This window comes from Bradyrhizobium sp. AS23.2, from assembly GCF_001908185.1.
In the GTDB taxonomy this organism is placed as follows: domain Bacteria; phylum Pseudomonadota; class Alphaproteobacteria; order Rhizobiales; family Xanthobacteraceae; genus Bradyrhizobium.
In genome coordinates this window covers 1-56,646 of record NZ_LGHM01000015.1, presented here as the reverse complement: position 1 = coordinate 56,646, position 56,646 = coordinate 1, and the positions used below count along the sequence as shown (strand labels likewise).

The following is a 56,646-nucleotide window of genomic DNA, read 5'->3' as shown; positions in this document are numbered from 1 at the left end:
AGCAGCAGGAATGCGAAGAGATTGCGGTAGCTGGTGCCGAACACGGCGACGCCGTAGCTCTCCACCAATCCGAGCAACAGGCTGCCGACCACGGCGCCAGGCACATTGCCGGCGCCACCGACCACTTCGGCGACGACGCCCTTGAGCGTCGCCTGAAGGCTCATCGCGGTGTCGATCTGGTTGTAGTACATGCCGACCAGCATGCCGGAGACGCCACCGAGCGCAGCGGCGATGCCGAACACGGCCTGATTGACGCGATTGACATCGACGCCCATCTGCATCGCTGCGTCACGGTCTTGCGCCGTGGCACGTACCGCCCAGCCGAGCTTGCTATAGCGCAGGAACACGAACAGCAGCAGCGCGCTGGTGATGCCGACGCCGGCGATCAGCAGATCAAGCGGCCCGATCGTGCCGCCACCGACCTGGAAGCGAACGTCGGGCAGCTGGCTCGGCAGCGCCCGCGGGTTGGGCGAGAACGTCAGCATCACGAGCTGATCGAGCACGAAGCTGATGCCGATCGTCGCGAGCAGCGGCGCAATGCGCACCGAATTCTGCAGCGGACGCAGGCCGAAGCGTTCGATGATCAATCCGACCACCGCAGCGGAAGCCGCCACCACGATGATCGTGAGCGGCAGCGGCGTGTGCAGCTGCACCACCGCGACCCAGCCGATATAGGCGCCGACGAGATAGATCGAGCCCTGGGCGAAGTTGATCAATCGGCTGACGCCGAAGATCAGCGCAAGCCCGACCGCAACGAGAGCGTAGACGTTACCGACGATCAGCCCGTTGATCGTGTAGTCGAGCCAGGAAGACACGCGGGTAGCCCCCGAGTAGAGAGAAAAGCGGCCGGAGCGACTAAAGCGCGATAAGATCGGAAGAGTTCGTCATCGCGCTTTAGCTTGTTTTTGCACATGATCTTTCCGGAAAACCGCTTCGCACTTTTCCGGATCATGCTTTGGTCCGACCATCATGTCAGGTCGGCTTGCCGTCCCAGAGCGCGAATTGCCCCTTGCGCACGACGAGCTCGGCATTCATGGCGCCCTTGACGCGGCGGGTCGCGACGTCGAACGTCGCGGTGCCGAAGATGACGCTCGGGACGTCCTTCACTTTCGTGAAGGCGTCGCGAATGGCGCGCCGATCCGCGCCACCGATCTTCACCACGGCGGCCGCCATGTTCATCGCGTCATAGGCGTAGGCGTTGAACGCGTCGGGCTCCAACCCGTTGTACTTCTTCCTGAAGCCCGCGATGAATTTCTGCACCTCGGGCCGCGGGTCTTCCGGGAAGTAGCGCGTGCCGACGTGCACGTCCTCGACAGCCTCGCCGCCGAGCTCCAGAAACTTTGGCGAATAGACCGAGCTCGCGGCGCAGATCACCTGCTTCAGCCCGACCTGGCGAGCCTGACGCGCGATCAGCGCACCGTCGGAATAATAGGAGATCAGGATCAGCCCATCCGGATTGGCGTCGCGGACGCGCACCAGTGTCGACCGGAAATCCCGCTCCTCCGCGATGTATCCCTCGGTGACCACGATCTCCGCGCCATACTCCTTGGCAGCCTTGGTGAAGTAGTCGCGGCTGGTGCGGCCCCAATCGGTGTTGAGGTGCAAGACCGCAAGCTTCTTGAGGCCGAGGCGCTTCACGGCATACGACGCCAGCAGCGGCTGCTCGTCGGCCTGACTGACCGAGGTGCTCCACATGAAGTCGCCGCCCTTGGTGAAATCGGGATGCGAGTTGGTGAAACCGAACTGCACCAGGCCTCCGCGCTGATAGATCGGCGAGGCCGCCATCGATGCGGGGCTCGAGAAGTCGCCGAGCTCCATGACGATGCGGGGATCGGACACGAATTTCTGGGCAATCGCCACCGACTGGCGCGGATCGCTCTGGCTGTCCTCGAAACTGTAGGCAAGCTTGCGGCCGTTGATGCCACCGGCGCCGAGGATCTCGTCGAGCGCTAGATCAAAGCCCTGCTTCCACTGCGTGCCATATTGCGCGTTCGGACCCGTGAGGGGACCGCTGACGCCGAGCAGGATCGGTTCGGAGGATTGCGCGAAGGCGGCACGCGAAAAGGCCGCTCCCGCCATCATGGCGGCAAGCGAGCCCTTGACCAGGCTACGGCGATCGATGTTGCTCATGCACGGCTCCATCCACTCTGGTGTTACAAACAAGCGGTAATTCTTGTGACAGTGAAGCTGCCTACTTCGAGGGCTCGCCGAGCGACAGCATCAGCCGGTTCGCCCAGTTGAAGAACGACGCACCATTGATGACGTCGACGATCTCCGCATCGTCGAGGCCGGCGCGGCGCAGCTCCTCGATATTGTCCGGACCGAAAGCGATCGGCGTCGCAGCCAGTGCGACGGACGCCTTGACGACGGCGTTCCAGCGCTCGCCGAGATCGGCCCCGACGCCTTCGTCGAGCAGGCGCTGCACGTCGTCGCGGCGCCTGGAATAGGTGCTGGCAAAGCGCGCATGCACGGACGCGCAATAGATGCAGCCGTTGTAGCGCGAGGTCGCTGCGGCTGCGAGCTCGCGCTCGGCGCGCGGCAGGCCATCGGCGGTGTTGTAGAAGATGTCCTTGTCGGTCTTGGTACGGGCTTCCAGAACCTCGGGATCCCGCACCAGCAGGCGGAAATATTCCGACTTGGCGCGGGCGCGATCGACGAGGCCGGAAAAATGTCGTTCGGTCAGCTCAGCCTCGGGCAGCGGATCAATCCACGACACCCAGCCGAGTTCGTCCTGAGTGAACACGACGGGCGGATTGACTTTGTTTTCAGCGCTCATGATGCAGCCTCCTACGCGCCAGAAGCGGCGTTCGCGGTGCGCCCAAGCGAAGCGCCGAGCACGCGCAGTCCAGTGACGACCCGCACCTGGAACGACAGGAACGCGACGAGTTGAGAGAAGGTGACGATGCCGGTATCCGACCAGCCGGCTGCGAGCAGCGCCTTCATGTCGGAAGACGCGGCATCGCGGGGCCGGAACTCCAGAAGGTGCGTATGTTCCAGTGCCGCGACGAGCCGCGCACCGAGGGCAGGCCTGCGCTCCGTGCTCACCCGGTAGATTAGCCCGGCCTTGTTCTCGACCGACAGCGGGCCGGCCGGAAAATCGCCGTACGGGCCCGACGTCTTGCCGCGCTCGATCTCGGCCTTGATCGCTTCGACCAAAGCCGCCCCATCCGCATTCGCGGCAAGCTTCTCGCGGTAGAACGCGGCGACGGGGGACTCGCCGTGAAGGCCGGTCACGAAGGCCGCGACCGCGGCGCGTTCGGCAAGCGAGAAATCGCTGGCGTCAATCGGCTCGAACAGCGAGAGATAGCTTTTCTGCGCATTCTCGCGCGCCTGCAGTCGGCGCGCGCGAATGGTGTCCAGGGCCGAGCCCGGTTCGATCCCGGCGAGCGTGTCGATGATATCTTTCGTTCCCATCATTCAGCCTCGTGCAACGCGATCACATTCATTTCGGCTAGCCCGCCAGGGCGACATCTGCCGCCGTCCTCGTCCAGCCCAGCGCCGGCGCGACCTTGTCCGCGACGAGCTCGATCGAACGCAGGATGTAGGGGTGTGGCGGATCGACCGAATGCGCCTGGAAGACGAGATCAGTCACCCGCTCCAGCGTGGCGTCGGCGCGGAGCGAGGCGATGACGTCGTCGGCTGCGCCGACATGCGTGTCGAACGCCGTGATCATCTCCTCCAGCGTCTCGCCCGGCTTGGCGTGGCCACCCTTGGGGAACTGCGGGAGCGCGCGCCGCAGTCCGACATCCGCAAGGCGCATCGCCTCGGCCCGGTCGTCGGCGACGAAGACGCTGCGCGACGCCATGATGCGGGGCTCGCGACCCGGCGGCAGCGCTTCCAGATAGGCGTCGATGATCGGATTCTGGATCTCGGCGAGCGTTGCGTGCGGTGCCTCCTTGGCTCGCGGCTGCGTGCGCGACAGCAAGAGACCATCGCCCGCCTTGCCAGCGCGTGCGCCGCCAGCCACCGAGAAGGTCGCCTGCCAGATCCGGTCGTCCAGTTGTGGCCGCTGCGGATAGAGCGTGTCGCCGCCATCAAGTGGCTTGCCGGTCAGCGCGGCGCGGACGACGTCCAGGTTGCGAGCGAAAATCTCGTTGCGCTGGGCGCTGTCGAGGCCGAAAGCGGCAAAGGCCGACGGGTTGCCCCCGGTGCCGACGCCGAGCTCGAAGCGGCCGTTGCAAAGCAGATCAAGCACCGCGGCGTCCTCCGCCACCCTCACCGCGTTCTCCAGCGGCAAGGTCACGATGCCGGTGCCGAGGCGGATGCGCGAGGTCTGCGCTGCGACGTAACCGAGGAAGGTGAAGGGCGAAGGCAGGCCGCCCTCGCGCTCGTGAAAATGATGCTGCGCGATCCACGCGGAATCGAGGCCGGCCTTCTCGGCACGCACGATCTGCTCGGCCGCAAAGCGGTATCGCTCGGCGGGCGGCGCCTCGTCGAGAAGCCGCGTGAAGAACCCCAGTCGTTTCAGGTTTGCAAAGCGTTTCATACGACCCCTGCCGGGCGAGAATTGCCACGCCCCAATGATGTCGGTTGCCGCAGCTCCAGACAAGCGGGCATTGCGCAAGGCTGCCCGCCGGGATCGCCCCCGCGCCGGAGCCTTGCTGGGCAGACTGCCTACCAGCTCGGCAGCACCGCGCCCTTGAACTTGGTCAAGATGAACTCCTTGATCTCGGGCGTGTGGTAGCTGTCCACGAGGGTCTTGACCCAGGGCTTGTCCTTGTCGGCGGTGCGAATGGCGATCAGGTTGACGTAGGGTCCCTTTGGATCCTCGCGCAGGATCGGATCCTTGACGGGATCGAGGCCCGCCTGGGTTGCATAGTTGGTGTTGATCGCAGCTGCGTCGACATCATCGAGCGCGCGCGGCGCTTGCGCCGCATCGACCTCGACGAATTTCAGCTTCTTGGGGTTCTCGGTGATGTCGAGCACCGTCGGCTTGAAGCCGACACCGTCCTTCAGCTTGATCACGCCCTTGTCGCGCAGGAGCAGCAGCACACGGCCGCCATTGGTCGGATCGTTCGGGATCGAGACCTTGCCGCCCTCGGGGATATCGGCGAAGGCCTTGTGCTTCTTCGAATAGACGCCGATCGGGAAGTTCACGGTCAGCGCGATGGACTCGATCTTGTAGCCGCGATCGGCCTTCTGGTTGTCGAGATAGGGCTGGTTCTGGAAGGAATTGGCCTGGATCTCGCCCGCATCAAGCGCTGCGTTCGGCACGACATAGTCGGAAAACTCGATAAGCTGGATATCGAGGCCCTGCTTCGCAGCGATCGGCTTCACGGCCTCGAAGATCTGAGCATGCGGTCCAGGCGTAACGCCGATCTTGATGGTCTCGGCCGCAGCCGCAGCTGACCATGCGGCGAGAACGCTCGAGAGGATCAGCGCGGAACGAAACGACATCTTCGGCTCCATAACTCAACGACAATGATTGGAACCGTATTCGCTTCTCCGCCGGGCGAAATCAATGAAATGGAAATCCATATTCGCGGCCCGCGGCGGACGCACGTTCTCCATTCGGCACCAAACGGGAAACGAATTCACGGCGGCGACGACGCCTTCCGCAAGCGTGAGGCGCATCACGGCAAATCGCCGCCCGGGATGCGAGGTTGGCGGCACGACCAGCCAGGACCGTGGTCGCGAGCCCGCCATGCCCGCGCGCTAAACGATGCCGCTTTGCCGAAGCGCCCCAATCGCAGCCGCGTCGTATCCAAGTTCGGCCAGGACACGATCGGTATGCTCGCCGAGCGTCGGCGGGCGGCTCGCGATTTCGCCCGGCGTTTGCGACAGCCGCACGGCAGCTCGCGCCACCGGCGCAGGTTTCGGTAGGCCCGGATAATCGACGTCCTGCATGAAGCCGGCGGCGCGAATATGCGGATGGTCCAGCGCCTGTTGCGGTGAGAGGACGGGCCCGGTCGGAATCATCGCCTTGCCCAGCGTATCGACGGCCTCCTGCGTGGTGCGCTCTGCGCACCAGCGCGCCATCCGCTCGCTGATGATGGGGCCGTTGTTGCCGCGGCTGATGTCGTCGGCAAAACGCCGATCGTTCAGCCACTGCTCCTCCTCGCCCATCAGCTTCGCCCAGCGAATGAACAGCGGATGACCCGTGACCTGGCACAGCACCCAGCCGTCCTTGGTCCGGTAGATGTCGGCCGGCGCAGCGGTCTGACCAAGATTGCCGGTCGGAACGCGATTGACTGATATGACGGCCTGCTCGATCAGCGTTGCGTTGGTGAAAGACAGCGCGGTTGCCAGCAACGCGCCCTCGACGATCTGCCCGCGCCCGGATTTACCGCGCTCGATCAGCGCGGCGAGCGTCCCGAACGCGCAGTGCAGCGCGGTTCCGAAATCGACCCAGTTCACCGCGGCCCGGTAAGGCGGATCGCCGGCGCCGGTCATGTACACCGAGCCCGACATGACCTGTCCGACACCGTCGAAACCGACGCGGTCGGACCATGGCCCCGGCCCGCCGAACGCAGTTGCCGTCGTCAGGATGATGTCGGGCTTGATCGCCTTCAATGATTCATAATCGAGCTTCATCGCGCGCAGGGTCTGCGGCGGCAGATTGGCGACGACCACGTCCGCGGTCGCAATCAGCCGGCGCATCACCTCCTGCCCCTCCGGCTTCATCGGATCGAGCGTGATGCACTTCTTGTTTCGGTTGATCTGCAGAAACAGCGCGCCTTCGCCGCCTTCACCGACCGGCGCCACGAACCGATCCTCGCTGCCGTCGCGCTTCTCCACGCGAATGACCTCGGCGCCGAATTCGGCCAGCAACGTCGCGCAATACGGCCCCGCGATATAGCGACCGAAATCGAGGACACGTACGCCCTCCAGAACTCCTCCCATCAATCCCTTCCCTTGCCTTTTTTGCCTTGTGTTTTCGTCAGATTACAGGGACTGGCCGCCACGGCAAGGCGGCAGCGGAGATCATGCCCGGTCTGCAGATTTGATCGTCTGGCAGTTTCGGCCGGCGGAAATTCTGCTCTAGTATGACCCGTCTGCCCCATAGCCAGAGCACACACCATGCCGCAGCAATTCGATCGATCCGCTGAAGATCTCGGGAATGCGATCCATTTCGAGCACGTCAACATCCAGGTCCCGGATCAGCGCCTGGCGACGTTGTTCTACGTCGCGGGACTTGGGCTGACCCGCGATCCGTATCTGATGGTGTCCGACACCAACATGTGGATCAATGCCGGACGGAGCCAGTTTCATTTGCCGAGCGGCAAGCCGCAGGTGCTGCGCGGTCATGTCGGGCTGGTCATCGAGGGCCGCAACGCCCTGCTGCAGCGGCTCGCGTCGATCGCCAAAAAGCTCGAGGGCACGGCGTTCGCGTTCACCGAGCACAATGATCATGTCGAGGCGACCTGCCCGTGGGGCAACCGGCTGCGCTGCTATGAACCCGACGCGGCGCGCTTCGGGCGCGTTGCGCTCGGAATCCCCTATGTCGAGTTTGACGTACCGGCGGGATCCGCGCAGAGCATTTGCGCCTTCTATCCCGAGATCATGGGCATGCCCGCCGAGCTCTGGAACGGCGACGGCCAGGTTGCGGCGGTGAAGACCGGCCGCAACCAGCACCTGCTGTTTCGCGAGACCGATCAGCCGCAGCCGCACTATGACGGACACCATGTGCAGATGTACATCACCGACTTCTCAGGTCCTTACCGCAAGCTCCTGGCGCGCGACCTGATCTCCCGCGAGGACAATCAATACCAGTACCGGTTCTGCGATATCATCGATCTCGACAGCGGCAGGCATCTGTTCACGGTCGAGCACGAGGTGCGCAGCGCCACTCATCCGATGTTCATGCGCCCGATGGTCAATCGCAATCCGGCGCTGACCAACCGCAATTACGCATTCGGCCACGATCAATCGCACTGGGCGATGGGGCCGGATCAATACGAGGGATAGGGAATCGGAAGGACTGTGCTTCGCCAGAAAGACGGGTCATCGCAATTGTTCGCGGGCCCGGCGCAAGGCAGCCGTCAGCTTTTCCTTTTGCCTGAACCAGCGCGCCTCTTCAGCTTGCGCCCGCTCCTCGACCGCGGCCCGCTCGGCCTCGAGTGCGGCGGCCCTGGCCTCGTGCTCCCGTTCCGCATTTTCAAACGCGGCTTGCGCCTTCGCGATCAGCTTTTGTCGCTGCTCTCGCTTCCGCGCTAGGGCGGCCTCTTCCTGCCGGATTTGCGCCTCGCGCCGCGCCTGCTCCCTCTCGAAGCTCGCCGCGGCTTTTCGAGCGGCCTCCTTGTCGCGGCTCGCGGCAGACGCCCGATCCTCGGGCTCCGGCTTGGGCTTCGCTTGTCCTGCCTTTGGCCGGCGCCCGATCTTGTCGGCGGCCGTCTCCGACGGAAGACCGGAATGCTCGGCAAAGCGGCCGTTCGAGCCGGCCGGGCGCTTCAGGACCACCCCCGGCTTCGCCAACGTCGCGGCGACCACCTCGGGATCGTCGGTCTCCTCGGCGATCCCCTGGTGAAACAGATTGCTTCCGGCGCCCCATGCCTCGAGTGCCGCCTTCATCGATGGCGCGGCAATCGCGAGATCGTAGAAGCCCAGCGAGGTCCGGAATGTCTTCAGCTTTCGCGGCATCCCGCCTGCATAGCAGCGGCCCCCCTCGTCCGCCATCCCGCTCTAGCGGCCTCACACCACGAGGACGATTCACTTATCGGCTTGTTGGATCACTTATCGGCTTGTTGGACGAGGCACGCTAAATGATGCTTCATGGCCGCCCCCTGTCTGGCATCAGCCACTTGCGCAGCAGTCGACCAGCAGGTCCCAGATCCGCTGTGCCTCGCCTCTCTCGTGGGCTTCCGGCATCTTCTCCGCGCTTGACTGACCATATCCCGCGATCGTGCGCGTCTCACGAGGAACGATCCACTGCTCCGAGATCGGGTCGTACCATTTTCCGATGTTCATCTCAGTCACGTCGATCGGCTCACAGGTTTGACTTAAGGGTCGAGCAATGCGCTCCCTGCGGCCTTCATCCGAACACACTCGGCGGCGCGTCGCTCAATTTACCAATCAGCAGCGCGCGCGATCGTTCCCGCCTGCTGCGTCAGCCAGGCCGCGCCGGAGTTCATCCGGCCCTCCTGATCTGTGCACGGGAATGGAACAGCCGCGCTCCTGCAGCGTTCCAGTGCCATCATTGTGAAGAGGACACGTCTTTTTTGGATTTGAGCAGACCGGAGAATCCTCACTCGTCCAGCAGATCCAGGAACTCCTCGACCCGGTCGAACGGGTCCACGTCGCCACGGCCGGCATGGACGACGCGATCGCCATAGCGCTGCAGCGATCGCGCCCTGGATTTCCGCAGCCGTCCCGGGAGGAATGTCGCCGCGACGGCCTCCGGCCCGACATCGAGCCTGACGATGCCGCGCTGCTTGCAGTCGATCCTCAGTCTGGCGGCGGCAAAGAAATCGCGCGCCTCCGGTGGCAGCCTGCCGAAACGACGCGAAGTCTCCTCCTCCAGGTCTTCCAGATCCTCTTCGTTCCGACACCTGGCGGCGCGGCCATAGATCTCGAGCCGAACCGCTTCCGATTGCACGTAACTTTCAGGCAGCATGTCGGCTACAGGCAGATTCAGATCAGGCACCCACAGGACGGCGCCTGCGTCGTTCGTTCGCTCTGAGGCCAGCTTCAGGAGGTGACTGTAGAGCACCGGGCCGAACACCTGCACATGCCCGGACTGGCGCTCCGCGAACAGGTCGCCGGCGCCTCTGAGGTCCAGGTCGCGCTCGCTAATGGCAAAGCCGGCGCCCGGCTTGCTGAACTCCTCGAGAACGGCCAAGCGCTTCTCGGATTGCTCCGAAGCCGACTCCGTCAGCAGAGATGCAAAGGCGCGCGTACCACCGCGTCCCACCCGCCCTCTGAGCTGATGGAGCTGCGCAAGACCGAACTTTTCGGGCCAGCACACGACGATGGTGTTCGCGCGCGGGATATCGAGACCGCTCTCCACGATATTGGTCGCCAGAAGCACATCTGCATCGCCGTCGACGAAGCTCATCATCCGGTCGTCGATCTCGTCGACAGGCAATCTGCCGTGAAGACAGACGATGCGAAGATCGGGAGCTACCGCCTGCACACGCGCCAGCATCGGCTCCAGATCCTGGATCCGCGGACAGATCAGGAAGCTTTGTCCATGCCGTCTCTTCTCGCGGAGCAGTGCCGCAGCAATGGCAGCATCTGAAAGCGGGGCGATCCTGGTTACGATTGGAAGCCGGTGAACGGGCGGAGTTGCAATGACGCTGAGATCCCTGAAGCCCGCGAGACCCGCAGCGAGCGTGCGCGGTATCGGCGTGGCGCTCATCCAAAGGGTATGCGCACCTTTTCCCAGCCCTGAAAGCTTCGCCTTCTCTGCCGCGCCGAAATGCTGTTCTTCGTCGATGATGACAAGGCCAAGGTCGGCGAACTTCACGTCCTTTGCAGCGAGAGCCTGCGTGCCGACCACGACTTTCGTTCGCCCGCTGCGCAGCCCCTCTTTCGTCTCCCTCGCCTCCGGGCCCGAGGTGGCCCGCGACAGGCTTCCCACTTCGATATCGAGGGGCCCAAACCGCTTGCGGAAGGTTTCGACATGCTGTCGCGCCAGCACCGTTGTCGGTGCCGCGATCGCCACCTGCTTCCCCGACAGCGCCACCGCGGCCGCCGCGCGCAGCGCCACCTCGGTTTTTCCAAATCCGACGTCGCCGCATACGACCCTGTCCATGGGGTGACCTGCGGCGAGATCATCAAGCACGTCCTGGATGGCCTTCGCCTGGTCCACCGTCGTAAAATACGGAAACCGCACGACAAACCTCTCGTAGGCTGCTCCCGGCGCGACCAGTTTGGGCGCCCGCCGGCGGTGCCGCTGGCTGATGTGTTTGGCCAGCGCCTTGGCGGCAACCTGGATTTCCGCTTCCGCCTCGGTCCGCCGCGCCCACCACGTGCTTCCGTCCGCTTTGTCTCGCGCCAGCTTGCCGGGCTCCGCCGCATAGGGCCAGATCAGAGCAAGATCGGCCGGCGGTACGAGAACGGCGTTGTCTCCCGCGAACGCAAGCCTGACCATCTCGCGCCGCGATCCCTTCCCCATATCGAAGGTCTGCAAGCCGTCGAGCACGGCGAGCCCTCGTTGCAAATGAACCACCGCCGCGCCGCGCTCCGGTACGTCAGGATGATCGAAAGCAGCCGTCCACGCCCTCGCCATGGGCTGCGGATGATGAGCTCTGCTGCCGAGCACGTCGGACGCCGTCACGACGACGAGAGGCTTGCGGCCGGATCCGATGAAGCCGGCGTCGAAGTCGGCCAGGAGCGCCGTTTCGCGATCCCGTCCCTTAGTCGCCTCGCTCCAATCGGCACAGCGCTCCGCCTTGACGCCGCTCATCCGCTCCATCGCGCGGAGGTCATCCTCGACGGCCGCGGTGAACAGCAGCCGCGACCCCGCGCGTTGCATATCGGCGATGAAGGCGCGGAGTATCTTTCTTGGCGAAGCCGCCTTCGAGAAATCCGGCGTCGGGGTGAAAGCTGATTTTTGGGGCAGAACGCTGATGCGCTTCTTCAGTCGCTTCCAGTCCGCCCGCCCCAGATACTCACGTTCCACATCCCTGCGGCCGGCCGCCTCCTCGATCGTGCCCAGCCAGCTATCGGCGTGGCCCAGCACCCCGGTATCCACGATCCACCGCGCGCGACCGCAATAATCCGGCAGCGTCGCCCGCTGTCCACGCTTGCCTCCCAGCGCGATCCGCTCCGACATGGGGTCGATGACCAGTTCCTTCGTCTCGAAGACGACCTCGTGCTCGACCGGATCGACGGCGACGATTCTGCGCAAGGCACCGCCCGAATGCTCAATTCTGAAAGGGCAAAGCGCACCGGCGGGAAACACTTCGAACGTCTTCCCGTGGAACAGGACGCCTCCCGGATATTCCGCCTCTTCGTCGAGATCGTAGCCGAGGGCTTCCAGACGGCTCTCCAGCTCCTGCTCGGAATAGGCCGCGCCCACCTTCAGGCTGAGGCTGGTCCGTGACCAGCTCGCCGGCAGCGGCAGCCGCTCCATGATGGCCTCCGCGGTCGACACCAGGAAGACGGGCTCCTTCGCCCTGGCGAGGCGCCGCAACACCGAGCTCCGCCGGCCGGTGATCTCCCGGGAAGGCTCGAGGCCGTCGAATGGCAGCGTATTCAGCCGCGGAAACACCAGCACGTCGACCGAGGGATCGAGCGCGTGAATCACCCCGCCCAGCCGCTCTGCCCTGTTCTCGTCGCCGCACAGGAAGACGAGGCCGTCGCGGCCCGCCTTCCTCCACTGTTCGAGCAGGTGGAGAGCCAGCATGCCGAGAGGCGAGGAGGAGGATATCGCGGAACGCGATGAACTCTTGCTTTTTGAGCTCTTGCTCTTTGTCTTTTTCGCGCTCGTCGCGGCGCGGGTTTTCCTGGCGGGCCCCAATTTATATCCATCATTGTTTCGTAGGCAGAGTCGAGCGACGACGAGCCCTCCATCGAGCTCCGTCGGTAACGCGCGTCGGCGCCAAGCGCTCGACGACGTCATTACAATTTTGCAATTGCATTGAAAAGCAGTGACTTCGATATCATCTCTACACGAGGCAGGAGCGTTGAAACCTGTCCCTCAACTTCCACCCGGCGGCCGCGCTCAGGAAAGGCGAGCTGGGTCCTCTTGATTTCGCGATCCGGCCTGCCTCACCGGCCTCAGAGGCAACGAAGATGGCTGTCCGTACATACAATCACGAACGCTGGTCGGAGGACGACGACAAGCTCCTGCGCGCCATGTCCGAGAGTGGAAAGAGCCTCACCCTGATGATCGTGAAGCTGAAGCGCCCCATTGCGTCGATTAGATCGCGCGCGATCGAGCTGGGGATTCAGCTTCCGGGCACCCGCATCGGCCTGAGACGCAAGCCCAGGCAGCCCGCCTGAAGCTAATCGAGGGTTATTGCAGGACCTTCGGCAGCACCACGACCACGTCGACGTTCTGTCTGAGGATTTGCGTCGCGACCATGGCGAGGTGATGCGAGAACTGGTCTTCGATCTCGGACGCGCAGTCTTCATCCCTGGCAATAGCAAACAGCAGGTTGCCGTCGACTTCATCGAATCGGATGCCGGCGAACAGGCGATCGAACGTCTCGGCGCCCGCGATGAACGCGATTCGCGCCTGGATTGCCTGGTCTTCGACGAGTGACAGCTTCATCATGCCCAATGAGATATGGGCGGGCCGTTCCAATGCAAGAGCCGTACTATGCTGGCGCGGCGTGCCTGGCAAACTATATTGATGGTATCTTCCCGCCTGACTGCCGTCCGCATTCAAGCGGGATCGGTCCTGACTTCAGTTGGATTTTTGCTTCACGTAACGGCCAGGCGCGTCTTCGATGGCCTGGTACCTTTCGTTGCCGGGGCGCACTGGCGCCGCAACAGTGCCGCTGGAATATCGCTTCATCCAGGCGTCCCAATCGGGCCACCAGCTTCCCGGCCTTTCTTCCGCCGCTTGCAGCCAGCCCATTGCATCGCCGCTCAGGTCGTCGTGGGTCCAATAGCTGCGCTTCTTGCGCGCCGGAGGATTGATCACCCCCGCAACATGACCGCTCGCGGCCAGCACGAAGCGGGGATCCGCCCCGATCAGCCCCTTCGAGAGGTAGGCGCTCTGCCACGGCACGATGTGGTCCTCGCGCGAGGCCAGCAGATAGAGTGGCACCTTGGCCTTGGAGAGGTCGATGCTGACGCCACATTGCGTGGTTGCACCTGGCTCCTTGAGCTTATTCTCGAGATAGGTATTGCGCGCGTACCAGCAGTACATCGGTCCGGGCAGGCTGACGCCATCGGAATCCCAATAAAGCAGGTCGAACGCCTCCGGCGGGACGCCTTTCATGTAGCTGTCCACGACGTAGCGCCAGATCAGATCGTTGGCTCGCAGGGTGCCGAACGTGAAGGCCAGTTCCTTGCCGGGGAGAATGCCGCCGTTTCCGATCGTCGCCTCGCGCAGCGCCACGGCAGGTTGATCGATCAAAAGTCCGATCTCACCCGTATCGGCGAAGTCGACCATCGTGGTCAGCAGGGTCATGGTCGTGAGCTTGTCTTCGCCGCGCGCCGCCAGCACGCCTGCAACACAGCTCAGGATGGTGCCGCCGACACAGAAGCCCAGCGCGTGAATCTTGTCGACATTGGCGATGTCGCGCACGACATCGATGGCTTTCAAGGGCCCCAGCGTCAGGTAATCGTCCCAGGTCAGATACTGTGTCTCGGCAACGGCGCTGCGCCAGGAAATCAGGATGACCTGGTGACCCTGGGCGACCGCATATTCGACAAACGAGTTCCCCGCGCCGAGATCCAGCAGATAGTATTTGTTGATGCAGGGCGGGACGATCAACAGCGGGGTTTTCTCGACCTCGCCCGTCTGCGGCGTATATTGAATGAGCTGGATCAACTCGTTCTCGAAGATCACTGTCCCGGGCGTAACCGCCAGGTTGCGGCCAACCTCGAACGCGGTTTCATCCACGCGCGTGATGCGTCCTTTCTGGAGATCCTCGATCAGGTTCCGCATCCCGGACGCGAGGCTCGCGGACCGGGTTCGGATGGCGGTGCGGATGACATCGGGATTCGTAGCAGGAAAGTTCGACGGGCTCATCGCGTCGATGAATTGTCTGGCGTAGAAGCGAAGCTGAAGCCGTGATCGGTCATCGACTTGCGCCTGATCCACGAAGTCCGCCAATTGCCTCGAACTCGACAAATAGGACTTCCGGAGCAGGTCGTAGTACGGCGAGTGGCTCCAGGCGTCGTCCTTGAAGCGACGGTCACCCCGCGATGCTCCCGCCGCTCCATTCCCATCCGCAGCCGGCTTGTCGTTGAAGAAGCCGCGCCAAAACTCCAGGACCGGCGACCAGTAGTGGTCCTGAAGGCCGGCCACACTGAATGGCCATCTCGGCCCGCCCTCCGAAGGCTTGCCCTCGATGCCCATGGCGGCGGCAAGCGCCTCGTCGAACTGCTTGGCTGCCTGCTCGCCAACTCGCATCAGGCTTTCAAGATAGGCGGAGGAACTGCCTTGAAGGGACGGGTTATCCATTTGCACCTCCCCGAAACGACGTCGCGAGCCGCCTCATCTTACTTCCGGCCGCACAAGCGGCCAGCATGTTTTTCACGGCCGGCTGCTCAGGCTTTGCTGCAGCGCACGAAGCCTGGCCACCCATCGACTTGACATAGATCAACAGCGGACCGCCTTCGGCTTCACAAGCTGCAACCGGATCATCAGCGACCTTTAGACCCAGTTTCGTGATCGCGAAGGTTACGCTTCATGGATCATCCGCTCAGACGCCCTGATGAAATTCTTGCCTATCGGCCGCTAAGGCAGATCCTCGCCGCCAGGCCGAACGAGCTGTGGACGATCGGTCCGAAGGACAATGTGCTCACCGCCATGCACCTCATGGCAGACAAGAACATCGGCTTCCTGGTCGTCATGGAGAACGAGGCGATCGTCGGGGTTATCTCCGAACGCGATTGCGTGCGGCGCCTCGTGCTGGCCGGAAAGGCTCCGGAAGCCACGCCGGTTGCGGCCATCATGGTGCAAGACGTCGTCACGGCCGATATTGGCAGCGCGTTAGCCGATTGTCTGAAGCTGATGCAGACGCACCACATTCGACACCTGCCCGTGATGCAAAACGGCACCACCATCGGCGTTCTTTCAATTCGCGACCTCCTGAGCGAGGCCGTGGCCCATCACGCCAAGGTCATCAGCGAGCTGGAACGAGAGCGATTGACGATGCTCATGTCGACCATCTGAGCAGCTCCGGTGGTCGGATAGTTTGGGGGAATTTTGCCGTGAATCTCTTGATCGTTTTGGCCGCCCTCGTCTTTCTCATGTTCGTTGCCTACCGCGGCTACAGCGTGATCCTGTTCGCTCCCGTCGCCGCCATGGGCGCCGTCCTGCTGACCGACCCCTCACTGGTCCCGCCCCTGTTTTCCAGCGTCTTCATGGAGAAGATGGTCGGCTTCATCAAAAACTACTTTCCGGTGTTCATGCTGGGCGCCGTCTTTGGCAAGGTCATAGAGCTGTCCGGCTTTTCCAAGTCGATCGTGTCCGCGGTGATCGGGGTGCTCGGCCGGGAGCGGGCCGTCCTGTCCATCGTCGTCGTGTGCGCGATCCTGACCTATGGCGGCGTATCGCTGTTCGTCGTGGTTTTCGCCGTCTATCCGTTCGCCGCCGAGATGTTCCGCCAGGGTGACATCCCGAAGCGCCTCATCCCCTGCACGATCGCGCTTGGCGCTTTCAGCTTCACGATGGACGCCCTGCCCGGAACACCGCAGATTCAAAACATCATTCCATCGACGTTCTTCAACACGACAACGTGGGCGGCACCGATACTCGGACTTGTCGGCAGCATTTTCGTCTTTGCCGTCGGCTTTGGCTACATCGAGAACCGTCGCCTTGCGGCGCAGAGGCGTGGCGAGGGCTACGGCACCGAGCTGGTGAACGAACCGGAGCCGTTTGAAGAGAAGGAATTGCCGAACCCCTGGATCGCCATCTCGCCGCTGGTCGTGGTTGGCGTCATGAACTTCGTGCTGACGCAGGTGGTACCCAGGGCCTATGGCGCCAAGCATGAGGTCACGCTCGGTGACCATCCGATTATGACCCAGGTCGGTCCGCTGGCCGCCATATGGGCCGTCGAGGGCGCGCTGCTCCTGGGCATTCTGACCGTATTCGTGTTTGCCTGGCGCCCCGTTCTTGCAAGGTTCGCGGATGGCAGCAAGGCGGCAGTCGCCGGCGCGCTGCTTGCGTCACTCAATACCGCGTCCGAGTACGGCTTCGGCGGCGTGATCGCGCTGCTGCCGGGCTTTGCGATGGTGTCCGCCGCACTCAGGGCGATCCCCAATCCCCTCGTCAACGAGGCCGTCACCGTGACGGTGCTTGCCGGGATCACCGGCTCGGCGTCAGGCGGCATGAGCATTGCCCTTGCCGCAATGTCCGACGAATTCATCGCCGCGGCCAAGGCGGCGAATATTCCGCTCGAGGTCTTTCACCGCATCGCCGCCATGGCGAGCGGCGGCATGGATACCCTGCCGCACAATGGTGCCGTCATTACCCTGCTCGCTGTTACGGGATTGACCCACAGGCAGGCCTACAAGGACGTCTTCGTGATCACGCTGACGAAAACGGCGGCCGTGTTCGTGGCCATCGCGTTCTACTACCTGACCGGGCTCTATTGAGGAGACGGGTCATCACGACTATGGGTAAGCGCCCTTCGGTCAAGTCAGCGACGCTTGCCTAAGGGCTGCAGTGGCAGTTTTGGTCAACCGCGCGACGTTGATCTAGATCAATCATGCGGGATCATACTGGCATCAGGTATCAACCGGCAGGCCAACCCTCGATGCCATCGATGTCCGGCATGATGCGCATTCGATGCGGCTTGCGGTCCTCGACCCAAGTCGATCAGACAAGTCGATCGGAGTTGCAGACATGAAGCCCGTTTCCGCAGAGGACGCCGTTGCGCTGATTCCCGACGGAGCCACTATCATGGTTGGCGGCTTCATGGGCGTCGGCACACCGGAGCGGCTGCTGGACGAACTCGTGCGGCAGAAGAAGTCGGGTCTTTCGTTGATCAGCAACGATGCGGCTACACCAGGCAAGGGCGTCGGCAAACTGTTCGAGGGCGCTCAAGTGTCCCGCATGATCGGAACCCATATCGGGCTGAACCCCAAGGCGCAGCAGCAGATGCTCGGCAACCAGATCAGCGTCGATCTGATCCCACAGGGGACGTTCGTCGAGCGTATCCGTGCCGGCGGCTGCGGCCTCGGCGGTATACTGACTCCGACCGGCGTGGGAACACTCGTCGAGGAAGGCAAGCGGAAGATCGAGGTCGACGGCAAGCCCTATCTGCTCGAGACCCCGCTGCGCGCCGATTTCGCGCTGGTGCACGCCTTCCTTGCCGACTACGTCGGCAATCTCTCCTACGCACTGACTGCACGGAACTTCAATCCGCTGATGGCCATGGCGGCCGACACCGTCATCGTCACCGCCGAACATATCGTTCCGATTGGCGTGATCGCACCCGATCATGTGGTTACGCCAGGACCTCTGGTCGATTACCTCGTCTCGAACGGGTGAGCCATGGATGCCCAAGCCATTATCGCCCGCCGCGTGGCGCAAGAGCTTCGACCGGGCAATCTCGTCAATCTCGGCATTGGTATCCCGACGCTGGTCGCGAACTACGTTCCCAAGGAAATGAGCGTGTTCTTCCAGTCCGAGAACGGGCTGATCGGCACCGGACCGATCCCCGAGCAAGGGATGTCGCATCCATTGCTGACCGATGCCGGCGGCAGGCCCATCAGCGCGCTGCCGGGCGCGGCGACTTTCGATAGCGCGATGTCCTTCGGCCTGATCCGGGGCGGTCACGTCGATGTCACCGTGCTCGGCGGCTTGCAGGTCGATGCCGACGGTCACCTCGCCAACTGGATGATCCCGGGCAAGATGGTGCCGGGCATGGGCGGCGCGATGGACCTCGTGACCGGCGCCAAGCGGGTGATCATCGCCATGCAGCACGCAGCGAAGGGCAAATCCAAGATCGTCGCCAAGTGCAATCTGCCTTTGACCTCGTCGCGATCGGTCGACCTTGTCGTGACGGACATGGCGGTCATCGCGTTCCCCGGCGGGAAGGCGACGCTGCTGGAGACTGCCCCCGGTGTGGGCGTTGCGGAGGTCCTGGCCGTCACGGAGGCGGAGCTCACCGTGCCGGACAACGTACCCCAAATGAAGCTCTGACGAAGCGGACAGGGCCATGCGGATATTCAACGGATTCGATGAACTCAAGGCCGCGGTCTGCACCGAAGTTGGCATCAGCGACTGGATCGAAATCACCCAGGAACGGATCAACAAGTTCGCGGATGCGACTTGCGACGAGCAATGGATCCACGTGGATCAGGAGCGCGCCCTTGCCGAAATGCCCGGCGGCAAGACCATTGCGCACGGCCTCCTGTCGCTCAGTCTGGCGCCCATGTTCATTCGGGAGGTCATGGGACTGAGTGGACTCAAGAACACCTTGAACTACGGCGCCGACCGCATTCGCTATCTCGCTCCGGTCCCTTCCGGGTCACGGCTTCGCGGCCGGGTCAGCATCGCCGAGGCGGAAGAAGTTCCGCCCAATGGTCTGCGGGTGAGCTACCGTCTGGTGATCGAGATCGAGGGTGGCCAGCGACCGGCCTGCGTCGCCGAGCTGATCGCACTCCATTATCGCTGAACCATCGCTATTTCAGTCGATGATGTGATAGCCACCGTCGATATAGAGCACCTCGCCCGTGATGAGCTTGGCTGCATCGAGAGCGAGGAACGCGGTTGCCTTGCCGACGTCGTCGATACTGACAAGCCTTCGTGACGGCGCGTGTTCCTGCGCCTTGTCCATGAGCTCGTCGAACTCCGGGATGCCCGATGCCGCGCGTGTCGCGAGCGGTCCGGGCGAGATCGCGTGAACACGAATGCCTTTCGGTCCGAGCTCCGCTGCGATGTACCGCACCGCGGCCTCGAGCGCGGCTTTGGCAACGCCCATGACGTTGTAGTTCTTCACCACGCGCTGACTGCCATAATAGGACATGGTGAACATGGTCCCGCCGTCCTTCATCAGCGGCTCGGCCAGATGCGCCATCCGCATGAATGACCAGCATGATACGTCCATCGTCTTCTGGAAGCCCTCGCGATCGACATCGACCACGCGGCCGTGCAGCGCCTCCTTGGGCGAAAAGGCGATGGAGTGAAGCAGGAAGTCGAGGCGGCCCCATTCCTTCTTGATCGTCTCGAACGTCTGCTCCATTTGTCCGTCGACCATCACATCGAGCGGCATGAAGAGCGGTGCCTCAAGCATCTCCGCCAGGGGCTGGACGTGTTTCTTCGCCTTGTCGTTCAGATAGGTGACCGCAAGATCCGCTCCGAGGGCGCGGAACGCCTTTGCACACCCCCCAGGCTATCGACTGGTCGTTCGCGATGCCGACGATCAGCCCCTTGCGCCCCTTGAGCGCGACCTTGGTCTCGGGAAACTCCGGAATGCTCATGACGCGCTCTCTCGTTTCTGGCCAGGTTGATGCTTCCAGATCAGCGCCACGGTGTGCTGCGCGATCATAAGCTCTTCATCGGTCGGCACGACATAAACGGGAACGCGGCTGCCGGCTGACGAAATCCTGCTCGCGTGCCTGCCGTTCTCGACCGGATCAAGAGCGATACCGAGCCAGGCAAGCCTTTCGGCGATGCGTGCGCGGATGGAGGACGAATTTTCACCGATGCCGGCCGTAAACACGAAGGCGTCGAGCCCCTGTAGCGCGGCCGTCAGCATCCCTGCATTGAGTCCGACCCGGTACGTGAAATAGTCGATGGCAAATGCGGCATTCGGGTCCGCGCTGGCCTCCAGCTCCCGCATGTCGTTGCTGACGCCAGACAAGCCTTTCAGGCCGCACTCGCGGTAGAGAAAGTCCTGGACGTTCGTGGCCGACATGCCTCTTTCGGCAATCAGGTAGAGCACCACGCCGGGATCAAGCTGACCCGGACGCGTGCCCATGACGAGCCCGTCCAGCGCCGTAAAGCCCATCGTGCTTTCGACGCTCTTGCCGGCCTTTATCGCACACATCGAGGCGCCGTTTCCGAGATGAGCCACGATGACGCGGCCATTCGCAATCTCCGGCGCGACCCCCGGAAGGGCATTTGCGATGTACTCATAGGAAAGCCCGTGAAATCCGTAGCGTCGTACGCCTTCTTCGTGGAGCCGTCGCGGAATCGCGTAGTAATCCGCCAGTGCACCGTGCGCGCGATGGAAGGCCGTGTCGAAACAGGCGACCTGCGGCAGGTTAGGTAGATTTGTCATAAGCGAGCGGATCGGCGCCAGATTGTGCGGCTGATGCAGGGGCGCCAGCGAGGCATAGCGTTCAAGACGGGCCACGACGCCATGGTCGAGCACCACCGGTCGATCGTAATCCGGACCTCCGTGAACCACGCGGTGGCCAACGGCCAGCGGCGTAATCCGCTGTTCGTCCCTCAACCAATCGCCGGCCATCTGCAATGCCGCGGGAACATCCCGGACGCTCTCGACCGGAAAGTCGCGATCGACAAGTTTCTCGCCCTTCACGTTCGCGGCACGCAATCTCGGGCGGCTGCCAATCCCATCGACCTGTCCCTTGATCTGCCGCTCCGGCCGGCCGCCACCGTCGAACGCGAAGATCTGGAACTTCACGCTCGAGGAACCCGCGTTGACGACCAGGATCGTATCCATCGCGGTTACGCCACGGCTGCTGCCCGGCGCCGGCGGGCGTGGGCATAGAGCGTTGCGACGGCGCACGATGCCATGCGTGCGCGCAGCGAGTCCGAACGCGAGGTCAACACGATGGGGACCCGGGCTCCGAGCACGATGCCGGCACCATCCGCCTTGGCGAAATAAGCCAAATTCTTGGCGAGCATGTTGCCTGCCTCGAGGTCCGGCACGACGAGTATTTGAGCGCGGCCTGCGACTTCCGATTTGATTCCCTTGATCCTGGCAGCGTCCATGTCCACCGCATTGTCGAATGCGAGCGGACCATCGAGCAGTCCGCCGATGATCTGCCCGCGATCCGCCATCTTGCAAAGCGCGGCCGCTTCGATCGTCGACGGGATCTTGGCCGTCACGGTTTCGACTGCCGACAGGATCGCCACGCGCGGCAGGGAGCCGAAGCCGGCCTGCACGAACAGGTCGATCGCGTTCTGGATGATGTCGCGCTTGCAGTCGAGGTCCGGGAAAATATTGATCGCGGCGTCGGTGACGAAGATCGTATCCCCATAGGTTGGGACGTCCATGATGAAGACGTGACTGATGCGGCGTTCGGTACGCAGCCCCGTCTTCGCAGTCACGCTCCGCATCAATTCGTCGGTGTGAAGGCTGCCCTTCATCAGGAGTTCGGCTTTGGCTTCGTGGATCATCTCCACGGCCTTGCCCGCGGCCGCCTCGCTGTGCGGCGCATCGACTATCTCAAAGCGGCTGATGTCGATGCCGTGCTTGGACGCGGCATCCTTGATCTTCGCGGTCGGTCCAACCAGGATTGGCTTGATGAGGCCGGCGTCAGTCGCCTCGACGACGCCGCGAAGCGAACTCTCGTCGCAGGGATGTACCACCAGCGTCGTTGCGGGCGGAATCGTCTTGGCCATGGCGATCAAGCGATCATATTTGCTCGGACGACCTTCATCCGCGTGAACCGGCTGCACGCTCATCACTTCACTCCTTTGGCCGTGAGAGACCTCATGACGCCTTTGCCTGAGCACGAAAGGAGCTCTCAGGCGCATCCTTGCCAAGACCGAACAGATCGGCCACACGCATCAGGCGATCTCTGGTTTCGCCGGAGATCTCACCGGCCGCCGACAGCACCTCGCGGATGGCGGTGAAGACCGCACGGCGTGCGCCCATGTCCTGCGGCAGCATCGCCGGAATGGCCGCCAAGGCCGCCTCCTGGTCCAGCAGCAGCATGAAGAACTGCTCCCGAACCAGCATCTTGAACTCGGCGACGGTCAGAGGCGATTCCGTATCTTCCTTCCGCATCCGCCGCAGTGCCTCGAGACTTCTTTCGTCGACCATGCCACGCGCCATGCCGACATAAAGCAGCGCCCGGATTCCGCACTCTCGCAGGCCGCCACTTGAAATCCTCGCCTTCAGCTCGGCGATACGCCCATCCAGAGCCTTGCGGTGCTCCGCCGACATCTCCGGGTGCGGCGACGGATCGGCATTCGGGTCGATGCCGACGGCCGCCTGCAATACGGGCGAGCCATAGAGCGCCAGGAACATCGATTCACTCATCGCTTCCTGCGTATCGCGCCACTTGTCGAGCGCGTTGACGATGCCCTCGGACATCGCTTCCTGGGCTTTCAGGAAAGGATTGCCTGTCGCGGCCGGCTTGCGGTGCTCGCGAATCGTTTCTGCCTCCTTGGCAACGCCCTTCATCAGCGGCCCTTCGCCACCGAAGATCTCGTAGCTGAGGCGCAAAGGATGGAGCTTGCGCATCCAGTCCGCCATCTGCGGCGTCGTCATCGCGCGTACCCAGGGCTGGACGAAAGTCCGGTAGTTGGCGAGATTGATCTCCGACACTTTCTTGGCGGTCGCAAAACGTCGCTCGTCCTCGGGCGAATTTCCCCCGAGCGCGTGCAGATCGTCTAGGGTGCGCTGTTCGCAGCGCATGATCCATTTCCCTTGTGCCAGGTCGGGATTGGCGGTGTCCTCGGCTTTCGCCAAGAAGGTCGCCTCGTAGAGTCCCGGCGGCAACACGTCGATCAGGTCTATGTTGCTGGAGAACTCGGCGTGTTCCTTCTTGGCGATGCCGCCGGAGACGAAGATCCCGAGATGGCCAACGGTCTCGTGCACAGTGTAGACGATGGTCTGGCCGTAATACCTGATCTCGTCGGTGCTCTTGTAGAGATCGAGGATCCAGCCGAGCGCCTGCTGCGGCGGCGTGATGTTGTCGCCCTTGGAGCAGAACACCACGATCGGAGAGCGAATTTTGCGGAGATCGACGACCTCTCCGTCCGAGGTCTTGATGCGTCCGGCCGCGAGGTTGTTGCCGACGAACAGCTCGTCGACGATGAACTGGATCTCCTCGGCGTTGAGATTGACATGGCCGCCCCACCAGCGCTCGAACTCGAGATAGCGGTCGGCCTCGGTGTCCACCTTCGAATAGACGTTGTACTGCTTGGTCCAGAGCGTGTTCGACGGATTCATGTTCTCGAAATTCTGCACCAGCCAGGCTCCGTCGAACTTGCCACCGCCCAGATCGCTGGTGAGCGCGGTGAGCCAGCTTCCGCCCAGGAGGCCTCCAGAGTAACGCATCGGAAATTTGCCGCGAACGCCGGCCCAATATGACAGCGGCGCGCCTGCAATGATGACCGGTCCGAACAGCTCGGGTTGCAACGATGCGAGGATCATCACGGCCCAGCCGGCCTGGCAGTTGCCGATCACGCAAGGCTTGCCGTCAGCCTCCGGATGCAGCGCGATCACTTTTTCGATAAAGGTGCCTTCGGCGCGGGCAATATCCTCGATGGTCTGTCCCGGCATCGGCTCCGGCGTGAAGCCAATGAAATAGCAGGGGTGACCAGCCTTCATCGCGACGCCGATCTCGCTGTCGGCCTTGAACCCACCGATGCCCGGACCATGACCGGCCCTCGGATCGATGACGACAAAGGGACGTCGCGCGGCGTCGATCTCGACACCGGCGGGTGGTTTGACGCGCACCAGCCCATAGTTCACCGGCCGCTTCAGGCTTCGTCCATCCGCGATCAGCTCGACCTCGTAGTTGAGAACGTGAGGGACGGTTTCGGCGAGATGCTCACGATATTGCTCGCCCCGGCGGCGCAGAACGTCCATGAACAGGACGCTGCGCTGACCGCTATCGAGCAGATATTCAAATGCGGATGCAAAAATACCGGGCAATGCTTCGCCTGGATTTGCTGGCTTTTCCGTCATGGAATTGTCATCCTTGAGCCTGCTGACCTGAACGATGGTCGGCTTCGCAAACGGACCATTGATCTAAGTCAAGCATGCGGAGCGACGATCGCCGATCTCATCTTGCAACCAGCGAGGCGCACGATGACGCCAGCCACATATTCGGCAAGGGAACAGCTCAGGGATGGACGACCAGTCCACATCCGCGCACTGAAGCCGGACGACGAAGCCGGCATGCTCGCCGCCATCGACCACACCAACGCCGAGTCGCTGCGGCGCCGCTTCTTCGTCACCAAGCGCAATTTTTCAGCCAATGAGAAGACCTTCTTTCTCAACGTCGATTTCGTCAGGCATGTCGCGCTGGTCGCAGTCGTCGAGGATGAAGGCAGGCTAACCATCATCGGGGGCTGTCGTTATATCGTTACGGAACCGGGCGAAGCCGAGGTCGCCTTTGTCGTTATCGACGCGTATCAGGGACAAGGGATCGGCACGATGCTGACGTCGCATCTGGCGGGCCTGGCGCGCGAGGCCGGGCTGAAGCAGCTCGCGGCTGATGTGCTGCCGGACAACACCGCGATGCGTAAGGTGCTCGGCAAATGCGGCTTCCAGACCGGCCGCAGCGTCGATCCGCAGGTCGTCCACCTGACGCTGGCGCTCACGTCAACTGCTGGAACCGCATCCGGCGCCTGAGATGAGCATCTCGATTGGCCGGCCTTTGGCCGCTGGGCTGATTTCGTAGGACGGCGATGCCTCCTCAACGCCGCCGTCTCCTCTCGCTCGTCCTAGTAGTTGTATGGATATTGACCCGGACAGACGTAGTTGCCGCGGGCGTCATAATAACAGCTGTTGTTGTAGTTGTTGTTATAGTAGCCGTACGCGCCAGCGGCAGCCGCCCCCGCAACAGCAGCAGCGCCGTAGCCCCAACCGGGCCGATAGTAACCGCCGCCATAGCCCGGATAGCCCGGACGTCCCGCGATGGGGCGACCTGGATAACCCGGACGGCCTGGACGGCCGGCTATCGGATGGCTGGGGCGCGGCCCGCCCGCAACGCGATAGCCACGACCGCCGTGAACCCGACCGGCATAAGCACCGCCGCCCCGAACGTGAGCTGCGCGCATGCCGCCACCATGGAAGCCGCCAGCGCGCATACCGCCGCCGTGAAAGCCACCCCCGCGGCCACCGCCGCCTCCACCGCGGCGCGCGAATGCATCATCGGGAACGAGACTGGCCGCGACGAGAATGGCTGCGGCGAGGCCGATCAGACCGTAACGAACCATGGGCATCCTCCTGCAGTTGGAGTGCCGTCGGTCCCGGCGGATTGCAGCATTGATGCACCGCCAGTAGCGACAGGCACCCGGCGATCACACTCTGCGGCACCGAACGATCAGGCTTGACCTAGATCAAGGCTCCGCTGAGCGCCTTTGAAACGAGCGCGCAGAACCGGAACCGTACCAACAGAACGCCGGAGACTGTTTGCAGGCGACGCGGCATAGGCAGACGCTGCCCACCTCCGCGACGCGGTTTTGCCGTGCGCGCGATTTGCCATTTCGCCGCACGGCTTTCCAGCCCTGTCGGCATTGCCGCCTCGTCCATGATGAAACATGATGGGTTTCAGCCGGTGACGACTTTTCTTTGAGAGGTGGAGGTCATCCGATGAACGAAGACGAAATCCGCGGGTTAATCGCGGAGGTGAAGCAAGGCACGCTATCGCGACGCTCGTTCATCCAGACAATGGCTGCGGTCGGGATCGCAGCGCCGGTCGCGAGCCAGATCCTGCTCTGGAACGACGTGGCGATGGCGGATGCGACGCTGCAATACAAGCCGACCAAAGCCGGCGGCGGCGGCCCGCTCAAGATCCTGCTCTGGCAGGCCCCGACGCTGCTTAATCCGCATTTCGCGATCGGCACCAAGGACCAGGTGGCCTCGCGCATCTTCTTCGAGCCGCTCGCCGGCTGGGACAAGGAGGGTAACCTCATCCCCTGCCTCGCCGCCGAGGTTCCGACCAAGCAGAACGGCGGCCTCGCAGCGGACGGCATGAGCGTGATGTGGAAGCTGAAGCAGGGGGTGACATGGCATGACGGCAAGCCCTTCACCGCCGACGACGTCGTTTTCACCTGGCAATACGCCGCGGACCTCGCGACGGCTGCGTACACCACGGGATCCTACAAGGACATTACTGTCGAGAAGATCGACGACCACACGGTCAAGGTGATCTTCCAGGCCCCGACCCCGTTCTGGGCCGACCCTTTCGTCGGCTCGGTCGGCCAGATCCTGCCAAAGCATCATTTCGGCGACTATGCCGGCGCAAAGTCGCGCGACGCGCCGGGCAATCTGAAGCCCGTCGGCACCGGCCCGTACAGGTTCGTCGAGTTCAAGCCGGGCGACCTGATTAGAGCCGAGCGCAACCCCGACTATCACGTGAAGAACCAGCCGTACTTCGACACGCTCGAGGTCAAGGGCGGCGGCGATGCCGTCTCCGCGGCGCGGGCGGTGCTGCAAACCGGCGAATACGACTATGCCTGGAACCTGCTGGTGGAGGATGAGGTCCTCAAGCGCATGGAGACCGGCGGGAAGGGCAAGGTGGAATTCACGCCCTCCGGCGGCGTCGAATTCATCATCCTCAACACGACGGACCCGTGGAGCGAGGTCGACGGCGAGCGGTCCAGCATCAAGACCAGGCACCCGACGCTGTCCGATCCGGCCGTTCGTCAGGCGTTCAATCTCCTGATCGATCGCGAGGCGATCCAGAAATTCATCTACGGCCGCGGCGGCGTCGCCACGGCGAGCTTCGTCAACCAGCCCTCGCAGTTCAAGTCGAGCAAGCTGAGATACGAATTCAACGTCGACAAGGCGAACAGGATCCTCGACGATGCCGGCTGGAAGATGGGCGCCGACGGCATCCGCGAGAAGGACGGCAAAAAGCTCAAATACGTCTTCCAGACGTCGATCAACGCCCCGCGCCAGAAGACGCAGGCCATCATCAAGCAGGCCTGCCAGCGCGCCGGGATCGAGCTCGAGCTCAAGTCGGTCACCGCATCAGTGTTCTTCTCGTCGGACGTCGGCAACCCCGACACCTACTCGAAGCTCTATTGCGACATGGAGATGTACAACACGACGCAGCCGCAGCCCGATCCGGAGCGGTTTTTGAACCAGTGCGTCTCCTGGGAGATCTCGACCAAGGACAACAAATGGCTGGGCCGAAACGTCTCGCGCTGGTCCGATCCGGAGGCCGACAAGGCCTACAAGGCCGCGCAGAAGGAGCTCGATCCGGTCAAGCGCGCCGCGCTGCTGATCAAGGTCAACGAGATCTTCTGCGAGGCCAATGTGCTCGTGCCGATCCTCTCGCGCAACATCGTCGGCGGCGCCGTCAATAACCTCATGGCCGACATCTCGGGATGGGACGTCACGACCTGGAATCTGGCGAGCTGGTATCGCAGCTGACGGCCGGCGCCTGACGGCCCGACGCCACTCTCAGGGCGCCGGGCCGCATGCCGTATTTGCGCATGATGGCCTTGCTCAGGGCGCCTTCGGAAGCATACCCGACCTCGTCCGCGATCTTCGCAATCGGATCGGAGGTTCCGGCGAGCCGCTTGCGCGCGATCGTCAACCTCAAATCGGACAGGAACGCCATTGGCGCGATCCCCGCGTGCTTTTGAAAGGCGCGCACCAGCGTGGCGCGCGAGGAGATCGCGACCGACGCCATCTCGTCGAGTGTCCAGTCCCGGGCGAGGTCATTGAGGATCGCCAGCACGACGCGGGCCGTTGTGCGGTCCCGCAACAACGACACCGTGCCATTCCCGGAGGCATTGTCCGCAAGATGGTCGCGAAGCATCATGACGAACAGGGCCCTCGCGAGATCGGCCACGACCATCTCCGATCCGGCCCGTCCTGCATCCAGCTCGTCACGGATGTCGATCAGCAGGTGCCGAAACCGTTCCAGGAGCGGCTCTCCCGCCGTGCGAAGGACGATTTCGTCGGGAAGGGCTGCGATCAGGGGGTTCTCATCCGACGTTTCGAACAAGAACCGACCACAGAGGAGTTCGGTATCAATTTGAGCGTCGACCGTCGCGCGCTGGCGGACGCCGTTTCGGACTTCGGTCGACATCCGCCCTGCGACGCCCTCCACCTGGCTTCGTACCAGATGACTGTCTCCGTGCGGCAGGAGGAGGATGTCCCCAGCTTCAAGCCGCTGCGAGCCCAGGCCCGGCCTCTCGACCACGCAAGAACCGCGCGTGACCATATGGAATTGCGCCCATCCCCTGCCGTTTGCCGCGTGTAACGACTCCCAGCTGCCACCAAATCTGCACGAGTCGTCGATCACAGGACGAATTCTGAACAGCGGCACCATCGCTTTCAACAATTCGGCTGCTTCCGCCTCCGACATCCGGCCTCCTTGATCCGCCCGGACATTGGTCCGAGCCGCCCGGCCATTTCCCGGAGCGGCAAGCGCATCCAACTACGCCCCAACACACGAACGGAGGATAGCATGGCAATGCTCGACTGGAACAACTACCGTCGCCAGGTCGTCGCCGGCGTTGGCGAGATCGGGAAGCTGACGCCGGATACAGTCAAGGGCTACGCGACCCTGAGCGGCGCAGGCGCGAAGACCGGTCACCTCGATGCAAAGACACGCGAGTTGATCGCGCTGGCAGTTGCAATCAGCCTGCGCTGCGACGGTTGTATCACTGTGCATGCCGCTGAAGCGAAGAAGCACGGAGCGAGCGAAGCCGAGCTTGCCGAGGCGCTTGGCGTCGCAATCTCGGTAAATGCCGGTGCCGCGCTGGTCTACTCGACCCGCGCGCACGAGGCATTCAGGGAGGCCTGAACCAACGAGTGATCGAGCGAATGAGGCCGCGAGTGCTCACGGCTTCTAACAAGACCTAACGAGCAATTTCAGCGGCCTTGGGTAAACGTCACGGCATAAAGGCGGCCGCGATTTTCCGACGTGAATCATAAGTAAAGCACGCTTACCGATAGGGGAGACCGTATGACGTCCAAGGCGCCAATTGATCTATTGCCACGACCCGCAAACGTTTCGCGCCGGGGTTTTGTGGGAGGCCTGTCGGCGGGCATCCTGGGCGCGGTCGCGACTGAGGCGGCCGGCGCCGAGACGCTTGCCGACGTCCCCGATCGCGGGCCCGGGGCCGATCTGAGCGCTCACAGCGAACGGTCCAGGTTCGCCAAGATCGATCGCATTCCCGAGGCCGGTCCGGGCAAGCGCAACATCGACCCCGGCAATGCCATCAATTCCAAGACGCCGCATCAAAAGCTGGTGGGAAACATCACGCCGACCGACCTGCACTACGAACGCAGTCATTCCGGCGTGCCCGATCTCGATCCCGCGCAACACCGGTTGCTCATCCATGGGATGGTTCAGAAGCCATTGGTCTTCAGCGTCGAGGATCTCAAGCGGATGCCGTCGATCTCGCGCGTCGTTTTCATCGAATGCACCGGCAACGGATGGGAGAACTGGAAGAAGGCCGATCCCGAGCTGACGGTCCAGAACACGCACGGCCTGGTCAGCACCAACGAATGGACCGGCGTGCCACTCAAATTCCTGATCGACCTCGTGAGCAGGGACAAGAGCTCGAGCTGGATGCTTGCGGAGGGCGGAGACGGCGCGGGCGTCGACCGCAGCATTCCCCTCACCGACGAGATCGTGAACGAGGCTTTCGTCGCCTATGGGCAGAACGGCGAGCCGTTGCGGCCCGCTCATGGCTTCCCGATGCGGCTGGTGATGCCGGGCTTCGAGGGCAACCTCAACATCAAATGGCTGCGCCGCCTCAAGTTCGGCAATCAGCCCTGGATGACGCGCTGGGAGACGGCGCGCTATACGCAGCTGCTTGCCAACGGCAAGGCAAGACAGTTCCAGCTGCGGATGGAAACCAACTCCGTCATCACTCAGCCCTCGGGCATGATGCAGATTCAACCGGGTTACAACCGCATCTCCGGTCTCGCCTGGAGCGGCCATGGCAGGATCGCCAGTGTCGAGATCTCGACCGACGGCGCCAAGACCTGGACGCAGGCGCAATTGAGCAATCCAGTGTTACCCAAGGCCCAGGTGCGGTTCCAGATGGACTGGGTCTGGGACGGCAAGCCGACCAGGATCGTGAGCCGTTCAACCGACGACAAAGGCAATGTTCAGCCGGACCGGCAGTCCTTCATCGCCGCGATGGGAACCAACGCGCTGTTTCACTACAACGCCCAGCAGACCTGGAGCATCGACGAGGCCGGGAGGGTCCGCAATGTATTGGCATAACAAGCGACTTCTCGCAGGCATGCTCACCTTCGGCCTGCTCGCCTCACCCGCGCTGGCGTTCGATTTCGGGCGGCGGGCGACTCCTGATGAGATCAAGCTGTGGGACATCGACGTCGGGCCGGACGGCAAGGGCCTGCCTGACGGCAGCGGCACGGTCGCGCAAGGCAAGCAGGTATTTTCAGACAATTGCGCCGCCTGTCATGGCGACAACGGCCAGGGCGGCATCAAGGATCGTCTCGTTGGAGGACAGGGCACGCTCGCGTCCGACATGCCGGTCAAGACAGTCGGCAGCTTCTGGCCCTATGCGACCACGTTATTCGACTACATTCATCGCGCGATGCCTTATCCGACGCCGGGCTCGCTCAGCACCGACGACACCTATGCCGTCACCGCCTACATCCTGAGCCTCAACGGCATCGTTCCTGCGGACGGCAAGCTCGACAAGGCCTCCCTGCCGAAGGTCAGGATGCCCAATCGCGATGGCTTCGTTCCTGAGCCGGAATTCGACCCGGCCCGATTAGCCCGCAAGAAATGAGCGAGTGATCATGAGGCTTCCGGCACTGATCAGGATCTTCGCTTTGGTCGCAGCGACATGTTTATGGGAGACGCAAGCGATGGCCGCAGACGGACTCATCAGCATCAAGAGCAGCTTCGGGCCGGAAGACACGATGAAACGGCTCGAGGCCGAGGTGAAGGCCAGGGGCCTCACCGTGTTTGCCCATGTCGATCATGCTGCGGGTGCCGCCGCTGTCGGCCTGCCACTGCGACCGACCGATCTCCTGATCTTCGGCAACGCCAAGGGTGGCACACCGTTGATGCAACAGGCGCAGACGATTGGCATTGACCTGCCGCTGAAGGCGCTTGTCTGGCAGGACGACCAAGGCGCGACCTGGCTGTCCTACAACGATCCAGCCTATCTCGCACAACGTCACGGCGTTGGCGAGCCGGCGAAAGCCGCCGTCGACGCAATGACGACAGCCTTGCATGCGATAGCGACCAAGGCCACTGCGCCATAGGCTAAAGTGACGGCAGCTCGACGCTCGTGCCTGAGGAGAGGTCCATGAACAGCACCAACGGGCAGCCGGCCTCCGGGCCATCCAACCCGCGCGACAGCAAACTCGCCAGATGGCTCGTCATCGCGGTGCTGTCGGCGTTCCTCATCGCCGCCGGCGTTCTCGGCTATCTCGGCTGGACCAGTACGGATAACACAGTGCCGGAGTCGGGGTATGTCGCATTGGTGCTCGGCGTCGTGTTCTCGCTGGTCGTCGGCGTCGGTTTGATGGCGCTCGTTTTCTACAGCAGCCGTAAGGGCTATGACGAACCAGCGGTGCTGATCCAGGAACCGGAACCCGATTCGGATGATGGCCCGAGGAGCCCGCACTAGCGCAACGTTCGGACATGCCGCGAAGCTGCCGTCAGCTTAAGTCCGCTGGATCGGCATGTCATGATCCGCGAGTTCGATGAAGACCGGCTGATGATCCGAAGCATCGGTCCTACCGTTGACACCGATGTGACTGATACGACCGGTCAGATCTTCCGTCACGAAAACGAAGTCGCGGCAATCGGGGCCCGCGGTCCATTGCACGTGATCATATAGTCCGCAGGTTGGTGACCGCTGCCCGTCGGCATGAACGGCTGTCCAGGCATCGCGATAGTTGAGTCCCGGACGACTGGAGCGGTCAATCAACGCGTGCTGCGGATCCGTGACATCGAAGTTGAAATCGCCGCACATCAGGCTCGCGGCCGCGACCGTCTGGCTTTCATAGGGCTCGTCGGGCCGCCTCGTGGGCGCCTTGGGGCTGCTTGAGGCGTCCTCCTGCAAGTCCAGCAGGCGCGCGATCTGCGCTTCTCGTTGAGCAACCGAGTAATACTCAAGATGCGTATTGACGATGCGCACCGCGCCGAAAGCAGCCTGAACCGTCACCTCCAAAGCATGGCGCCGCATGCTGCGCACGCTCCCCGCGCCCGGCCACGGCAAAATGTGGTTGTTGATCTGCAGGACCGGCAGACGCGACAGCGTCATGTTGCCGAAGCGATGCAACTGGCCTGCTTGATCGACGGTTTCGATTGCCGGCCGGAACACTGGCATGTAGCCGGGCAGCAGCGCGGCGAGCTCCGCGCTCTGATCGCCTCCGCCGTCGTGCCTGGAGAAATTCGAGCTCACCTCCTGGAAACAGAAGACGTCTGCATCGGACGTCTCCCTGGCGATCGCGACGATCCTTGCGAGATCGGTCACGCCGTCGCAGCCCTTGCCGCACTGAATATTCCAGGTGAGGAGTCGCATCAACGAATACCCGCGCGCATGAAAGATTGAACAAACTGCCGCTGGAAGAGAAGGAACGCGACCAGCAGCGGCGCCATGGTCATCACGGTTGCCGCCGTGATGACCGACCAGTCCACGCCCGTCTCCGGCGCGCCGAACACCGCCAGGCCAACGGTGAGCGGCCGCGCCTCCACCGAGTTCGTGACAATCAGCGGCCACAGAAAATTATTCCAGTGATAGCTGACCGAAACGAGACCGAACGCCACATAGGTCGGACGCGCCAGCGGGACATAGACCCGCCAGAGAATTCCAAGTGGCCCCGCCCCCTCGACCCGGGCAGCCTCGACCAGCTCCTGGGGGACGCTCTTAAAAGTCTGCCGCAGCAGGAAGATACCGAACGCGCTGGCGAGATAAGGCAGCGCGATGGCGGGGATAGTGTCCAGCAACCCGAGCTTGGCGATGGCGCGATAATTCTCCACGATCAGCACGTCGGGCATGATCATCAGCTGGAGCAGTACGAGCGCGAAGGCGATGCCGCTGCCCCTGAACTTGAAGCGCGCAAAGGCATAGGCCGCCAGCGTCGAAAGGATGAGCTGCCCGACCAGGACCAGGGTCACCAGCATGATCGTATTGAGGTAGTAGCGAGCGAACGGGGCCTGTTTCCAGGCCCGGGCAAAGTTCTCCAGGGTCCACGGCGCGGACAGGCTGAACGACGTGGCATAGGCGGCCGGATGCAGCGCACTCCAGAAGGCATAGGCCAGCGGCGCGAGCCAGATCAAAGCCAGGAGCCAGGCGGCGACAGCCTCGACGGGATGTGTCCGGCCCCTCATTGATAGTGGATCCTGCGATCAAGATAGCCGAACTTGATCAGCGCAACTGCACTCAGCAGCACCAGGAGCACCACCGTCAGCGTCGCCGCGTAGGACGAATCCTGGAACGTGAAGGCGACTTCATAGATGTAATACAGCAGCAGCGTGCTGGCGTTGTTCGGACCGCCCTTGGTCATGATGACGAGGTGATCCACCAGCTTGAACGAATTGATGACCGCGTTGATCGCCACGAACAGTGTGGTCGGCATCAGCAGCGGGAACGTGATCCGGCGAAATGTGTACCAGCGGCTCGCCCCTTCGATGGAAGCGGCCTCGTCGAGATCCGGAGAGAGCTGCTGAAGGGCCGCCAGGTAGAAGATCATGAAGAAACCGGCCTCTTTCCAGATCACCATCACGATCAGGCAGCCCATGACCGTCGAGGGCTCGCCAAGCCAGTTCCAGCCGGCAAGACCGAAAAGTCCACGCAACTGATCGAGCAGCCCGTAGTCCGGCGTGTAGAAGAACAGCCAGATATTCGCGACCGCGATCATCGGCAGCACCGTCGGGGTGAAATAGGCCAGGCGCAGGAAGCCGCGTCCGCGCATATTGCGATTGACCCAGATCGCCATCACCAGGGCCAGGACAATCGACGCGGGAATGGTGCCGAGCGCGAACCAGAAATTGTTGACCAGCGCCTTCCAGAAGATCGGATCGGCCGCCATGGCCTGATAGCTGTCGAGACCGACAAAGACCTCGGTGCCGTTCCGTTTGGTGATGAACAGCGAATGCCGGATCGTCGCCAGGATCGGATAGTGGGTAAACGTGATCAGCAAGACCGCGGCCGGCAGCAACAGCAGCCAGGCGTTCACGGCGTTCCACCACGCCTGCGATCTGGCGCGGCGTTCGGGAATTGGCGATGAGGCGGCGAGATCGGACATCCCTGGAGCGGCGGGATGGCGGAGAGCCGCCATCCCACCGTTTCCCTTACTTGGAGGCGCGCAGCACGCGGTCGGATTGCGCTTGCGCGGCGGCCAAGGCCTCCTGCGGCTTCTGCGAACCGGTTACCGCGGCCTGTACCGCATCGTTCACGAACTTGTAGATACGTCCGTTCTCGTGGACGGAGAGCTCAGGCACCGCATGCTCGAGCTGATCGCGCGCGACAATCGCCTGCGGGAAACCCTTGGCATACTCTTCCATCGCTGGCGTCTTGTAGGCGGCCGGCGACACGGCGACATAGCCGGTCTTCATGCTCCATTCCGCCGCGCGCTCGGGCGCTGTCATCCACTGGATGAACTTGACGGCCGCCTTCTGCTGCTCGGGAGACGCACTCTTGAAGATGTAGAAGCTGCCGCCGCCAGTCGGCGAGCCGCGCTGCTCCTTGGCCGGAAGCATGGCAACGCCAAACGCGAATTTCGCCGCGTCCTTGACGGCGGTCAGGTTGCCGGTGGTGTGCCACATCATCGCCGTCTTGCCTTCGAGGAAGTCGGTGCGCAGCGTCGCCCAGTCTATGCTGCCGGAAGGCATCACATTGTGCTTGCGCGACAGGTCGACCCAGTAGTCGAGCGCCACGACCGTCTTCGGTGCGGTCAGATGGACCTCGGTGCCGGCCTCGTTCATCATCTTCTGGCCGTTTTCGATCGCCAGCGCCTGGAGCATCCAGTAACCGTAGCCGGTCGTGGGAATCTCGACGCCCCAGCGCGTGGTGTTGCCGGAGCCGTCCTTCTTGACCAGCTTCTTCGACATCTCGACCATTTCGTCCCAGGACGCCGGCGCCTTCTCCGGATCAAGTCCGGCCTCCTTGAAGGCGTCCTTGTTCCAGTACAGCACGATGGTCGAGCGCTGGAACGGGATGCTCCAGGTCTTGCCATCGATTTGACCGTTGGCCATGAAGGCCGGATAGAATTCCTTGAACCAGGATTTGTCGCTGACGAGGCCGTCGATCGGCACGATGGCGTTTTCGTCCATCAGCGTGAACACGTCGGTGGACAGCAGCACCGACAGTTGCGGCGGCTGGCCGCCCTTCATCGCCGTCATCGCCTTGGTCATCGTGTCCGTGTAGTTGCCGGCATAGACCGCCGTCACCTTGATGTCCGGATTGTCCTTCTCGAAGCGCGAGACCATATCGTCAACGATCTTCGTGACGGGACCGCCGACAGCGACGGGATAGTACATCGTCAGATCCACTGCGGCCGCCGGACGGGCAGTTCCAATGGACAATGCAGCGAACGCCGCTGCCATCAACATTGTACGTCGAGCAAACATCTTGGTCTCCTTCGTTATCCCTTCTGACCGTTCTGACACCGCCGCTCTCACCGGTCGGAGGCCGCCAGGCGACCCTCGTTGACGATGTTCTCCAACCGGACTTCGGTGGTGGAATCGAACCGGTGTTCGTGATCCGCATCCCAGGCGATCCTGATATCTTCGCCCGGCTGAACCTTGCTAAAGCCGTCGAGCCGCACCGAGATCGGCTGACCATCGATCTCGCACAGCACGATACTGTCGGCGCCGAGATGCTCAACGGCTTTGACACGCACGACGTGATCGCCACCTGGGGCGACGCGGATGTGCTCCGGCCGGATGCCGATGAGCCGATCGCCCTGGCGCACGAGATTCATCGGCGGCGTGCCGATGAACCGCGCCGTGAACGCCGTTGCGGGGCGGTTGTAGAGTTCTTCCGGAGAGCCGTTCTGCTCGATGCGGCCGTCGCGCATCAGCACGACGCGGTCGGCCATCGTCATGGCTTCCGTCTGGTCGTGGGTCACGTAGACCATGGTCATGCCGAGGCGCTGCTGCAGCGCGCGGATCTCCGTTCGCATCTCGTGGCGCAGCTTGGCGTCCAGATTCGAGAGCGGCTCGTCCATGAGGCAGACCCGCGCTTCCGCGATGATCGCCCGCCCCAGCGCGACGCGCTGACGCTGACCGCCGGACAATTGCGACGGCTTGCGCTCGAGCAGATGGCTGAGGCCGACGATGTCGGCCACGCGCCGGAGCCGCTCATCCCGCTCGGCGCGCGACACGCGCCGCACGCGCAGACCGAAGACGATGTTCTCGGCCACGCTCAGATGCGGAAACAGCGCGTAGGACTGGAAGACCATGGAGATCTTCCGCTGCGCCGGGGTGAGATGCGTGACGTCGACGCCGCCAATGGCGATCGTGCCGGCATCAGCCTCTTCGAGGCCTGCGATCAGGCGGAGCGTGGTGGACTTGCCGCACCCGGAAGGCCCGAGCAGCACCAGCAGCGAACCTTCGTCCGCCGTCAGACTGACGTCATCGACAGCGCGCATCGCCCCCCAGCATTTGGAGACGTGACTCAGCGTAATCGCCGACATGGCCGGTTCGCTCTCGGTTGCGATGATCTGCGCAAGGTACAGATGTCGCCGCGCAAACCCGTTGCGTGCTGTTCGCGTGCAGCAGCGCAAGGTCGGTCACGACACGCAGACCGATCCATCCGTGTCCCTCCCTTTGACCACGCAACATTCATCGGCGTAGCGATTATTGTGTTCATATGAACATAGTATGACAGCGTATGAAATAGAAATTTGCGCCTCGCATGTTCGAATGATACTTTGGTCGGCACGGAGAACCCATGCTCAGCACCCCCACCGATCGTCAGGCCCACATTCTGGAGATTGTCCGCGAGGAAGGCTTCGCCTCGATCGAGCACCTCGCAACGCGCTTCGACGTCACGCAGCAGACCATTCGCCGCCTCGTGAATGCGCTTTCCGACCAGGGATTGCTCCGGCGAATCCACGGCGGCGTCAGCCTGCCCGTCCAGAACCAGAATCTCGCCTATGGAAGCAGGCAGGGATTGAACGCTAACGCCAAGCAGCGCATTGCGCATGCGACCGCCAGGTTCATTCCCGACGGGGCCTCACTGATGATCGGACTCGGCACGACGCCTGAGTATGTCGCGCAGGCACTATCCCGCCGCCAGGATTTGCGCGTGATCACCAACAATCTGAACGTGGCGGCTGCGTTCGCACAAAATCCCGATATCGAGATCACGATCGCCGGTGGCACGCTCCGCCCGCTCGATCGGGACATCGTCGGCGAGGCGGCCGCGCGCTTCTTCGCGGGCTTCCGGGCCGACTTCGGCATTTTCGGCGTCGGCGGCATCGACCAGGACGGCACGCTGCTGGATTTTCACGTCGGCGAGGTTCAGGCGCGCCAGTCCATCGTCGCCAATTCGCGCACGGCCGTTCTCGTCGCCGACACGACCAAGTTCGGTCGCAACGCGACCGTGCGAGGTGGCCATCTCGACGATTGCCACCATCTCTTCACCGACGGTCCGCTGCCGGCCGCCTTTGCCCCGATCGCAGCGAAGTACGGCGATCGTATTCACGCAAACGGCGAGGCTCGCGCAGATTTTGAGCGGCCCGGCCGCAGCTAGTGATGGCCCGCAGGCGAACGATCCAGGCCGAGCCAGCGCTTCCTCAGCCAATCTCCTGCCGAACCTTGGCAGCAGCACCGCACATCGCCTTCAGCTTCCGCCTGCTCTAACGTTCGACAAACTTGTCCCTGGCCGTCAGAACGGCCGCGCCACTCTCCTCACGTGCCGTGAAGACGACATCGCCCTGGACATGCTCCGGCGCAGTGAGCGTGACGCGCAGCGACTCGGACGCATCCGGCGCCACCTCGATCGGTGCAAGCGCATCGTTGCCGACGATTGCCATCTTTGCGGTCACCCCGCCCACGGAAAGCGTGTACCGATGCGGACTCGCCGACTTGTTGAGCAGCTTGACCGTGTATGCGTTGCGGACCGATCCATTGGAAAGTCGGACGGCGACGGGATCCCGGTCATGCTGGACGGAGAGCGAGGCCGTCGTCCTCGCCCCGAAAGCGACGGTGATCACGCCAGCGAGCGCGACGCATGCCGCTGTCAGGCCGATGGTCTTCGGGCGCACTAATCTGTTGACCGCGGGTTCGGCCCGGCGGCCACGCTCGATGTTCTTCCAGCTTTCGTAGTCGATCAGACCGCGAGGGCGCCCGAGCTTCGCCATCACACCGTCGCACGCATCGACGCAAAGTCCGCAGTTGATGCAGGCGAAGTTTGGCCCTTCGCGTATGTCGATGCCAATGGGACAAACTGCTACGCATTGGCCGCAGTCGACGCAATCGCCGGCCGGCTTTCCTTGCAGCCGCAGCTCGGCAGCTTTCTTGGCGGAAGTTCGCTGCTCACCGCGGTAGTCGCGGTAGTTCACGGTGTAGGCTTCGGGATCCCATATGGCGCCCTGAAGACGCGGCCAAGGGCACATGAAAGTGCAGACCTGCTCGCGCGCAAAGCCAGCGAGACCATAGGTCGTCCCCGTAAAGACCAGTATCCAGGTGAGCACTGTGGCGGAGATTTCGCCGGACGCGAAGCCGCGCAGGAGGTCAGGCGCATCCGTAAAATAGAAGATGAGGGTGCCGCCGGTCGCCACCGAAATCAGCAACCAGGCGGCATGCTTTGCGGCGATCTCGATCACCCGCTTCGCTGTCAGAGGCGTGCCGATATTCTTCAGACGCTGTCGCCGGTCTCCCTCTATCAGCCGCTCGACGAGCAGGAACAGATCGGTCCACACCGTCTGAGGGCAGGCGAAGCCGCACCACAATCGCCCGCCAAGAGCATTGGTCAGGATGAGTATGGTCGAGGCGAGCACCAACAGGCCCGTGACGAGATAGAGATCCTGCGGCCATAGCTCGATGAAGAATGCGTAAAGTCGCCCGTTTGCGAAATCGAGCAGGACCGCCTGGTCAGGCGCATTGGCGCCCCGATCCCAACGAAGGAACGGCGTCACGTAATTGATCGACAGCGTCAGCAGGAGGATAGCCCACTTCAACCGGCGGATCGGACCCTTGACCGCTTGCGGCACGACAGGCTGACCGGTGGCTGCAGCAGCCTTGGCGCGCGTTCTGGCGTGATCGATCTCGATGGTGACTGCCATGGCCCGCTCAGTTGCCCGCGGCAAAGCCGAGCGAGGCCCGGATGGCAGGATCGATCAGGGAAGGTGACCAGGGCGGCTCGAAAGTCATCGTCACGTCGGCGGAAACGACGCCGGGGACCGCCGCGACGGCGGCTTGCGCCCCCTCCTTCAGGAAGCCCGTCGCTGGGCATCCCGGCGTGGTGGCCGTCATCGTAATGTGAACGTCGCCGCCTTCGGCTATGATGTCATAGACGAAGCCGAGATCGACGATGTTTTGACCAAGCTCTGGATCGATCACGACGCGCAGCGCGTCGCGGGCCCGCGCGACGAGTTCTTCTGTCATATCGGCGCCCTCACCGTCAGTTCGTAGGTGGTGCCGTCGGGCAAAAAGCCGCCGAGCCAACGAAAACCCCGCTTTTCGAGCTGCGGAAACAGAAAGACAGGCTCCCGTCGCAGCAGGGCCGACAGCGTCTCGCCGGGCCCGAGCTTGTCGGCTGCTGCGAGGATCTGGACCATGGGTTCGGGCGGCTCGAGGTCGCGATTGTCGAGCTTGACGAGAGGCTCCGGCCATGGCGCGAAGCCCCAGTCGGTAGAGGGGGACACGCCCGGCTCCTTTTTGGGCGGCTCGGCCGGCGTGAACAGGACCTCCCACTCGTCCCCTTCGAGCGGCTGTGCAGAATGCGCAAATCCCTTGTCGGCCATCACGGCGAACAGCGGGATCGGCTTGAACGTCGCGTAGAGACGAAGTCCCTGCCCCGGCTCCAACCGTTCGAGCGCGGCCATGATGACTGAGAACGGTTCGCCCCCGGCTCGCAGGATCGGGCGGACGTCGACATCGATGTATGCGGTCATGGTTCTCCTCTCTCAGTTCCTGGCAAACAGCAGATGGGGGGGCGACGGCTCCTCCGGGCAGCCGCAGCGGGCTCGCGACATCGGCGAGCCGCCGGATCCGGACGATTTCGCGGACGATGCCGACGACGCCCAGAGTCATCGCGACCACGGCAGCACGGAAAGCGCTCGGCTCACCGACCAAGAGCGTGAGCGTTCCTGCCCAGACGGCCACATAGTAGATAACGAACCACTTCGTCGCCCTGCCCTCGGCGACGAGATCCTGGACTCGCGGCGTCGGAGCCCGCCCCATGACGGGGCCGTAGGTTTCCAGCCAGGTCAGGAACGCAACGATCTTGTAGAGCTTCGCGAGCACCAGCCCCGATAGCCATCCGAACACCGCGAGAAAGGTGAATGCACCGACGTGCGCCGCGAGTGCATCCGCCGAGATCAGCGCGACGCCCAGCACGGCCACGCCCGCAAGGCTCGCGAACGACAGCGTCGCGATGCGCATGTTGAGCTCGAGCTGACGCCGCTTGCGGTTTCGGAAGATACCGGCGACGTCACGGCCGTACAGAGCGGCGGACACAAGTCCGAGGACTCCAGCAATCAACAACACGACGCCCATTCCGGACGCGAGCCCGATCGCCAACGCGCCGCCAGCCACCGTCACGGCGACAGCCAGAGCACCGGCCGCGAGCGTTACACGGCTCTGGCGGTCGTCCACGTCGGGCGACAGCATGAACATCGACAAAAGCCGGTAGCTGACGCCCATCGCAGTCAAGGTCAGCCACCCCCCAAGCCCTACGATCGCGTGGAGCGGCACGCCGGACGCCAACACTGTCTCGCCGACGGACCCGGCCCATCCAGCCAGCGCGAATGCGAATATCGAGCCGAAAGCGACGGTTGCGCACAGGGAAGCCAGACCGACGAGAACGAAGCTGGCCGGCCCCGTCGGCCTCAGCCAGGCGGTTAGTCCGAGGTCGACGACCACGAGAGCGAAGCCGGTGACTAGCAGAACCGCGCCGAGCGGCAGGAGCCAAAGTGCGGGCGGCAAGTGACCGCCCACCGCCATGAAGCCCGCGAGCAGGCAGACAAGACCGGCGGTAAGCAGGCCAAGTGGCGGCAACGCCCATTGCTCGGAGAACAAGGGCTTGGCGACGAGCACGGGAACGAACTGGAATAGCGCCCCGCACATTGCCAAGCTCAGCCAGCCGATGGTGACGGCATGGACCAGGACCAGCGTATCCGGCGAGGCGATGTCCGCGACGGGATAGCCGATACCGGCGACCATCAGGGCGAGGGCCACCAACAACCATGTCAGCGCCGCCGCGAAGTAGGCCATCGTCCAACGGAATATGCTGCCGCCGATCATGCCCGCTCCGTCGTCATTTGCGCGTGCCGCCGGGCAACGGACCATAGGTCAGCGCCGGCCCGCGATACGCTAGCGCCTTGGTCATCATTCCCATGAGAGTTCCTCGACATCCGTCTCTGCAGCTTAGTGCAGGTTCTGGAGCGCTCTTTGCGATTTCGCAAAGACACCGAGGTTCCTCTCTTCGATAGTGGACGCCGCAATAGATCGGAGAGCGATATATGAGAATCTTCGAAAGACTTCGCGAGCGTAGCCGCCATGCCGCGCTCGAGCCGGCGGCGTTGGACGACTTCGCATGCGAAGCGGAGCGACCGCCGGTTCATGAACATGGCCGCCCTTCCCCCGCTTCGACCGCCCCAGCTTCGTGATGTCGGACTTTCCCCGCGCCTGAGCCGGTTTTTTCGGGCCGCTTTCCGGAAGGTGCGGCTGCGACTTCAGGTCGGTGCAGGAGGGCGTCTGGTCCACCGATCCATGATCGCCCGACGTTGAGCCACAGTCTGGTCACGGCTACTGTCGGAGGGCCTGGAGAAAAGGATTCATGGCAGCCGTAGACCGCTCGCTCGTCGCCAATCTTCCGATGTTCGCGGGTCTCGCCCCTGCCGAGCAGGAAGACTTGCTGCACGAGGCCCGGTCGGTCCGCTACCCCAAGGACACCGCCGTGTTCGAGCAGGGCGCCGAAGCCGACCGCTTCTTCCTGCTACTGCACGGCCATCTTCGGGTCGAAAAGACCACTCCCCAGGGCCAGCAGGTCATCGTGCGCTACGTGTCCGCTGGTGAACTGTTCGGGGTCGCGCAGGCCATGAACCTTGCCTGCTATCCCGCGACTGCGGCCGCCGCCGTCGACAGCATTGTGCTGGCCTGGCCGGCGGCATCTTGGGTGCGCCTCGTCGCCAGATATCCAAGCCTCGCGGCCAGTGCGCTGCAGACGGTGGGAAGCCGGCTGCAGGATACCCAGGCGCGCGTCATCGAGATTTCGAACGAACAGGTCGAGCAGCGTGTCGCGCACGCGCTACTGCGTCTCGTCAAGCAGGCCGGCCGAAAAGTGGAGCGCGGAATCGAGATCGATTTTCCCATCAGTCGGCAAGACATCGCGGAAATGACGGGCACCACGCTACACACCGTGAGTAGAATCCTGAGCGCATGGGAGGGCCAGGGTCTCGTCGAAGGCGGACGACAGCGCATCGTGTTGCGCGACCCACACCGCCTGCATCTTCTCGCGGAACACTCCGAAGAGAGCCGCCTTCGCGGCTCGCCCCCTTGAGCCCAAGGCTTCTCACCCTCGGCCCAGGACCGGCTTAGTCGTCGGCCGCGGCTGGGGACGCGCTCGCTAACCAGGCGCGCACCATGTTAATGACCGCCGCGCGGAATTGTGCTGCCGCGTCGCCCGCGGACTTGCCCACCGGCTGTTTGAAGGGCTATTCCAGGCAGGATCCGGAATGCTCAAAAGGCCTCGGTGCAGATCGAGGCCTTTTGCGTGCCCGGCGTGTCCTGCCGTCTGCTCCTTCCGTCTGTTTTGGGCTGACTATTCTTGCCCGCCGCAATCGTTCGATATGAAGCAATACGACAATAGAGCCTGGCTCCTGGTGCTTCCTGCCCTGGTCATCGTGACCTTCGTCGGAATCCTCCCTCTCATCGCCGTGACGAATTATTCCTTCCTCGACCTTTTCAGCCTGAACAACCCTTATTGGGTCGGCATCGAGTGGTACCGGAACATCGTCACCACGGAGCGTTTCTATAGCAGTTTGGGACGAAGCTTTCTTTTCTCGGCCATCGTCCTGTCAATCCAGCTGCCGCTCGGCATCTGGATCGCCCTGCTCCTTCAACGATCACATCGATTCGTCGTCAGCACGGTCCTTGTTCTGATCACCATTCCGCTTGTGGTGCCGTGGAACATGATCCCGATGATCTGGCTCAACTTCATCAATCCCAATGTCGGTCTCGCCGGCCGGATATTGGGATGGTCAGGCGTGGGCTTTGACTACAAGTTCAATGCCCCGCACACCTGGATCGTGCTTGTCGTGATGGACACATGGCATTGGCTGGGGTTGGTCGTCGTGCCGTCCTATGCCGGAATTTCCAGCATTCCTCCCGCCTACTACCAGGCGGCAGCGATTGACGGCGCGTCGCGATGGCACATCTTTCGCTTCATCCAACTGCCGAAAATGAAGACCGTGCTTTCGATGGTACTTCTTCTTCGCTTCATGGACAGTTTCATGATCTATATCGAGGCCTTCCGCATCAATGCCGGCGGACCGAATGGCGCGACGGCATTCCTAAGCCTCGACCTTGGCGAGGAAATCCAGGCTTTCAACTACGGGCCGGCCGCCGCCCGCTCAATCGTATACTTCCTGATCGTCATGACAGTCGCGTGGGCCTTCAAGGCGGCAACTGGCACTCGGAAGCCGCTCGCCATAGAGCCCGTCAGGTGAAGTCGCTGCCATTGACGGGGAGGATCATCGTATTCGCCGTGCTGGGAGCCTTCATCCTCGTACCACTGGCGCAAACGATCATCATCAGCTTTGTTTCGACGCTACCAAGAGACGGGATCCCCGAAGGGCATTTCAGTCTCGTCAATTACCGGAACATTCTTCATTCGCCAGTTCTGAAAGAAGCGATTCTCAACTCCATCACCTACGTCTTGTTGAACGTCGCGCTTTGCCTTGGCGTCGGACTGCCCGCCGCTTATGCGTTCGCCCGATACAGCTTCGTCGGCGATCGACAACTCTTTTTCCTGCTGCTGGTCTTCCGCATCACGCCGACCGTCGTGCTTTCACTGCCGATCTTTGTCCTGTTTGCACAGATCGGCCTGGTCAACACCCCAGTCGGCATCGCTCTTGTTCATTGCGTTTTCAACATTCCGATATCGATCTGGATATTGGAAGGATTCATCTCAGCAGTGCCTCGCGAGTTTGACGAGACGGCATTCCTCGACGGCCACACTCTCGTCAGTTTTTTCTTCCGCCATCTCATTCCAGCCGTGGCGCCGGGCATCGGGGTCACCGCATTCTTCTGTTTCATCTTCTCCTGGGTGGAGGTGGTGCTTGCCCGCATTCTTACGACGACCGGCGGCAAGCCGATCACCATGGCCATCAACGCGCTGTTCAGCTTCCGAACGGACGTCGGCCTCGTCATGGCAATGACGGTTCTCGCACTCGTTCCCGGAATTGCGATGATCTATTTTGTTCGGAACCACCTCGCCAAGGGCTTTGTGATCCGAACTTGATGGTTGGACGAAGCGCGAGGTGAAATCGTCGGGCAAGCCCCGCGATCGGTGCGGCGAAATCAGCCCTTACGGCGACACCAGCCTCACGCGGATGGCATAGCGAACCAGCTCGGCAGTGGACGACATCCGGAGCTTGCGCATCGCCGAGGCGCGGTGGGTCTCGACGGTCTTCACGCTCAACTTCAGGATTTCGCTGATCGACTTGTTGGTATGCCCTTCCGCGATCAGCTGGACCACGCTCTGCTCGCGCGAGGTGAGCAGCATGTCGGTGCGGTTCTGCTTGTTCGACTGGTAATCTTGAAGCAACTTCTCCAGCAGAGCACTGGTGAAGTAGGGCCTGCCGTCGAGCAAGGCCTCGACGGCGAAAATCAGGTGCTTGCGGGCGTCGGATTTGAATAGCACGCCACGGACGCCGGCGAGGATGACCTCCGTCAGGAGTTCCTCGCTCTCGTGCATGGTCAGGATCAGCACCTCGGTTCGTGAACGCAGCGCCTTGAGACGACGACTGACCTCCACACCGTTCATGATGGGCATGGAGTAGTCAACGATCGCGACGTCCGGTCTTGTCTCCAGCGCCAGCGCGACAGCCTACTCGCCGTTGATCGCTTCTCCGCTCACGATCCAGTTTGGGCGTGCTTCGACGATCGCGCGAAGCCCGGAACGCACGATTTCGTGGTCATCCGCAATCAAGATGCGCTTCACGGCGTCGTTCCCGTTTGCCAGTCTCTCCTCTACCGGGCGACAACGGCGGTGACCGGCCGCACAATCAGCCGATTATACGGCGCCCGGCCACCAGGTTTATCCAGTAAAACCCTGAGATATCCCGGCAAAGGTACTGACGCCCCGGAGCGGCTCGCCGAAGTCACCGTTCAGGCCACGATCAGACCCGTCCGAGCAGCATAGCGGACCAATCCGGCCGTCGAGCCCACCTCCAGCTTGCGCATCGCGGACGCCCGATGTGCTTCGATCGTCTTGACGCTGAGATCGAGGATCGCGCTGATCCCCTTGTTGCTGTATCCCTCTGCAACCAGCTTGACCACGAGGCGCTCGCGCGCCGTGAGTTCGTGGTGATACCCACCATCGGCACGCGGTTCGCGATCAAAGTCGTTCACGCAGCTCTGCGTGCAGAATGGCCTGTGCTGCAATAGCGACTCGACTGCAGCCAGCAGCAGCTTGTTCGCATCCGACTTCACCAGGAATGCGCGCGCGCCGGCCTCGAACGCCTGCTGCGCGATCAAGCCAGAATTGTGCACGGTGAAGATCAGAACCTCTGTCTGCAGCGGGTAATCCCTGATCCGCCGGGCCACCTCGACGCCAGTCATGCGGGGCATCGAGAAGTCGAGGATGGCGACGTGAGGCCGGCTCTCGATTGCGGCTGCGATCGCCTTGCCGCCGTCGGTAGCCTCGGCCACGACCGCCCAGTCCGCCCGCTGTTCGAGCACCGCTCGCAGACCCGAACGCACCGCTTCGTGATCGTCCGCTATGAGAATTCGTTTCACCGCAGCGCACTCCAAATCCTTCACGGCGGTCCGGTTCTTCTCCGGCTCGCCGCCGCGGGCTAGTGTTCTTTCGTTGATTGTGTGCCTGCGTAGGCCGTCACGACGGCCGCGGTCCTTCGCAGGTTGCGCCTGTTCGCATCGAGGCAAAGCGGGAACACCGCGCGCAGAACGGCGCCGGAATGCGACGCTGCTGGATTGGACTGGATCTCGAGCGTACCTCCGATCTCGTGCAACCTGGCCCGCATCGCCGGAATTCCGACCCCGATCGATGCCGGCTTGGTGCCGCGCCTGCCGGGCTCGGGAAGGCCGCGCCCGTTGTCGCTGATCGTCAACCGGAACTGGCCGTCGGCAACGTCGACGACGATGGTTACTTCCGTCGCCTTCGCATGACGGAAGACGTTGGTCAGAGCTTCCTGAACGACGCGCAGAAGCGAGCGCTTCGTCCCGTATGGCAGCCGGTCGACGTCCGGCACGACGTCAAATGCCACGCGCAGCGATGTACGCGCCGAAAAACCCTCTGCGTAACGCTCGATCGCGGCCTTCAACCCCTCCCCCTCCAGATTCCGCGGATGAAGCAGATAGGCAAAAGCGCGAAGCTCCCGTAGGGCTTCATCGATCGACGCATCGATGTCGTCGCAGAGCCGCTCGGCTGAGCACACGTCGCCCAGGCTACTGCGGATCCGCATCAGGGTAAGGCTGGCGGCAATCAGATGCTGACAGGTCGAGTCGTGCAGATCGGAGGCGATCCGCTGCTGGATGCCTTCCTGAATGGACAACAGGTCAACGCTGATATCGAATCCGCCGCCGCATGCCTGCTGAATGGGACCATCTCGCAGCTCGCGGTGGCTGCCGATCAATCGGATCATGCCACCGAGCGCGAGATCCACGATCGGCATGACGGTCGTTTCCATCGCCCGAGGTCGACCGCCGAGCGCAAGTCGCTGGCGGATCCTGACGGCCGCAAATGGAGCTGGCGTCGTCGGCGCTCATGCAATCAAAGATATCCAGATCGCGGACGTCTTCCGACGATACACCGAGCTGCAACTCGAATGCCGGATTGATCCGCTCATAGGCGAAGTGTCCGCGGTAGGACGGGCGCGCGGCAAACAGAAGATCTGCAGAAGACATCCAGTAGAGCCCGTCGATGGCTTCCTGCGAACCTGTCCAGCTGCCGAGACGGATTCGCTTCGACGCACCATGTGACTTCACGGCAGGTACTCACTCTATTCCGGCGACTCTCGACCAGATCGAGTGTCTCCTTCCCCGCCCCGCCAACATCAGCCACCGGATCGGAAGATCCTCCCCCTAGGCTTGACAATCATACCACCGCACAACACGCCACACCAATAGATAGCATTTCCAGGCAACCAAAATCTCTAATCTGCGAGGTGTATGGTCGCGATGTTCGATATGCAGTTTGTGCCACGCAACGCTCAAATCCGATGCAAACGAGATTCAAAACACCGGGCGCACACTTCAGGACGTACACTTCGAGACGCTCACTTGGGGAAATGACCGGCGGCAATTTGTTTGCGTCTGCTTGCGTTTAGGAATGCGTCCCTGACCGATGTCCTGGCCCCGCCTCCTCCATTTCCGAGAGTCCAACCAGACCGGCGTCCCTCGTCCGCTTGATTTCTGCCCTCCTCCCTACATAGAATCCCGGATGTGCGCCCGCGAAGCGGACCATTAAGGTCTTCTAAGGTCTTCGCCGGCGAACGAGGTCAGCATGGGCGTAGGGCGAGAACCTTCAAGCCGGTTGAATCCGTCGTGTTCGGCCCGATCGCAATCGCCGCCGGCGCAGGAATTTACGGGCTGGCCATCGGAGCCATCTCGATCTGACCAATATCGCTGACCGCATGGAGGCGAGTGTGAATATCCAGACCGCGTGTCGCGCCTTGATCCTGGGTGCACTGGTAGCCGTCATTGCACCATCCACCCTCTGTCAGGCCCAGCCGAAGGACGGCGGCGTGACGACGCCGAAGCAACAGGGCGCAGCCGCGCCAAACGATGCAACGCCGAATACCAATACGAATCCGGCCAAGCACCGCTACTGGCGGCACCGCGGCGGCAAGCATCCTCACTATGGCAGCCGCCGCGTTCGCACCTAAGGTCTGGCGACTCCCGGCAATGGACCGATCTATGAGCGAATCCAGGATGGGACCAGAGCGCGTGCGCGAGGTCGTTCTGAACGAGAGCCCGATAGATCATAACGGGGATACCGGCCAGCGGAGCCTGCTCGCGACTGGTCTTATTTTACTTGTCGCCGGCGTTACGCTGTTCCTGGTGTGGACGACGGTGCCCAGCCTATTGATCGTCTTCGCGGGCGTGCTGTTTGCGGCCCTGCTGGATGCCGCGGCGCGGGCGCTGGCGCCGGTCGTTCCTCTCGGTCGCGTATGGCGTTTGACGTTCGTGCTTCTGCTGCTCTCAGCTCTGTCAAGCTTCGGCCTGGTCTGGGGCGCGGGGAAGCTGCCGGAGCAGACGCGCCTGCTGCTGAAGGTCATGGATGCCCAACTCGATATCGTGCAGCAGCATCTGTTGTCCTATGGCGTGGACCTGCTCGGCCCGGAATGGGGGCGCGACATTGCGCAATGGCTGTTCGCCGATCAGGGCCGGTTTTTCAGCCATGCCCAATTCCTGCTGGGTGGCGCTTCGAGCCTTCTGACCGGCGTGCTCGTGATCCTGTTCCTCGGCATACTCTTTGCCTTCGATCCGACCAGCTACCGCGAAAGCCTGGTCGTGCTGGTCAGGCGATCCTACCGCGCCCGCATGCGCGCAGTGATGGACGAGATGGGCAACGTCATGCGGTTGTGGTTCGTCGGCCAGTTGATCCGCATCATTCTGATGACGCTATGCGTCTGGCTCGCGCTCTATCTCATTGGCCTGCCGGGACCGTTCGTGCTCGGGCTGCAAGCGGGCTTGTCGAACTTCATCCCCTATCTCGGGCCGATCGTCGCCGCGATCCCGATCGCGCTCGTGGCGATGCCGCTCGGCGCCTCGCCGCTGATCTGGGCCGTCGTCGTCTACACGATCATCCAGTCGATCGAAGGCTACGTGATCGGCCCGCTGATCCAGCGTCAAGCAGTCGAGACGCCGCCGGCCTGGACGCTGGTGGCGATCGTTCTGCTCGGCGCCTTATTCGGCGTCATGGGTATCGCGCTCGCGATGCCGCTCGTCGCCATCGGCCGCGTCGCGATCATCAGGTTCTATGTCGAGGACTATCTCGGCGACCGTCTCGGGGCGGCAATGGACAATCGTGAGTGACTGCCATGAGCGAAATCAATGCTCACCATGATACCCCTGAGCCTTCCCAGGCACGTTCGGGGATGGCTCACATTTTGTGGCAACAGCTTCCCTATGCTGTCGCACTGCTGCTCGCCATCGGAGGCGTCGCCTATACCAACGTCTCGCACCAGCCGCTGGTTGGCTATTGGGAATTTCTGGCGCTTGCCATCGGTGTGGTCTGCGTCGTCACGAAATGGCGGGAGACGGAGGGCCGGGAGAGCCAGATCCGTCTGATCTGGACCCAGGCGCTGCACTGGATCGCGGTCCTGATCACGATGAACATCATCCTGGTCTCCGGTGTTCAGCAGTTGCTTCCGACGCCGGCGACCGGCCTCGTCCTGCTGACGCTGCTTGCGCTCGGCACGTTCCTTGCTGGCGTGAGTCTCCTGTCGTTGCAAATTGCCTTTCTCGGACTTGCGATGGGCGCAGCCGTCCCCGCCATCTCCTGGCTGAAGCAGTCGATCTTCTTCTTCCTGCTCGGCGCCGTGCTGCTGATCGGCCTTGCCATCTCGTTCTGGCTGCGCCAGGACCGGCCCGCGGCCAGGGCGACGGGAACCAGGCAACAGACGGAGGCTTGAATGCGACCATTGCGATATCTTGCAGCCACCGGCGCCATAGCTGTTCTTTGTGTCGTCACCTCTCCCGCGCACGCCGAGAGATTCAGGGTCGGCAGGCTGCTGTGCTTCTCGGAGCCGCGTGTCGGATTGGTGCTTGGGTCGGCGCAGGCCTTGCGCTGCGTGTTCACTGCGTTACGCCCGCCCCGGCAGTACGTCTACGAGGGGCGGATCAGGCGCGTCGGGCTTGATCTCGGCGTGACCAGTGCCGGCACATTGTCCTGGGCCGTCTTCGCCAGGAATTCGCGGATAGGTCCCGCCACGCTGCGCGGCAGCTATGTCGGCGCGAGCGGCAATGTCGCCATTGGCCCCGGGCTTGGCGCCAACGTGCTGATCGGCGGGTCGCGGCGGACGATCATGCTGCAGCCGATCTCGGTCGAGCGCTCGATCGGACTGAACCTCGCGGCCGGCGTGACCCAATTGACATTGGGACCGCGAGGCCAGCGATAATCCGCATCCGACCTTACTGCCCAATGAAAACGACCTCGACCATGACTCGCAATCGAAGACCCTGGCTGATCGCCGCCCTCGTCGCCGCTCTCGGCACAGGCAGTTACTTCCTCTGGCAGAGGCTTGGGGGTGACAGCCTTCCGAGCGGATTCTCCAGTGGTAACGGCCGCATCGAGGCCGTCGAGATCGACATCGCCACGAAGACGCCGGGGCGCATCCGGGACATCCTGGTGCGAGAAGGCGATCTGGTCACCGCGGGACAGGCGCTGGCGCAGATGGATACCGTGCAGCTCGAGGCGCAATACCGCCAGGCCCAGGCACAATTGCGACGCGCCACGATCGGTATCGAGACCGCCAAGAGTCTCGTGACCCAGCGCGAGGCCGAGAAGAAGACGGCAACCGCCGTGATCGCCCAGCGCAGCGCGCAGTTCGATGCGGCCGATCGCAAGCTCCAGCGTTCCGAGCAACTGATCCTGACCAACGCGGTATCCCAGCAGGTGCTCGACGACGACCGGGCGGCCGCCAATGGCGCGCGCGCAGCCGTGGCAGCGTCCGAAGCCCAGCTCGCCGGCTCGGAAGCAGCAATAAGCGCGGCTGAGGCACAGGTGGTCGACGCGGAGGCTGCCGTCGAGGCGGCGAAGGCCGCGATCGAAAGCATCAAGGCCGACCTCAACGACTCGACGCTGCGCGCACCGCGCGATGGCCGCGTTCAATTCCGCGTGGCCCAGCCGGGCGAGGTCCTCAGCGCAGGCGGGCGCGTGCTCAACCTTGTCGACCTCGGCGACGTCTACATGACCTTCTTCCTGCCGACGGCGCAGGCTGGCCGCGTGGCCATCGGCTCGGAGGTCCGCCTCGTGCTCGACGCCGCGCCGCAATGGGTCATCCCGGCCAAGGCGACGTTCGTCGCTAGCGTTGCTCAATTCACACCCAAGACGGTCGAGACCGAGGAGGAGCGCCAGAAGCTGATGTTCCGCGTCAGGGCGCATATTTCGCCGGAGCTGCTGCGCAGACACATCGAGCAGGTCAAGACCGGGCTGCCCGGTCGCGCCTTCGTTCGCCTCGATCCCAACGCCGAGTGGCCGGCGCAGCTCACGGAACATCTGGTCAAATGACCGACGCGCCGCACGCCTTCCCCTCCTCCGCTTCGGCACCGGTGATACGCCTCGAGGCGGTCGGGCTGTCCTACGGCACAACGCGCGCGCTCGATGACATCACACTCGACATTCCCGCAAGCCTCATGGTGGGATTGATCGGACCTGACGGCGTCGGCAAATCCAGCCTGCTCTCGCTGGTCGCCGGAGCTCGCACAATCCAGGACGGCCACGTTCACGTGCTGGGCGGTGACATGACGGATGCCGCCCACCGGCGGCGGACCTGTCCGCAGATCGCCTACATGCCGCAGGGCCTCGGCAAGAATCTCTACCCGACGCTCTCCGTATTCGAGAATGTCGATTTCTTCGGCCGCCTGTTCGGCCATGATCGCCGCGAGCGCGAGGAGAGAATTCAACAGCTCCTGAGGGACACCGGTCTTGCGCCGTTCGCAGACCGGCCCGCGGGCAAGCTGTCGGGCGGCATGAAGCAGAAGCTCGGCCTCTGCTGCGCGTTGATCCACGATCCTGATCTGCTGATCCTCGATGAGCCGACCACCGGCGTCGATCCGCTCTCGCGCCGGCAGTTCTGGGAGCTGATCGAGACGATCAGCAAGGATCGTCCCGGCATGAGCGTCATCGTCGCCACCGCCTATATGGAAGAAGCCGCGCGCTTCGACTGGCTGGTTGCGATGGATGAGGGACGGGTGCTCGCCACCGGCACGCCGGCCGAACTGCTGCGGCAGACAGGTACCGACAATCTCGATGCCGCCTTCATCGCCCTGTTGCCTGAGGAGCAACGACGGGACCACAAGGAGGTGGTGATCCCGCCCCGCCGGGCCGACCAGGGCGGCGACGTCGCGATCGAGGCCAAGGATCTCACCGTCAAATTCGGCGACTTCACGGCTGTCGATCATGTGACCTTCCGCATCGCCCGCGGCGAGATTTTCGGCTTTCTCGGCTCGAACGGCTGCGGCAAGACCACGACCATGAAGGTGCTGACCGGGCTTTTGCCGGCCAGCGAAGGCGAAGCCCAACTGTTCGGACGCGAGGTCGATCCCCGTGACATGGATGTCCGGCGCCGCGTCGGCTACATGTCGCAGGCCTTCTCGCTCTATTCCGAGCTGACCGTCCGCCAGAACCTGGAGCTGCACGCACGCCTGTTCCGGCTCGCCCCCGATACGATCGACGGTCGAGTCCTCGACATGGTCGATCGCTTCGACCTTTCCAATGTCATCGACGCGTTGCCGGACGCGCTGCCGCTCGGCGTCCGCCAGCGCCTGTCGCTTGCCGTCGCCATGATCCATGCACCCGATATTCTGATCCTGGACGAGCCGACGTCCGGCGTTGATCCGGTGGCGCGCGACGGCTTCTGGCAAATCCTGTCCGACCTGTCGCGACAGGACAACGTCACGATCTTCGTCTCCACCCACTTCATGAACGAGGCGGAGCGCTGCGACCGCATCTCGCTGATGCATGCCGGCAAGGTCATGATCAGCGATACACCGGAACAAATCGCGGCACGGCGCGGCGGCGGCAGCCTCGAAGAGGCTTTCGTTGCGTACCTCAAGGACGCAATCGCCGCGAGCGACACGACGAAGGCATCCCCAACACCGCATATCGCGACCACCGCTGCCGCCGCGAAGCCGCACGGCGCGATGCACAGCACATTGAGCTTCTTCGATCCGCGCCGCATGTTCGCCTATACGCAACGGGAGGCGCTCGAGCTCAAGCGCGATCCGATCCGCGCCACCCTTGCGATCCTCGGCAGTCTCATCCTGATGTTCGTGATGGGCTATGGCATCAACATGGACGTCGAAAACCTCTCCTTCGCGGTCATGGATCATGACGACACCACGATCAGCCGCGACTATGCCCTTCAGATCGCGGGCTCGCGCTACTTCACCGAGCTCGCACTGATCACCGACTATGACGATCTCGATCGTCGCATGCGCAGCGGCGAGCTCAGCCTTGCCATCGAAATCCCGCCCGGATTCGGGCGCGACGTGGCACGCGGCAGCAACGTCCAGATCGGCGCATGGGTCGACGGCGCGATGCCGTCGCGCGCGGAGACGGTGCGCGGCTACGTGCAGGCGATGCACGCGACATGGCTCGCGCAGCGCGCCCGGCAGCTCTACGGCAATGCCGCCACCACCGGCGACCACCAGATCGAGGTTCGCTTCCTCTACAACCCCGACATCAGAAGCATCGTTGCGATGGCGCCGACCGTGATCCCTATCCTGCTGCTGATCATCCCGGCGATCCTGGCGACGCTGAGCGTCGTGCGCGAGAAGGAGCTTGGCTCGATCATCAATTTCTACGTCACGCCGGTCACGCGGCTCGAGTTCCTGATCGGCAAGCAGCTCCCCTATGTCGCGCTCGCCATGCTGAACTTCTTCCTGCTGACCGCTTTTGCCGTGTTCGCATTCCGGGTTCCCTTCACCGGCAGCTTCGTCGCATTCACGTCCGCCGCGCTCCTGTATGTCATCATCACCACCGCCATGGGCCTCGTGATCTCGTCATTCATGACGAGCCAGATTGCCGCGATCTTCGCGACCGCACTGCTCACCATGATCCCGGCCACGCAATATTCGGGGCTGGTCGATCCGGTTTCCTCGCTCCAGGGCGCCGGCGCCGTTATCGGACGGATTTATCCGACGGCCCATTTCGTCACCATCACGCGCGGCACCTTTTCCAAGGGGCTCGACTTCGGCGATCTGTCCGGACCCTTCCTGGCCCTGATCGTCACCATCCCGATCCTGCTCGCGCTCGGTGTCGCGCTCCTCAAGAAGCAGGCGAACTAGATGCGTACGGGCAATATCGTCCAGCTCGGCATCAAGGAGCTCCGCGGCCTGTTCCGCGATCCCATGATGCTCGCGCTGATCGTCTATGCCTTCACGGTCTCGATCTATACGGCGTCCAAGGCGCAGCCGGAGACGCTGAACCAGGCGGCGATCGCCATTGTCGACGAGGACAGGTCGCCCGCCGCCGCGCGCATCATCACGGCATTCAGCCCGCCCTATTTCACAGTTCCCCGGCTGATCTCGCAATCGGAGATGATGAGCCGCATGGATGCCGGCCTCGATACTTTCGCGCTCAACATCCCACCGAACTTCCAGCGCGATCTGCTGGCGCGGCGATCGCCCGCCATCCAGCTCAATGTGGATGCGACCCGGATGTCGCAGGCATTCACAGGCAGCGGCTATATCCAGTCGATCGTCGGCGACGAGGTCAGCGAGTTCCTGTCCCGCTATCGCTCGGCCGCCCCGCTGCCGATCGATCTGGCGCTGCGCGCCCGTTTCAATCCCGAGCTCAACAAGAGCTGGTTCGGAGCCATCAACAACATCATCTCCTCGGTCACGATGCTGTCGATCATCCTGACCGGCGCGGCACTGATCCGGGAACGCGAGCACGGTACGATCGAGCACCTTCTGGTCATGCCGGTGACGCCCTTCGAGGTGATGGCAAGCAAGATCTGGTCGATGGGACTCGTCGTCCTTGTCGCAGCAAGCATATCGCTGATCTTCGTCGTGCAGGGATTGCTCGCGGTCCGGATCGGCGGTTCGGTCCCGCTGTTCCTGTTTGGCACCGCGCTCTATCTGTTTGCCACCACCAGCATGGGCATCTTTCTCGCGACGTCCGCCGGCACGATGCCGCAGTTCGGCCTGCTCATGATGCTGGTGCTGATGCCTCTTCAAATGTTGTCGGGCGCCACAACCCCGAGGGAGAGCATGCCCGAAATCATCCAGAACATCATGCTCGCTGCGCCGAACACCCATTTCGTGATCCTGGCCCAGGCCATCCTGTTTCGCGGCGCCGGGCTAGCGGTCGTGTGGCCGCAGCTTGCCGCGTTGCTGGTGATCGGTGGCTTATTGTTCTTCCTGTCTCTCCGTAGCTTCCGGCGGTTCCTGCAATAAGGTTCCGCAGGGTCCGATAGCTCGCGTCCGAGCCCTGCGCACGGGGGAGGATGGGAAACTTCCCGCTTCGTTGCTCAGGGTTTTGTCTGATGTCGGCGTCGGGTGTTCGAGGCTATGATCCGATGTGCGGTCGATCGAGCCATGACCGCGCAGGAGGCTTGCATGGCCGTGTATGACAGTCGCGGAACCATCGGCACCTTCGGTCCTCCGCCGCTGTGGGCCTGCGCGCTGCTCGGTGTCGTCCTGATCGCTGCCGGCCTCTTCGCACTTGGCGACCTCGCCTTCGCCACCATCATCAGTGTCAAGTTCATCGGGCTCACTGCGATCGCCGCCGGCGGGTTCGAGGTCGCGCACGCGTTCTGGACCAAGGGATGGAGTGGTTTCCTGTGGCGGATCGTGCTCGGCGTGCTCTACCTCGCCTTCGGCCTGATCCTGCTCACCCAGCCGACCTCGGGCGCGCTGATCCTAACTTACCTCCTCGGCGCAGGGCTCTACGCGCTGCAATCGCTACGGACGACCGCATGACATAAGGAGAAATACAATGCATGCTCCTAACCGCCGTGCCTTCCTCGGCCTTGCAAGCAACGCCATTGCCGCCGCAGCGATCGGCGCCGCCGGCGCCCGCCTCATCGACGTCGCGAATGCGATGCCGATCGATCACGCCCTCGGGCAGGCCGACAAGCCATCGGCCCCTGTAACGCCGGCGCAGTGGGGACCGGCGCCCGGTCCGGGCTGGGGCGGCCCCGGCTGGGG

The 56,646-nt window shown here is 63.0% G+C and carries 55 protein-coding genes and 2 pseudogenes (1 of these 57 only partly in view); 28 read left to right on the top strand and 29 right to left on the bottom strand.

Annotated features, from left to right (window positions below; translation table 11 throughout):
- From AC630_RS03340 to AC630_RS03305, 7 genes are all read right to left on the bottom strand, one after another.
- A protein-coding gene (locus AC630_RS03340) for an ABC transporter permease (RefSeq protein ID WP_074117054.1) crosses the window boundary here: on the bottom strand, positions 1-815 show its 5' portion. It extends 1,009 nt beyond the left edge of the window; 815 of the gene's 1,824 nt are visible here — the first part of the coding sequence; it begins with the start codon at positions 813-815; the stop codon falls past the left edge of the window.
- A 157-nt stretch (positions 816-972) separates the two neighbouring features.
- Complete coding sequence (locus tag AC630_RS03335) at positions 973-2,130, bottom strand: ABC transporter substrate-binding protein (RefSeq protein ID WP_074117065.1); 1,158 nt, start codon at positions 2,128-2,130, stop codon at positions 973-975.
- A gap of 61 nt (positions 2,131-2,191) precedes the next feature.
- On the bottom strand, positions 2,192-2,776 hold the full coding sequence (locus AC630_RS03330) for an alkylhydroperoxidase domain protein (protein WP_074117053.1): 585 nt from the start codon (positions 2,774-2,776) through the stop codon (positions 2,192-2,194).
- A gap of 11 nt (positions 2,777-2,787) precedes the next feature.
- A complete protein-coding gene (locus AC630_RS03325) occupies positions 2,788-3,414 on the bottom strand; it encodes a CMD domain protein (protein ID WP_074117064.1) in 627 nt (208 codons plus the stop codon).
- Positions 3,415-3,451: 37 nt separating this feature from the next.
- Complete coding sequence (locus tag AC630_RS03320; protein WP_074117052.1) at positions 3,452-4,486, bottom strand: putative FMN-dependent luciferase-like monooxygenase; 1,035 nt, start codon at positions 4,484-4,486, stop codon at positions 3,452-3,454.
- A gap of 128 nt (positions 4,487-4,614) precedes the next feature.
- On the bottom strand, positions 4,615-5,409 hold the full coding sequence (locus AC630_RS03315; protein WP_074117051.1) for a MetQ/NlpA family ABC transporter substrate-binding protein: 795 nt from the start codon (positions 5,407-5,409) through the stop codon (positions 4,615-4,617).
- A gap of 246 nt (positions 5,410-5,655) precedes the next feature.
- Positions 5,656-6,843: a CaiB/BaiF CoA transferase family protein gene (locus AC630_RS03305; protein WP_074117049.1), complete on the bottom strand. Its 1,188-nt coding sequence runs from the start codon at positions 6,841-6,843 to the stop codon at positions 5,656-5,658.
- 177 nt (positions 6,844-7,020) lie between these two features.
- On the opposite strand from AC630_RS03305, the gene AC630_RS03300 reads away from it, so the two are divergent.
- On the top strand, positions 7,021-7,908 hold the full coding sequence (locus AC630_RS03300) for a VOC family protein (protein ID WP_074117048.1): 888 nt from the start codon (positions 7,021-7,023) through the stop codon (positions 7,906-7,908).
- Positions 7,909-7,944: 36 nt separating this feature from the next.
- Here the strand turns inward: AC630_RS03300 and AC630_RS03295 are convergent, their stop codons facing one another.
- From AC630_RS03295 to AC630_RS03285, 3 genes are all read right to left on the bottom strand, one after another.
- Entirely contained in the window at positions 7,945-8,580 is a 636-nt protein-coding gene (locus AC630_RS03295) for a cell envelope biogenesis protein TolA (protein WP_074117063.1), read from the bottom strand.
- A 153-nt stretch (positions 8,581-8,733) separates the two neighbouring features.
- Positions 8,734-8,916 carry a hypothetical protein gene (locus tag AC630_RS03290; protein WP_074117047.1) on the bottom strand — a complete coding sequence of 61 codons (183 nt, stop codon included), beginning with the start codon at positions 8,914-8,916 and terminating at the stop codon, positions 8,734-8,736.
- A 268-nt stretch (positions 8,917-9,184) separates the two neighbouring features.
- Positions 9,185-12,289 (bottom strand): DEAD/DEAH box helicase, encoded by a 3,105-nt coding sequence (locus AC630_RS03285; RefSeq protein ID WP_074117046.1) that lies wholly within the window; start codon positions 12,287-12,289, stop codon positions 9,185-9,187.
- A 389-nt stretch (positions 12,290-12,678) separates the two neighbouring features.
- Between AC630_RS03285 and AC630_RS03275 the strand changes: the two genes are divergently transcribed.
- Complete coding sequence (locus AC630_RS03275) at positions 12,679-12,888, top strand: hypothetical protein (protein WP_074117044.1); 210 nt, start codon at positions 12,679-12,681, stop codon at positions 12,886-12,888.
- 13 nt (positions 12,889-12,901) lie between these two features.
- Here AC630_RS03275 and AC630_RS03270 read toward each other — a convergent pair whose 3' ends face one another.
- On the bottom strand, positions 12,902-13,276 hold the full coding sequence (locus AC630_RS03270) for a hypothetical protein (RefSeq protein ID WP_502691497.1): 375 nt from the start codon (positions 13,274-13,276) through the stop codon (positions 12,902-12,904).
- 18 nt (positions 13,277-13,294) lie between these two features.
- A complete protein-coding gene (locus AC630_RS03265) occupies positions 13,295-15,025 on the bottom strand; it encodes a PHA/PHB synthase family protein (RefSeq protein ID WP_208866954.1) in 1,731 nt (576 codons plus the stop codon).
- Between the two features lie 228 nt (positions 15,026-15,253).
- On the opposite strand from AC630_RS03265, the gene AC630_RS03260 reads away from it, so the two are divergent.
- From AC630_RS03260 to AC630_RS03240, 5 genes are all read left to right on the top strand, one after another.
- On the top strand, positions 15,254-15,739 hold the full coding sequence (locus AC630_RS03260; protein WP_074117042.1) for a CBS domain-containing protein: 486 nt from the start codon (positions 15,254-15,256) through the stop codon (positions 15,737-15,739).
- 38 nt (positions 15,740-15,777) lie between these two features.
- Positions 15,778-17,163 (top strand): GntP family permease, encoded by a 1,386-nt coding sequence (locus AC630_RS03255; RefSeq protein WP_074117041.1) that lies wholly within the window; start codon positions 15,778-15,780, stop codon positions 17,161-17,163.
- A 250-nt stretch (positions 17,164-17,413) separates the two neighbouring features.
- Positions 17,414-18,061 (top strand): CoA transferase subunit A, encoded by a 648-nt coding sequence (locus AC630_RS03250; protein ID WP_074117040.1) that lies wholly within the window; start codon positions 17,414-17,416, stop codon positions 18,059-18,061.
- A gap of 3 nt (positions 18,062-18,064) precedes the next feature.
- On the top strand, positions 18,065-18,715 hold the full coding sequence (locus AC630_RS03245) for a 3-oxoacid CoA-transferase subunit B (protein ID WP_074117039.1): 651 nt from the start codon (positions 18,065-18,067) through the stop codon (positions 18,713-18,715).
- A gap of 16 nt (positions 18,716-18,731) precedes the next feature.
- Entirely contained in the window at positions 18,732-19,190 is a 459-nt protein-coding gene (locus tag AC630_RS03240; RefSeq protein WP_074117038.1) for a MaoC family dehydratase, read from the top strand.
- A 12-nt stretch (positions 19,191-19,202) separates the two neighbouring features.
- On the opposite strand, the pseudogene fabI reads toward AC630_RS03240, so the two are convergent.
- The 4 genes and pseudogenes from fabI to AC630_RS03220 form a co-directional block, all read right to left on the bottom strand.
- A pseudogene (fabI, locus tag AC630_RS03235) lies at positions 19,203-19,995 on the bottom strand (enoyl-ACP reductase FabI).
- Complete coding sequence (locus AC630_RS03230) at positions 19,992-21,203, bottom strand: acetate/propionate family kinase (RefSeq protein ID WP_074117037.1); 1,212 nt, start codon at positions 21,201-21,203, stop codon at positions 19,992-19,994. The pseudogene fabI and the gene AC630_RS03230 overlap by 4 nt, the downstream one beginning before the upstream one ends.
- Positions 21,204-21,208: 5 nt before the next feature.
- Complete coding sequence (locus tag AC630_RS03225) at positions 21,209-22,171, bottom strand: phosphate acetyltransferase (protein WP_074117036.1); 963 nt, start codon at positions 22,169-22,171, stop codon at positions 21,209-21,211.
- 28 nt (positions 22,172-22,199) lie between these two features.
- Positions 22,200-24,308, bottom strand: a complete 2,109-nt coding sequence (locus AC630_RS03220) for a DUF3141 domain-containing protein (protein WP_349537905.1) — start codon at positions 24,306-24,308, stop codon at positions 22,200-22,202.
- Here AC630_RS03220 and AC630_RS03215 point away from each other — a divergent pair.
- A complete protein-coding gene (locus AC630_RS03215; protein ID WP_349537903.1) occupies positions 24,267-25,076 on the top strand; it encodes a GNAT family N-acetyltransferase in 810 nt (269 codons plus the stop codon). The genes AC630_RS03220 and AC630_RS03215 overlap by 42 nt on opposite strands.
- A gap of 92 nt (positions 25,077-25,168) precedes the next feature.
- Here AC630_RS03215 and AC630_RS03210 read toward each other — a convergent pair whose 3' ends face one another.
- Entirely contained in the window at positions 25,169-25,663 is a 495-nt protein-coding gene (locus tag AC630_RS03210; protein WP_074117033.1) for a hypothetical protein, read from the bottom strand.
- A gap of 376 nt (positions 25,664-26,039) precedes the next feature.
- Between AC630_RS03210 and AC630_RS03205 the strand changes: the two genes are divergently transcribed.
- Complete coding sequence (locus AC630_RS03205) at positions 26,040-27,827, top strand: peptide ABC transporter substrate-binding protein (protein ID WP_074117032.1); 1,788 nt, start codon at positions 26,040-26,042, stop codon at positions 27,825-27,827.
- Here AC630_RS03205 and AC630_RS03200 read toward each other — a convergent pair.
- Positions 27,790-28,770, bottom strand: a complete 981-nt coding sequence (locus AC630_RS03200) for an AraC family transcriptional regulator (RefSeq protein WP_074117031.1) — start codon at positions 28,768-28,770, stop codon at positions 27,790-27,792. The two genes, AC630_RS03205 and AC630_RS03200, sit on opposite strands and share 38 nt — an antisense overlap.
- A gap of 102 nt (positions 28,771-28,872) precedes the next feature.
- On the opposite strand from AC630_RS03200, the gene AC630_RS03195 reads away from it, so the two are divergent.
- From AC630_RS03195 to AC630_RS03175, 5 genes are all read left to right on the top strand, one after another.
- Complete coding sequence (locus tag AC630_RS03195; RefSeq protein WP_208866953.1) at positions 28,873-29,211, top strand: carboxymuconolactone decarboxylase family protein; 339 nt, start codon at positions 28,873-28,875, stop codon at positions 29,209-29,211.
- Between the two features lie 162 nt (positions 29,212-29,373).
- Positions 29,374-30,645: a sulfite dehydrogenase gene (gene soxC / locus AC630_RS03190; RefSeq protein WP_074117030.1), complete on the top strand. Its 1,272-nt coding sequence runs from the start codon at positions 29,374-29,376 to the stop codon at positions 30,643-30,645.
- On the top strand, positions 30,632-31,180 hold the full coding sequence (locus AC630_RS03185; RefSeq protein WP_074117029.1) for a c-type cytochrome: 549 nt from the start codon (positions 30,632-30,634) through the stop codon (positions 31,178-31,180). The genes soxC and AC630_RS03185 overlap by 14 nt, the downstream gene beginning before the upstream one ends.
- A 10-nt stretch (positions 31,181-31,190) precedes the next feature.
- Positions 31,191-31,661, top strand: a complete 471-nt coding sequence (locus tag AC630_RS03180; protein ID WP_074117060.1) for a DUF302 domain-containing protein — start codon at positions 31,191-31,193, stop codon at positions 31,659-31,661.
- 44 nt (positions 31,662-31,705) lie between these two features.
- Positions 31,706-32,029, top strand: coding sequence for a hypothetical protein (locus tag AC630_RS03175; protein WP_074117028.1), 324 nt, complete (start codon positions 31,706-31,708; stop codon positions 32,027-32,029).
- 36 nt (positions 32,030-32,065) lie between these two features.
- On the opposite strand, the gene AC630_RS03170 is transcribed toward AC630_RS03175, so the two are convergent.
- The 5 genes from AC630_RS03170 to AC630_RS03150 form a co-directional block, all read right to left on the bottom strand.
- Positions 32,066-32,929, bottom strand: a complete 864-nt coding sequence (locus AC630_RS03170; protein WP_074117027.1) for an endonuclease/exonuclease/phosphatase family protein — start codon at positions 32,927-32,929, stop codon at positions 32,066-32,068.
- Positions 32,929-33,738, bottom strand: a complete 810-nt coding sequence (locus AC630_RS03165; protein WP_074117026.1) for a carbohydrate ABC transporter permease — start codon at positions 33,736-33,738, stop codon at positions 32,929-32,931. Before AC630_RS03165 ends, AC630_RS03170 begins: the two co-directional genes overlap by 1 nt.
- Positions 33,735-34,655, bottom strand: coding sequence for a carbohydrate ABC transporter permease (locus AC630_RS03160; RefSeq protein WP_074117025.1), 921 nt, complete (start codon positions 34,653-34,655; stop codon positions 33,735-33,737). The genes AC630_RS03165 and AC630_RS03160 overlap by 4 nt, the downstream gene beginning before the upstream one ends.
- A gap of 46 nt (positions 34,656-34,701) precedes the next feature.
- A complete protein-coding gene (locus AC630_RS03155; RefSeq protein WP_083636111.1) occupies positions 34,702-35,961 on the bottom strand; it encodes an ABC transporter substrate-binding protein in 1,260 nt (419 codons plus the stop codon).
- A gap of 65 nt (positions 35,962-36,026) precedes the next feature.
- Complete coding sequence (locus AC630_RS03150; protein WP_074117059.1) at positions 36,027-37,046, bottom strand: ABC transporter ATP-binding protein; 1,020 nt, start codon at positions 37,044-37,046, stop codon at positions 36,027-36,029.
- Positions 37,047-37,303: 257 nt separating this feature from the next.
- Here AC630_RS03150 and AC630_RS03145 point away from each other — a divergent pair, with 257 nt between their 5' ends.
- Positions 37,304-38,107: a DeoR/GlpR family DNA-binding transcription regulator gene (locus AC630_RS03145; RefSeq protein ID WP_074117023.1), complete on the top strand. Its 804-nt coding sequence runs from the start codon at positions 37,304-37,306 to the stop codon at positions 38,105-38,107.
- Positions 38,108-38,213: 106 nt separating this feature from the next.
- Here AC630_RS03145 and ccoG read toward each other — a convergent pair whose 3' ends face one another.
- Genes ccoG through AC630_RS03130 form a run of 3 tightly spaced genes read right to left on the bottom strand, consistent with a single transcriptional unit; the run spans position 38,214 to position 40,472 of the window.
- On the bottom strand, positions 38,214-39,641 hold the full coding sequence (gene ccoG / locus AC630_RS03140; RefSeq protein WP_074117022.1) for a cytochrome c oxidase accessory protein CcoG: 1,428 nt from the start codon (positions 39,639-39,641) through the stop codon (positions 38,214-38,216).
- 7 nt (positions 39,642-39,648) lie between these two features.
- On the bottom strand, positions 39,649-39,963 hold the full coding sequence (locus tag AC630_RS03135) for a metal-sulfur cluster assembly factor (protein ID WP_074117021.1): 315 nt from the start codon (positions 39,961-39,963) through the stop codon (positions 39,649-39,651).
- Complete coding sequence (locus tag AC630_RS03130; protein WP_074117020.1) at positions 39,960-40,472, bottom strand: DUF2249 domain-containing protein; 513 nt, start codon at positions 40,470-40,472, stop codon at positions 39,960-39,962. The genes AC630_RS03135 and AC630_RS03130 overlap by 4 nt, the downstream gene beginning before the upstream one ends.
- 1,130 nt (positions 40,473-41,602) lie before the next feature.
- On the opposite strand from AC630_RS03130, the gene AC630_RS47985 reads away from it, so the two are divergent.
- From AC630_RS47985 to AC630_RS03110, 4 genes are all read left to right on the top strand, one after another.
- Positions 41,603-41,725: a hypothetical protein gene (locus AC630_RS47985; RefSeq protein WP_349537897.1), complete on the top strand. Its 123-nt coding sequence runs from the start codon at positions 41,603-41,605 to the stop codon at positions 41,723-41,725.
- A 633-nt stretch (positions 41,726-42,358) separates the two neighbouring features.
- Positions 42,359-43,081: a Crp/Fnr family transcriptional regulator gene (locus AC630_RS03120; RefSeq protein WP_074117018.1), complete on the top strand. Its 723-nt coding sequence runs from the start codon at positions 42,359-42,361 to the stop codon at positions 43,079-43,081.
- 289 nt (positions 43,082-43,370) lie between these two features.
- Complete coding sequence (locus AC630_RS03115; RefSeq protein WP_074117017.1) at positions 43,371-44,249, top strand: carbohydrate ABC transporter permease; 879 nt, start codon at positions 43,371-43,373, stop codon at positions 44,247-44,249.
- The gene (locus AC630_RS03110) at positions 44,246-45,043 is read left to right on the top strand and encodes a carbohydrate ABC transporter permease (RefSeq protein ID WP_074117016.1); all 798 of its coding nucleotides are present in this window, start codon (positions 44,246-44,248) and stop codon (positions 45,041-45,043) included. The genes AC630_RS03115 and AC630_RS03110 overlap by 4 nt, the downstream gene beginning before the upstream one ends.
- A gap of 66 nt (positions 45,044-45,109) precedes the next feature.
- Here AC630_RS03110 and AC630_RS03105 read toward each other — a convergent pair.
- The 3 genes and pseudogenes from AC630_RS03105 to AC630_RS03095 form a co-directional block, all read right to left on the bottom strand.
- A pseudogene (locus tag AC630_RS03105) lies at positions 45,110-45,745 on the bottom strand (response regulator).
- Between the two features lie 167 nt (positions 45,746-45,912).
- Positions 45,913-46,542, bottom strand: coding sequence for a response regulator (locus AC630_RS03100; RefSeq protein WP_074117015.1), 630 nt, complete (start codon positions 46,540-46,542; stop codon positions 45,913-45,915).
- A gap of 59 nt (positions 46,543-46,601) precedes the next feature.
- A complete protein-coding gene (locus AC630_RS03095; protein WP_245330244.1) occupies positions 46,602-47,429 on the bottom strand; it encodes a sensor histidine kinase in 828 nt (275 codons plus the stop codon).
- A 981-nt stretch (positions 47,430-48,410) separates the two neighbouring features.
- On the opposite strand from AC630_RS03095, the gene AC630_RS03090 reads away from it, so the two are divergent.
- The 9 genes from AC630_RS03090 to AC630_RS03050 all read left to right on the top strand — a co-directional run.
- Positions 48,411-48,650 carry a hypothetical protein gene (locus tag AC630_RS03090; RefSeq protein WP_074117058.1) on the top strand — a complete coding sequence of 80 codons (240 nt, stop codon included), beginning with the start codon at positions 48,411-48,413 and terminating at the stop codon, positions 48,648-48,650.
- Between the two features lie 31 nt (positions 48,651-48,681).
- Positions 48,682-49,803 carry an AI-2E family transporter gene (locus AC630_RS03085; protein WP_074117014.1) on the top strand — a complete coding sequence of 374 codons (1,122 nt, stop codon included), beginning with the start codon at positions 48,682-48,684 and terminating at the stop codon, positions 49,801-49,803.
- Between the two features lie 5 nt (positions 49,804-49,808).
- Positions 49,809-50,402, top strand: a complete 594-nt coding sequence (locus AC630_RS03080) for a hypothetical protein (protein ID WP_074117013.1) — start codon at positions 49,809-49,811, stop codon at positions 50,400-50,402.
- Positions 50,403-50,888: a DUF992 domain-containing protein gene (locus AC630_RS03075; RefSeq protein WP_074117012.1), complete on the top strand. Its 486-nt coding sequence runs from the start codon at positions 50,403-50,405 to the stop codon at positions 50,886-50,888.
- A 41-nt stretch (positions 50,889-50,929) separates the two neighbouring features.
- A complete protein-coding gene (locus tag AC630_RS03070; protein ID WP_074117057.1) occupies positions 50,930-52,000 on the top strand; it encodes an HlyD family secretion protein in 1,071 nt (356 codons plus the stop codon).
- The gene (gene rbbA, locus AC630_RS03065) at positions 51,997-54,780 is read left to right on the top strand and encodes a ribosome-associated ATPase/putative transporter RbbA (protein WP_074117011.1); all 2,784 of its coding nucleotides are present in this window, start codon (positions 51,997-51,999) and stop codon (positions 54,778-54,780) included. The genes AC630_RS03070 and rbbA overlap by 4 nt, the downstream gene beginning before the upstream one ends.
- On the top strand, positions 54,781-55,893 hold the full coding sequence (locus AC630_RS03060) for an ABC transporter permease (RefSeq protein ID WP_074117010.1): 1,113 nt from the start codon (positions 54,781-54,783) through the stop codon (positions 55,891-55,893).
- Positions 55,894-56,055: 162 nt separating this feature from the next.
- On the top strand, positions 56,056-56,418 hold the full coding sequence (locus tag AC630_RS03055) for an HdeD family acid-resistance protein (RefSeq protein ID WP_245330243.1): 363 nt from the start codon (positions 56,056-56,058) through the stop codon (positions 56,416-56,418).
- A gap of 16 nt (positions 56,419-56,434) precedes the next feature.
- Positions 56,435-56,646, top strand: a 212-nt coding sequence (locus tag AC630_RS03050; protein ID WP_143197772.1) for a twin-arginine translocation signal domain-containing protein, incomplete at its 3' end; no start/stop codon positions are given.

Excerpts from the sequence above, each read along its gene's own strand:
- AC630_RS03150 (WP_074117059.1), bottom strand. The coding sequence starts at position 37,046 with ATGTCGGCGATTACGCTGAGTCACGTCTCCAAATGCTGGGGGGCGATG.
- AC630_RS03240 (WP_074117038.1), top strand. The coding sequence starts at position 18,732 with ATGCGGATATTCAACGGATTCGATGAACTCAAGGCCGCGGTCTGCACC.
- AC630_RS03170 (WP_074117027.1), bottom strand. The coding sequence starts at position 32,929 with ATGCGACTCCTCACCTGGAATATTCAGTGCGGCAAGGGCTGCGACGGC.
- AC630_RS03220 (WP_349537905.1), bottom strand. The coding sequence starts at position 24,308 with ATGGACGTTCTGCGCCGCCGGGGCGAGCAATATCGTGAGCATCTCGCC.
- AC630_RS03115 (WP_074117017.1), top strand. The coding sequence starts at position 43,371 with ATGAAGCAATACGACAATAGAGCCTGGCTCCTGGTGCTTCCTGCCCTG.
- AC630_RS03075 (WP_074117012.1), top strand. The coding sequence starts at position 50,403 with ATGCGACCATTGCGATATCTTGCAGCCACCGGCGCCATAGCTGTTCTT.
- AC630_RS03135 (WP_074117021.1), bottom strand. The coding sequence starts at position 39,963 with ATGACAGAAGAACTCGTCGCGCGGGCCCGCGACGCGCTGCGCGTCGTG.
- AC630_RS03320 (WP_074117052.1), bottom strand. The coding sequence starts at position 4,486 with ATGAAACGCTTTGCAAACCTGAAACGACTGGGGTTCTTCACGCGGCTT.
- AC630_RS03315 (WP_074117051.1), bottom strand. The coding sequence starts at position 5,409 with ATGGAGCCGAAGATGTCGTTTCGTTCCGCGCTGATCCTCTCGAGCGTT.
- AC630_RS03275 (WP_074117044.1), top strand. The coding sequence starts at position 12,679 with ATGGCTGTCCGTACATACAATCACGAACGCTGGTCGGAGGACGACGAC.
- AC630_RS03330 (WP_074117053.1), bottom strand. The coding sequence starts at position 2,776 with ATGAGCGCTGAAAACAAAGTCAATCCGCCCGTCGTGTTCACTCAGGAC.
- AC630_RS03060 (WP_074117010.1), top strand. The coding sequence starts at position 54,781 with ATGCGTACGGGCAATATCGTCCAGCTCGGCATCAAGGAGCTCCGCGGC.
- ccoG (WP_074117022.1), bottom strand. The coding sequence starts at position 39,641 with ATGGCAGTCACCATCGAGATCGATCACGCCAGAACGCGCGCCAAGGCT.
- AC630_RS03070 (WP_074117057.1), top strand. The coding sequence starts at position 50,930 with ATGACTCGCAATCGAAGACCCTGGCTGATCGCCGCCCTCGTCGCCGCT.
- AC630_RS03285 (WP_074117046.1), bottom strand. The coding sequence starts at position 12,289 with ATGCTGGCTCTCCACCTGCTCGAACAGTGGAGGAAGGCGGGCCGCGAC.
- AC630_RS03165 (WP_074117026.1), bottom strand. The coding sequence starts at position 33,738 with ATGAGGGGCCGGACACATCCCGTCGAGGCTGTCGCCGCCTGGCTCCTG.
- soxC (WP_074117030.1), top strand. The coding sequence starts at position 29,374 with ATGACGTCCAAGGCGCCAATTGATCTATTGCCACGACCCGCAAACGTT.
- rbbA (WP_074117011.1), top strand. The coding sequence starts at position 51,997 with ATGACCGACGCGCCGCACGCCTTCCCCTCCTCCGCTTCGGCACCGGTG.
- AC630_RS03205 (WP_074117032.1), top strand. The coding sequence starts at position 26,040 with ATGAACGAAGACGAAATCCGCGGGTTAATCGCGGAGGTGAAGCAAGGC.
- AC630_RS03230 (WP_074117037.1), bottom strand. The coding sequence starts at position 21,203 with ATGGATACGATCCTGGTCGTCAACGCGGGTTCCTCGAGCGTGAAGTTC.
- AC630_RS03210 (WP_074117033.1), bottom strand. The coding sequence starts at position 25,663 with ATGGTTCGTTACGGTCTGATCGGCCTCGCCGCAGCCATTCTCGTCGCG.
- AC630_RS03185 (WP_074117029.1), top strand. The coding sequence starts at position 30,632 with ATGTATTGGCATAACAAGCGACTTCTCGCAGGCATGCTCACCTTCGGC.
- AC630_RS03300 (WP_074117048.1), top strand. The coding sequence starts at position 7,021 with ATGCCGCAGCAATTCGATCGATCCGCTGAAGATCTCGGGAATGCGATC.
- AC630_RS03250 (WP_074117040.1), top strand. The coding sequence starts at position 17,414 with ATGAAGCCCGTTTCCGCAGAGGACGCCGTTGCGCTGATTCCCGACGGA.
- AC630_RS03155 (WP_083636111.1), bottom strand. The coding sequence starts at position 35,961 with ATGTTGATGGCAGCGGCGTTCGCTGCATTGTCCATTGGAACTGCCCGT.
- AC630_RS03265 (WP_208866954.1), bottom strand. The coding sequence starts at position 15,025 with ATGGATAACCCGTCCCTTCAAGGCAGTTCCTCCGCCTATCTTGAAAGC.
- AC630_RS03130 (WP_074117020.1), bottom strand. The coding sequence starts at position 40,472 with ATGACCGCATACATCGATGTCGACGTCCGCCCGATCCTGCGAGCCGGG.
- AC630_RS03325 (WP_074117064.1), bottom strand. The coding sequence starts at position 3,414 with ATGGGAACGAAAGATATCATCGACACGCTCGCCGGGATCGAACCGGGC.
- AC630_RS03260 (WP_074117042.1), top strand. The coding sequence starts at position 15,254 with ATGGATCATCCGCTCAGACGCCCTGATGAAATTCTTGCCTATCGGCCG.
- AC630_RS03215 (WP_349537903.1), top strand. The coding sequence starts at position 24,267 with ATGCTCACGATATTGCTCGCCCCGGCGGCGCAGAACGTCCATGAACAG.
- AC630_RS03305 (WP_074117049.1), bottom strand. The coding sequence starts at position 6,843 with ATGGGAGGAGTTCTGGAGGGCGTACGTGTCCTCGATTTCGGTCGCTAT.
- AC630_RS03055 (WP_245330243.1), top strand. The coding sequence starts at position 56,056 with ATGGCCGTGTATGACAGTCGCGGAACCATCGGCACCTTCGGTCCTCCG.
- AC630_RS03120 (WP_074117018.1), top strand. The coding sequence starts at position 42,359 with ATGGCAGCCGTAGACCGCTCGCTCGTCGCCAATCTTCCGATGTTCGCG.
- AC630_RS03200 (WP_074117031.1), bottom strand. The coding sequence starts at position 28,770 with ATGTCGGAGGCGGAAGCAGCCGAATTGTTGAAAGCGATGGTGCCGCTG.
- AC630_RS03085 (WP_074117014.1), top strand. The coding sequence starts at position 48,682 with ATGAGCGAATCCAGGATGGGACCAGAGCGCGTGCGCGAGGTCGTTCTG.
- AC630_RS03225 (WP_074117036.1), bottom strand. The coding sequence starts at position 22,171 with ATGAGCGTGCAGCCGGTTCACGCGGATGAAGGTCGTCCGAGCAAATAT.
- AC630_RS03335 (WP_074117065.1), bottom strand. The coding sequence starts at position 2,130 with ATGAGCAACATCGATCGCCGTAGCCTGGTCAAGGGCTCGCTTGCCGCC.
- AC630_RS03145 (WP_074117023.1), top strand. The coding sequence starts at position 37,304 with ATGCTCAGCACCCCCACCGATCGTCAGGCCCACATTCTGGAGATTGTC.
- AC630_RS03180 (WP_074117060.1), top strand. The coding sequence starts at position 31,191 with ATGAGGCTTCCGGCACTGATCAGGATCTTCGCTTTGGTCGCAGCGACA.
- AC630_RS03195 (WP_208866953.1), top strand. The coding sequence starts at position 28,873 with ATGGCAATGCTCGACTGGAACAACTACCGTCGCCAGGTCGTCGCCGGC.
- AC630_RS03160 (WP_074117025.1), bottom strand. The coding sequence starts at position 34,655 with ATGTCCGATCTCGCCGCCTCATCGCCAATTCCCGAACGCCGCGCCAGA.
- AC630_RS03080 (WP_074117013.1), top strand. The coding sequence starts at position 49,809 with ATGAGCGAAATCAATGCTCACCATGATACCCCTGAGCCTTCCCAGGCA.
- AC630_RS03245 (WP_074117039.1), top strand. The coding sequence starts at position 18,065 with ATGGATGCCCAAGCCATTATCGCCCGCCGCGTGGCGCAAGAGCTTCGA.
- AC630_RS03295 (WP_074117063.1), bottom strand. The coding sequence starts at position 8,580 with ATGCCGCGAAAGCTGAAGACATTCCGGACCTCGCTGGGCTTCTACGAT.
- AC630_RS03175 (WP_074117028.1), top strand. The coding sequence starts at position 31,706 with ATGAACAGCACCAACGGGCAGCCGGCCTCCGGGCCATCCAACCCGCGC.